This window comes from Bartonella sp. CB10SXKL, from assembly GCF_042195515.1.
Classification (GTDB): domain Bacteria; phylum Pseudomonadota; class Alphaproteobacteria; order Rhizobiales; family Rhizobiaceae; genus Bartonella.
In genome coordinates, this window is the sequence record NZ_JBHION010000002.1 from 57,672 (window position 1) to 115,342 (window position 57,671).

Consider the following 57,671-nt stretch of genomic DNA (forward strand, 5'->3'; position numbering starts at 1 on the left):
TTGCGATAAAGCTGCCGATTACAATAAAGAGAAATAAGGTGACCAAAACAGCAACCACCATATGAAGCGTTGGTGACAAAAGGCGCAAATAGGGAGCTTTATCTGCCATTTTTTGCCTCCAAATCAGTAAAGTTTAAGACGGTTGCATGCTGAGGGAAGAGATCACGTTTGTGGGTAATAACAAGAACAATACGATCTTGTGAAAGTTTATATAAATGCTCAACAATTTGTGCACTGACAGTGTCATCCAATGCGGAAGTAGGTTCATCCAAAATAAGAAGGCTTGGATTTATCAGAAAGAAACAAGCCAAAGCCAAGCGTTGGCGCTGACCACCTGATAAAAAACCACCTTGCTCTCCTACTTGAGTATTGAGTCCTAGAGGCAACTGAGCAATCAAATCATGGCAAGCACTAACATATAGTGCAGAGTCGATTTCATCTTTAGTGGCATCTGGTTTAGCAAGAAGCATATTCTCAAGAATGGTTCCGGAAAAAAGGCAAGGATTTTGGGGAAAATACGCGATTGTTTCACGCACGCTATGGACATCAAAATTCTGTAAAGGTTGTGCGTTAATCAATATCTTCCCGCTTGTTGGGGGGGAGAGTCCACAAAGGAGCTTCGCCAAGGTTGTTTTTCCGCACCCTGAAGGACCAAGTAACATAATTGGTTGCCCAGGTTGTAAACAGACATCAAGATGATTGATAATGGATTTATCTCCATAAGAAAAACAGAGATCGTTGGCCTCAAGATGAGGAGGAGCGCTGAGTTGAAGAGGCGGCTTTTTTTCTTCCCATTCTGAAGGGGAGTTAAGAATATCGCCCAAACGAAGACGAGAGATTTTCAAATGCTGCCATTCTTCCCATAGGGATGCAAGGCTTAAGATAGGACCAGAAACATTTCTAGCGAGGAGATGAAAGGCAATAAGTTGTCCTAGTGTAATCTGGTTTTGAAGAACTGCCTGAGCACCAAAAAAGATAATAAAAATAGTGAAAAGATCACCAAAAATATGACTCATGGCTCCATTGAGAAGATGCAATTTACTAGTTGTAAGGCTTTGATCTAAACTACGGGCTAAAGTCTCTTGCATGCGTATTGTATGAGCAGATTCTTTTACGTGTGCTTTAATGGCTTCAAGATTGGTAAAACTTTCAATAAGGCGCGATTTATGGACAGCTTGCAGAGTGAAAGCACGGCGTAATTGGCGGCGCAAGAAGGGACCGACTAGCGCTAAAGAACCCATTTGTAAAGGTAAAATGATAAGGACAATGAAGGTCAGTTTCGGACTAATGGAAAAGAGTGCAGCAATATAAATAATGGCAAACAGAACATTTAGCACAGTTGTGGCGATGGTTCCTGTTAAAAAACCGCGAATTGTATCAACTTCTCCAATACGTGAAAACAATTCCCCCATTTGCCAAGTGCGTAAAGTGGGCAAGGAGAGACTTAAAAGATGGGTGTAAATGCGCCGTCCAAATTCTAGCGTAAGCCGATTGGCTAAATAAGCACCTAAGTAGCCTGATAGAGTGCTAAGAGCTGTGCTAAACAGCATGATAGCAACCATCAAGACAACGATAGCATAGAGACTTTCAATGCGCTGAAAAGGGAGAATACGGTCGATAATCGCCTGAAAAATAAAAGGATTTACCAAGCCCAGCAAACGCAAAACAACAGCAACGCAACTGAGTTCGATGACATAATAAATATATTTCTTTGTTGTTATTGTAAACCAAGAGAAAAGGATACTAGTTTTTCTTGTGAATGTCTCATTTGAATTTATGATTTTATTTAAGAGAAAGAGCGATTGATGTCGCATATTTAAACAGTATTGTAAATAGTATTATATTAATACAAAATATATATCTTGTATTAATATAATATAAACATAATGTATTTATTATTTATACAGTATTTTTATTGTTATTTATACAAATTATATTTGAAATTTGCTAAAATGAACAATAATCAAATTCCCACTGTATCTTTATGATACAGTTATTTCTAATAATAAAAGAATGATATAAATGGGTAGTTCAAGCTCATCACATGATTCAATTAGTAACTCACATCCAAAAAGTTGGCTTTTTCCAGAAGAAGATGATTGTAGCTCAGGAGCTCATTCTCAAGCAGCAGGTGCAGGTGGCATCATAGGAGAAGTAATAGGAGGTATTGCTGGTGCAGTTGGAGGTCTTTTTTCTGGACCGGGAGGTGCAGGTGCTGGCTTACTCGGTGGAGCAGTAAGCGGCGGAATAGGAGGAGCTGGTGATTCAAGTAGTAACTCACATCCAAAAAGTTGGCTTTTTCCAGAAGAAGATGATTGTAGCCCAGGCGCTCATGCCCAAGCAGCAGGTGCAGGCGGCATCATAGGAGACGTAATAGGAGGTATTGCTGGTGCAGTTGGAGGTCTTTTTTCTGGACCGGGAGGTGTCAGTTCTGGCTTTGTCAATGGAGCAATAGGAGGTGGACTAGCAGGAGCTGGTGACGCTGTGGTAGATAAATACAATGCATGCTATACGGCACCAAGTTGTGAAACAAGCGATTATGTTGAAGCAGCTGCCATACACGGCGGTATAGGAGCAGCATCTGGTGCATTATTTGGTCTGGGAGGAGCAGCAATAGGCGGATTAGAAGGAGCTGCTGACGGTTTGATAGATAAGTACAATAAATGCCATCCGAATCCAAGTTGTGAAGTAAGCGATTATGTTGTATCAACAGCCATAAAGGGAGGCGCAGGAGCATTAATTGGTTTATTAGGTGGTCCGGAAACAGCAGTAGCAGGCGGATTAGGAGGAGCTATTAACGGTTTTAAAGATAAGTACAATCAATGTCATCCGTAAAGTAGAGGGACACTGTTTCTAATTTATTTAGAAAATAGCTAGTAAGATATTTCTGAGATCAGTGATATTGTAAACATACTTTAAAGCTATGGCTAAACTGATTTCAGGGATATTTTTGTGTGTGATAATAGATATTTTATTTTGGATTTTTTTGTTATGAATACTTTTACTCGCTCCTTAGTAACAGCAATTGGATTTGGATTTTGCATGTTTTTTTACAATAGATTTAAAGGTGAGAACTGGAGTATAAAAAGGACAATATTATCAACAATTATGTTTTTTATATTATATTATTCTGGAAATTTATTAGTTAAATATATGGGAATTTTATAAAAATTATTTATATATAAAATTATAATTATTTGAGTTAAGTTTATTATTTGAATTATACTCTATTGCTCTCTCTATTAAATCATTCATAAAGTAGATGAAATTTCAGTCTGGATTTTTTGTTATGCATACTTTTACTGGCTCCTTATTGGCAACGTTTATATATGGATTTTTAATGTTTTTTTACAATAGATTTAAAGGTAAGAACTGGAGTATAAAAATGGAAATATTATCAACAATTAGGTTTTTTATATTATATTATGCTGCAAATTTATTAATTGAATATATGGGAATTTTAAAATAATATAAAATCAAGTTGTTATATTATTTTAAAATATAATTATAAGGTGTTATTTGTAGAGTTATTTATAAAAAATAAGTTATTATTTTTATATAATATTTATCTTTAAAAAAAATGTTTACTGATTACATTGGGATAGATACTTTAAAATCAGTATTATCATAAATAATTCTGTTTTTTACTTCCTATTTTAAATCTTTTTAATTATTTCAAGCATGGGTTATTTTGAGATTATTATCTTTTGTATAAGGATTATCAGTTTATAGTTTTTGAAAAGTGATTGTTTGCTTATGTATCATGATTTATTGAAAAATAAGCAATTTTTATGAAATAAAGTGCTTTATCTCTCTTGATTTTTATCCATCATCTTGAGAAAGAGGGAGAGAAGCGATTTCTGTATCAAGTGCATCCATAAAATTGATAATAAAAGCAGCATTCGTTCCCAAATCTCTTGGTAAATAACGAGAAGCAGAACGCATATTAACAAAAGTAGTATCCCCTTCATCAGTTAAGCGTATCACGATATCCGAAATAAACCCAAGGTAAAAAGTTTTAGCTCTCGTTTCAATATACAGTTCATTCTCTTCACCTTTAAACTTTCTTTGAGCCACAACAGGGCAATCATAGGCTGCTAAAACATTAAGAACAGATTCGCGAATACGATCAGGTGAACCATCATAACGGCGCCCCGACATTTCTGGCCATTGTGACATCTGTAATGTTGCTTGTTCAGTCAAAACACTTTTGAGCGGTAAAGCAATGAACAAGCTTGTAGGCATAATTATGTGTCTACAAACTTGACAGGAAGGTTTAGGTGCATAATTCTACAAAATTATATATTTAATTTGGATTTTTTTTATGAATGAGCTTATTAGTATTATTGTAGAATTATTATTTTCTATAGGTGCTTTAGTTATATTTTTCTATACATTGTTTTCATATTATAAATCTAAAGGTTATAGTAAAAAAGAAATTTGGAAAAAAATTTTGTTAAGAATATTTTTTTTCTTTATATTATTTTCTATAATATTTTTTATTTATATACGTTATTTCTATGAACAATGATTATTCATTATTAATTTATAATTATAGATTAATTTGGAAATTTTATTTGTTATATATATTTTTAATATACTTTATGAATTGTTTTTTGCATTTTTTGTTTAATTATATTTATTTAAATTGTATTATGTATCTAAGGTATGTAATGAAAAAAATATTAAAATTAAATCATTAATTAAGAATAAATTCGTTTTTTATATTATTTTAAATTATTAAGTTTTATATGATATAATATATATTAATGTTTATTGTTTTTATATATTTTTAATTTGGATTTTTTATGAGTGATATTATTCGTATTATTGCAAAATTATTATCTTCTACATGTTTTTTCTTTATATTTTTCTATGCAATGTTTTTACGGTATAAATTTAAAGGTTATAGTAACAAAGAAATTGTGAAAAAAATGTTTTTAAGCACATTTTTGTTCATTATATTTGTTATATTACTTTCTATAACATTTTTTATTTGTATACGTTATTTATATGAAAAATGATTATTTATTATCTTTATATAATAATGTTTTTGATATGAGTTTTATAATAATTTATTTAATATTAAACTTTAAAAAATATTTACTGATTACAGTTAGACAGAGACTTTAATATTATTATCAATATTTCTGTTTTTTATTTCCTATTTTTTTAATCTTTTTCATTATTTCAAGAATGGTTAGGTTTGAGAATATTATCTTTTGTATAAGAATTTTTAGTTTATAGCTTTTGAAAAGTGATTGTTTGCTTATGTATCATGTTTATTGAAAAATAAGCAATTTTTGTGAAATAAAGTGTCTTCTCTCTCGCTCTTGATCGTTATTCATCTTCTTGTGAAAGAGGAAGGGAAGCGATTTCCGTATCAAGGGCATCCATAAAATCGATAATAAAAGCAGCATTTGTCCCCAAATCTCTTGGCAAATAACGAGAAGCAGAACGCATATCAACAAAAGTTGTATCCCCTTCATCAGTTAAGCGTATCACGATATCCGAAATAAACCCAAGGTAAAAAGTTTTAGCTCTCGTTTCAATATAAAGCGCATTTTCTTCACCTTTAAACTCTCGTTGAGCCACAACAGGCCAATCATAGGCTGCTAAAACATTGAGAACAGATTCGCGAATACAGTCAGGTGAACCATCATAACGGCGCCCCGATATTTCTGGCCATTGTGACATCTGTAATGTTGCTTGTTCAGTCAAAACACTTTTGAGCGGTAAAGCATCGCTGGGACGTATTGTGCGAAAAAAAGCCGGCGGGCTTTGTGTATCGGTAGAAATATCGTAAAGAGCCGGTAAGGTAAACCAAAGTCCAAAAAAGAGCATCAGTGGTGTAGCCGTTATTACCGAATAAATGATCCCTTTTAAAGCTTTCATTCCCCCTAGGGCTCCATAGACCCATAAGCTGTAAAGTGCTTTTAAAGCAAGAAAAAGAGAAATAATCACACAGCCAGTAGAGATTCCGATCAAAATTATGAAGTCGGTTACGTTAATGACGGAAAAACGTTGTAAAATGACTGAAAATAATAAAACAAAGAACGACAATCCACCAAATCGAGGGGACCATACTGCTGCTCTTGAAACGAACCGAACATATCTCTTCTTCATGAAGTTTTTTCCCCTCAATTGTAAACTATAAGCCAAGTTTTTCAGAGTGCATATCTTACAAAAAGCTTATGCTCATAAAACAAAAATAAAGCACTTATTTTTGAGGTCAAGGATGCATAATGTCTTATAAGTTTCCAGCGATTATTTTTGCACTTCATTGAAGGTAATCAGTATTTCTTCTATAGTTTATCATGTTGTTGATGCGAACTTTATGGGAATGTTTGTAAATAAAAAGAAGTAAACTCAAATAACAAGTTTTACGGTTGTTAGCAGCATATTTTTCTAGAACTTTACTCTTGATTTTCTCTTCTGATTGCTGGGAGTTTTTTCTGTCAGATAATGCGTAATCAAATAGGATATGATGATGTGCAATAGAGATTTCATTCTATCTCAATAAAAAATTGAGGGATTTATAATCAGATAAATCTGAATTCGAAGATTCAATTAATAGAGAAAAAGATAACCATTTTGATAGGCTTCATGTATTTTGTATAGAAAGTAAGGTGTTGTACAAATGAGAGGTTACTCCGTTTTTATTCATAAAATATGCGGCAGGTCGCAGATGAAAGAAAAGCTTCACTTTCTTTTTTTGCAAGTGAAGAAGGGGCAAAAATACGTAAAATGACAAAACCTTCATTCAAATTTTTAGCAACCAAAACTGAATTGGCATTTTTTTTAGGTTTTGATTTTTTGAGTTCTATGATTTGTATTGGTTTTCCAATGATAAGATCGAGTGTATTATCAGGGGCTGTTCGGTCATTAAGGCTATAGAAAATAATTCCTTTGTGTGTGTAGGCTGCTAGTGACCAAAATTGTCGTGTTTTCAAAGCTTTTAAATGAACAGGTCCATTTTCAAGATTAAATCTGCAGACTTTAAGAAGAAAGAGGGGATCAGCAGATTGTTGAATAGGATTATCGGGAGTAAAAGCAACAAATTGATAAGGGGCCCCAGATTTTTTAAGTGCTGTCCATATATTATTTTGTGTCCAATAGGGGATCAGAAAGAGAACGCAAATATGAACGATAATAGCGCCAATGATTGCAAGAAGTGCGGTATGAATAAATCTAGTCACAATTTATTTGTCCTGATGGAATTTGTTCTATTGATGGCATTGTAAGCTTTTGTAATGCCGTTGCAGAGATGATTGAGGTATCGTATAAGGTAAGAATAAGCCCGAATTCTTTTTGACTAACTATTGCAAGCCAATTGCCAGCTTGTGGTGTAGGTGAAATATTGATGCGCAATGAGCCATCATGCTCATAAGTAATAGCGTTCGTGTGGAGTTCAAAAGGTATTTCTTTGGATGAAGTATAGGGTTTTAGGGATTTGTCAGCTGTATAAAGGGTAAAAAGACGGGTTTCAGGGATGGTGCCTTTGAGTAAATAATGACAGTGGGGGTGGAGTGGACGCCCTTGGTTGTCTTGCCAAATCTGGAATTGAAGACCTTCAGTGCGTCCGAGTGAAACAATGCCTCGTTTGTCCGTGCGGGCGCGGGTATAAGGATCCATATTGGCGGTTCCCATTTTTGGATAAGCACTCCATTCTCCAATTCTAAAGCGTTCAAAATGAGGAAAGGAATTGAGCACATAATCGACACTCAGTTTTCCACATAAAATGGAAAAAGCGAAGATAAAAAAGAAAATGGTGATATTAAAAAACATCAGTGAATATCTTGAATTCAAAATGTTGAATCTCCAGTTGTTTTCACCTTCAAAGAAATTGCAGATGGTTTTTTCAGATCTTTGTTAATCAATCGCACAATATTCAATGTTTCAGGAGAAAGCGTAGAGGGTATTGGGGGAAAAAATTCAGAATCTGCATGGGAGGAAAGTATTGGGGGATGATAAGGAAGAAGAGAATCTTTAACACCATAGAGTTGTTTGAGCATAATATTTTGGTGTGCAGCAAGCATGATGCGTTGCCATATCATGGCAGGGACTCCACCCCCAAAAGCACGATTCATCGGTGAAAAGTTATCATTTCCCATCCATACCGCTCCAGTATAATTGCCAGTAAAGCCAACAAACCAAGCATCACGATAGGATTGTGATGTTCCAGTTTTCCCAGCGACAAGAGTCATGGGCAGAGCAGCACGCTTACCAGACCCTCGTGTTGTGACACCCACCATCATTTGGTTCATATAAGCAGCTGATTGTCTGCTGAGAACTCGGTGTAACTTATTTCCGTTATGTTCGAAATCCCATACCACATGTCCATCGATTGTTCTGATTTGCGTGAACCCATGACGATTACCAGCTATCCCGCCATTCGCAAAGACATTAAAGCCAGTTGCTTGATCCATGGGGGTCATGTTGGAAGTGCCCAGAACCATCGTTTTGTGTGATAAAATATGCGCGTTAATCCCCATATTCTTGATGAGATCTATGATAGGTTGGGTATCGCGGTGAAGATATTGATAGGTGAGATACACAGGGACTGTATTAATAGAAAAAGCTAAAGCTGTTGCTAAATCAATTTTCCCCAAATAACGGCCAGAATTATTTTTTGGTGTCCAACCTCCCCAATTGATCGGAGCATCTAAAACGATTGTCGAGGGAGAAAGTCCGTGTTCCAGTGCGGTTGCGTAAACATAAGGTTTGAATGAAGAACCAGTTTGTCGTCCGCCTTGTGTTGCTCTGTTAAATTGGCTCTTTTTATAATCTTGTCCTCCAACAATTGCGCATACGGCACCGTTATTATCGAGTATAACAGTGGAAGCTTGTGTTACGCGATATTGTTGACCATACTGATGTAAATGATATGCAATTGATTCTTCTGCTGCTTTTTGAATATTTGGATCAAGAGTCGTTTGAATAATTAAACTATGGCTTGGAAGTTGATTGCGCATTTTTTTGACTTCCTCGAATGCCCAATCAAGAAAATAATCAGGCTGATTATTTTCTATTTGGGGAAGTGCCCTAGCAGGGTGGCGATGCGCATTGATAATCTGGCTCTTCGTCATAAAGCCACTATTAACAAGATTAGAAAGGACGATATTGGCACGTGTTTGAGCCGCAAAGAGATGACTATGAGGAGCATATTTTGTTGGAGCTTTAAAGAGTCCTGCTAACATAGCAGATTCACTTAAAGAGACATGACGTATGTTTTTTCCAAAATAAAATTTTGCTGCTGCGGCAATACCAAAATTGTTTCCTCCCATATAGGCCCGGTCAAGGTAAAGTTGTAAAATCTGCTTTTTGCTAAAATTTGCTTCTAGCCAAAGAGCAAGATAAGCTTCTTTGATTTTACGTGTTATGGTTCTTTCGTTTGTTAAAAATAAATTTTTAGCCAATTGTTGTGTGAGAGTTGAACCACCTTGCACCACACCTTTAGCTTGCATATTTTGTGAAATTGCCCGTGTAAGTCCTTGAAAATCAATGCCCCAATGATCAAAAAAACGACGGTCTTCTGTAGCGAGAACCGCTTTAATAACAGTGTCAGGCATTTCTTCAACGGGGACAGAGATCGCCGGCAGTGCACCACGGTGCCCAATGGAATTTCCATAGCGATCTAAAAAAAGAATGGAAAAGTTTTTAGGAGAAGACCAATCTGTTTTGGTCACTTCAAAAACAGAAATGCCCAAAATAGTGAAAAGAGTAAATCCCATCAACCCTAATGTCAGTATTTCATCGAGAACTTCAACGATAAAACGTTTCCATCCTTGAAGATGAAAATTTTGTGAGACGATTTTTGCCTTTTTCCAGAAAAAACTGTTAGCAGAACGAATGTGATAAAGCGCTGTGTCTAATCGTGCGTCTAATTCAATGAGAGCAGGACTGTGAAATGGCTTACGATGTTGCCCTTTCTTTTTTTTAAAAAAATCAAACATTTAAAGAGAGCCTATGGCAAAGAAATACAACCAAACAAATCTACAATAATTATATGGAGTAGAAGTATTTTTTTGCTATAGTGCTAACAGAGAAAGAGTTGATTTTAGAATTATTCATTTTTCGTAAGATAGTGTATTAATATTTTATTATTTTATTGAATAAATTTTATTCTCATTATTAAAAATATTTTTTTGATTTTTTAAAAATTTGGAGTAATGTTAATATGTTCTTCTGTAAGATAGAGGATAAATTATTTCCATTTGTGATTTTTAAATCGACTGAAAAAAACCATTATTTCTTTTATCCTTTATCAAGGAGAAGAGATGGGTTATTGAAATATTTATGATGAAAAAAAAATTCTTGTTCGTAATAATAGCAGCTTTTTTAGGAGCAGATTCTGTTCTAGCTTCTGGGTGTGCTGAAGTAGGTAAGAAGGCTGCCGCGCAAGAGAGCGGGGTTCTCGTCCGTTCAAAACCGGTTGTTCAGGATGGAAAGGACATGTGTGCAATTGTAGTTGTTGTACCAGCCCGTAATGGTGAAAAGTTACGTCGTGTTGAGTTTTTTGTTCCTGCTGATTAGTTTTTGGCAGATGGTGTTGTGATGCGTATCTTAATCGTTGAAGATGATCGGAATCTTCACCATCAATTAGCAGAAGCTGTAAGACGTGCAGGATATGTTTCCGATAGTGCTTTCGATGGTGAAGAAGCTTATTTTTTAGGGAGCACAGAGTCTTACGACGCGGTGATACTTGATATAGGTTTACCGCAGATTGATGGTATTAGTGTTGTTGAAAAGTGGCGTCAAGAAGGGCTCTCCATGCCTGTTTTAATGCTAACGGCGCGAGACCGTTGGTCTGATAAGGTGCACGGTATTGATGCTGGAGCTGACGATTATGTTGTGAAGCCATTTCATTTGGAGGAAGTGATGGCGCGCTTGCGAGCATTAATTCGTCGCACTACGGGACATGCGACAAGTGCATTATGTTGCGGAAATGTTTTGTTGGATACAAAGACGTCTCGTGTTTTTGTAGATGGTCAATTGATTAAACTAACATCTTATGAATTCAGACTGCTTTCGTATCTCATGCATCATTGTGACAGGGTCATTTCAAGAACAGAGCTTACAGAACATCTTTATGATCAGGATTTTGATAAGGACTCGAATACGGTGGAAGTCTTTGTAGGTCGGTTACGGAAAAAGCTTGGAGTGGATTTGATTGAAACTATTCGAGGAATGGGGTATCGCGTGAGAATGCTAGGTGATTAATGAATGTTTTTGAAGAGAATAATTGGTGTAGGAGGTTCTTTTTTGTAATTACTCGATCTCTCAGTTTACGTGTTATGATCTTATCAACATTATGGGTTGTTATTTCTCTTTTATCGATTTCTGCAGTAAGTATTTTATTTTATAAGCGTTCAACTGAACAAAGCCTAGAGCGTATCCTTTCTGCTCAACTCTACAGTCTTATTGCAACAGTGACGGTGTCATCGGAAGGTACTTTGATAGGAGGGGCTGGGATTGATGATATTCGTTATTCTGATCCAACAACAGGATGGTATTGGGAAGTTGTTGCGATATCCCATAATTTAAAAGGAAGATTGACATCCCCATCATTGGGAACAGGCGAGATATTTACACCAAGTGATGTTGATATACCTTTTGACAATAAATTCTTTCGCTCTTATCGGATAACGGGGAACAATGGTCAAAAGTTACAAGTGATTGAGAGTGATGTTGTTCTTGATAATAAAAATCATATTGCACGTTTTCGGCTTGTTGGGAATATCGATGAAGCTCATGCCCAGGTAAAGGAATTTACGCGAACTTTGCAAATTTTTCTTTGGAGTTTCGGTATCGGGAGTGTTCTTATTAATATTGCTATTATTTTCTTTAGTTTTCAACCGTTGAAGCTTATTCGACACGCATTGAATGATATTCGCGAAGGAAGAGTTCATTATGTGAATACGGATTTAGTAAGCGAAGTGATGCCGCTTGTACAAGAGATGAATGCTCTCATTAATAATAATCAGCGTATTATTGAGCGATTTCGCACACAAGTTGGTAATCTCGCGCATTCATTGAAGACGCCTCTATCTGTGATTATGAATGAGACAGATAAGATGCGCGGAGAAAAGGCTTGTTTGTTGAGAGAGCAAACGCAAATAATGCAAGCTCAAATCAATCATTATCTTCAGCGTGCACGGATTGCAGCACAATGCGATAGTATTGTCTATCATACGTCTGTTCGCAGTGTGCTTGAACGTTTGGTGCGGGTTATGAAAAAGCTTAATCCTGAAAAACAAATTCAATTTATTATGGATGTTGATGATATTGTTTTTTCTGGAGAGAAGGAAGATTTAGAAGAAATTGTAGGGAATTTGATTGAAAATGCTACTCAGTGGTCTCGAGCAAAGGTTTTGATCTCTTGTTGTTTAGAAGAAAATGTTGAAGAAAAAGAATATTTTAGTATCTTTGTAGAAGATGATGGTCCTGGTTTAACAGAAGACAAAATTGATGAAGCATTAAAAAGAGGGCGGCGGTTTAATGAAAGTAAACTAGGGGCAGGCTTAGGGTTAGCAATTGTTTCAGATATGGTCAGTGAATATGGTGGCAATCTCTTTTTATCACGTTCTGATTTGGGTGGATTGTATGCAAAAGTTTTGTTACCTAAGATGGGAGAATGACATATTTTCTTCTTAAGCAAGAAATGTCTATAAAGTTTATAAAGCAGTATTTTAGACAATACATAAAGAGTAGGGAAACATTGTTTTTAGTTTCTTTGCTTAATTGATATATATGATAGATATTTTATAATATTCTCCATGAAAAAATGAATTTTTATTAATTCACATTACTTTTCTCATGAAGAGGATAAAATGTAAGCGAGTTATTCTCTGTTCGTATTGGAAAAAAACGATATGCTCTTATTAATTTTTGCAGCATTTTTTCTGACTTTTCTGGCAAGTATTCTTTTTCTTTCACTACGTTTTGACGATGAGATAAAGAAAGAATGGACAGTTGAAACCGTAGATGGTTATAGAAGCCATAAGCGTATGATTGAGTTTAACAAGCTTTATATGAATTATAAAAAAAGAAATATTCTTAAGGCTTTGAGTATTTTGTTTGTTCTTCTGATGACATGGAGTATTTATGGGCTGACAGGCAATCCAGAAGTGAAAAGTTATTTTTTTAGCGAATTAATGGATAAGGATCCTAAAACTCTCAGTAAGCAAGAAAAGCTTATTCGTTTACAAGTGCTTTTTTTCCGTGCACCTCACGATGGCAAGCTAGCAGATGCGTTAGCGGTAGGGTATCTCGAAGAAAGCCTTTTTCAAGAAGCTGTGAATACTTATTTAGATGCACTTCGTTTGAATGGAGAAACAGCTCCAAGGCTTGTCGGATACGGTTTAGCATTGGTTGGTTATGAAGGGGGGGTGATAACGCAAGAAGCGCAAAATGCCTTTCAAAAAGCAGCAGATTTAGCCCCAACAGATTTTTATCCACGTTTGTTGTTGGCCGATGCATTGCATCAAGCAGGAAAAACTGCGCAGGCAGTGCAATTTTTACAAAGCTTTCTTGATACAATGCCTGAAAATTTTTCAGGACAATCACGTGTTAAAAAAATGATGATTCAGTTACGTGATTTATCGAGTGAGCATACAGAGAAAAGAAATCTTGCACCTATGTAGAAGATGTGCAAAGCTCTTAAAAAATAAAATATTGATACTTAATTATAACGTATTTAAACTTTTTTCGCAGAGTGTCTATGAACAGTCAATCTTTAAAGAGTTCTGCCTCATGGAAGGTTATTTTAGAGCAGCGAAAAAAAAGGCGCTTACTGATCATATTATTATGTTGTTTGGTTATGACAATTGCAGCAAGTCTCATAGTGTATGCAATGCGTCATGCGGTCAGTTTTTTTAGAATGCCCTCTGAAATTACAAGAGAAGATATTTTAACGGAGCGCCCTTTGCGTTTGGGTGGCTTTGTTGAAAAGGGAACCGTTCAATATGTTGGAGAGAGAGGCGTTATTTTTTTTGTAACGGATAACAAAAAACATGAAAAAGTGGTTTTCAATGGTGCATTACCGGATCTTTTTCGTGAAGGTCAGGGGGTGATTGTAGAAGGGCATTTCGATAAACAGGGCTTTTTTATAGGGATGCGTATTTTAGCAAAACATGATGAAACTTATATGCCTAAAGAAACAGCTGATCGTTTGAAAAAACATTACATTATGGAGAAATAATTCGATTGTGCTTGTCGAACTGGGTCATATTTTTTTAGCTGCAGCATTTTCAGTAAGCTTATTAGGGGCGTTTTTACCTGCTTTAGGTTTTTGGTGGAGAGAGCGTTTGTTAATGCAAACAGCTGTTCCTCTAACATATATCACTTTTACATTACTACTTTTATCTTTTTTAGTGATAATTTATGCTTATGTCGTATCTGATTTTTCTGTTTTGAACGTTGTTGAGAATTCTCATTCAGAAAAACCGATGCTCTATAAAATTACAGGTGTTTGGGGAAATCACGAAGGCTCTATGTTGTTATGGGTTTTAAGTCTTGCTTTTTTTAGCGCATTGATGGCTTTTTTTAGCCAACATTTGCCAGAAGATTTTAAGACGCTTGTTTTAATTTGCCAAAGTTGGATTACAACTTCTTTTCTTTTATTTATTCTTTTTGTATCCAATCCATTTTTACGCGTGAATCCACCAGCATTGCAGGGAAATGGTCTCAATCCTCTTTTACAAGATATCGCATTAGCAATTCATCCACCGCTACTTTATTTAGGTTATGTTGGTTTTTCACTTTGTTTTTCTTTTGCCGTTGCGGCATTGATTATGGGACATGTTGATAGAATTTGGGCGCGTGGGATTCGTCCGTGGCTTTTACTTTCTTGGTGTTTTTTGACATTGGGTATTATGGTTGGCTCCTATTGGGCTTATTATGAGCTAGGATGGGGCGGCTATTGGTTTTGGGATCCTGTTGAAAATGTTTCGTTTATGCCTTGGCTTTCAGGAACGGCTCTTTTACATTCTGCTCTTGTTCTCGAAAAACGAGAAATATTGAAAAGTTGGACTTTGTTTTTAGCGCTGCTTACTTTTTCCCTTTCTCTGATGGGAACTTTTCTTGTGCGTTCTGGGCTTTTAATTTCTGTTCATAGTTTTGCTGTTGATCCAGCACGGGGGCAGGCAATGCTTGCGCTTTTCTTTTTTTTTACAGGAGCGGCTTTTTTTCTTTTTGCTTTGCGCACCCCTATTTTAAAAACAGAAAGATTTTTTCAACCAATTTCACGTGAAGGGTTTATTGTTTTAAATAATTTGTTATTTACAACAATAACAGCAACAGTATTGATTGGTACGCTTTATCCTTATTTTATTGAGATATTAACTGGGCAAAAAATTTCTGTAGGGTCTGCTTTTTTTAACATTACTTGTGGACCGCTAATGGTTTTGCTGTTGTTGTTTGTTCCGTTTGGGACAATGATGGCATGGAAACGCGGTGATTTTCTTGCAGTTTTTGAACGGTTATGGTTTGTTTTTGTATTCGTTGGTATCGTCTGTTTTATAATATTCTATGCGGCATCTGTGCGTGATATTTTTGCAGTTTTAGGGATTGGGCTTTCAGCGTTTGTTTTTTTAGGCAGTTTAGCGGATCTATGGGGAAAGAGTGGATATGGCAAGAGAGCTTTTTCAGTACGCGTTAAGAGATTTCTTGGATTGCCATGGTCTACTTTTGGTGCAGCAATAGCACATATGGGATTAGGCGTTACACTATTTGGTATTGTTTGTGTGGCAAGTTTTGGGCAAGAACGTATTTTAATCATGAACATAGGGGATAGGGTGACGATAGCGGATAAAACGCTTCATTTTGATGCAGTGTATGATGGTGTTGGTTCGAATTATTCGACAATGGAGTTTTATTTTAAAATATATGAAAATAAAAACATTGTGGGTCATGTAACAGCCTCAAAGCGATTTTACTCAAGTCAAAATACATCAACAACAGAAGTTGGTCTGAAAAATCATGGCTTATCGCAGCTATATATTGTACCGGGACATATCGATAATCGGGGTCTTGTTGTGCACGTATGGTGGAAGCCTTATGTAATATGTATTTGGTTAGGGGCATTCATGATGGCTATGGGGGGATGTCTTTCTCTTCTGGGGTATTGGTTTCGCATTGGCATGTACAATAGGGTAGTGCTTGCTTTAAATTTTTGGAAAAGACATTGAGATGAAAAAAATTCTTTGGATTGTATTTTTTTTAATTGCAACGTTTCCTTTTCAATTAGCAATAGCAGTAGAGCCGGATGAGATTTTAAAGGATAAGATTCTTGAAGCGCGAGCACGCCATATTTCATCGCATTTACGTTGTCCGGTTTGTCAAAATCAATCAATTGATGATTCAGATGCTGCTTTAGCACGTGATTTACGGCTTTTAATTCGGGAAAGGCTAAAAATGGGCTATAGTAATCAGCAAGTCACTGACTTTCTTGTTGAGCGATATGGTGAATTTATTCTCTTGAAGCCACCATTGAATAAAATAACTTGGTTTTTATGGTTCTCGCCTTTGATCATTATTATCATTGGCATAAGTATCATATTTTTCCACTTCAAACGGAATAATCATGCGTTATGTGAATGAAAAAGAACAGTCAAAAATGTCATTGCATTAAAAAAGATGTTACATAAAAGAAATCAGATCATTTGCAATGAGCATACAATCTTATTGTAATTATATTAGGGAATACTGAAACCTTACAAAACTTTAATAATTTAGACAGAAAACGGTAAGGTCTGGTATTTTATAAGTGGTCGGAATTGGAATAAAGGTATGATTGAATAGGAGCATAGAGTAAATGGTTAAAAAGGCTTTCTTTAAAACATTTGTCGCAGTGAGTTTTTCTGCGATATTGGAAAGTGCACTGTTTTTTAGTGGATGTACATCAAGCTTGTGGATGACAAAGGCTCATGCAAGTTCTGTATTTACTTCGTTAATGCAACAACAGGGATTTGCCGATATTGTTGCTCAAGTGAAACCAGCCGTTGTAGCAGTACAAGTAAAGAGCAATAAAAAGAAAGAAGATAGGTTCTTTAGCAACTTTTTTAGTGGTCCAGGACTTGATCAATTACCAGATCAGCATCCTTTAAAAAGATTTTTTAAAGAGTTTTATGATTTTGATAAACCTAAAAATAAATTTCCGCACCAATCGCAGAGACTCCGTCCTGTTGCTTTTGGATCGGGTTTTTTTATTTCATCTGATGGTTACATTGTGACCAATGATCATGTGATTTCTGATGGAACAAGTTATACTGTTGTTCTTGATGATGGTACAGAATTGAATGCAAAGCTCATTGGGAAAGACCCCAAAACCGATCTTGCCGTACTAAAAGTGAATGATAAAAGAAAATTTTCCTATGTTGATTTTGGTGATGATTCAAAGCTTCGTGTTGGGGATTGGGTTGTTGCCATTGGGAATCCATTTGGTCTTGGTGGAACTGTGACAGCAGGTATTGTTTCTGCACGTGGACGTGATATTGGCACTGGTGTGTACGATGATTTTATTCAGATTGATGCTGCTGTTAATAGAGGAAACTCTGGTGGTCCAACGTTTGATCTTAATGGAAAGGTTGTTGGGGTTAATACAGCAATTTTTTCTCCTTCTGGAGGAAATGTTGGGATTGCTTTTGCTATTCCGGCTGCGACTGTAAAACAGGTTGTACAACAACTTATTGAAAAAGGTTCAGTTCAACGTGGTTGGTTAGGTGTTCAGATTCAGCCGGTAACAAAGGAGATTTCCGATTCAATAGGTTTGAAAGAAGCCAAAGGTGCTTTAGTTACTGATCCGTTAAAAGGACCGGCAGAAAAGGCTGGTATTAAAGCGGGTGATGTAATTATTTCAGTGAATAATGAAAAAATTGCTGATGCGCGTGAGCTGGCGAAACGTATTGCAAATATTAAACCAGGAGAAATGGTAACCATAGGGATTTGGAGATCAGGTAAGGAGGAGAGCATCAAGGTTAAACTCGCTTCAATGTCTGAAGATGAAAGTAAGAAAGAGACTTCAAAATATTCAAATGGACAGAGTGATTTAGATGAAACATTGGAAGATTATGGTCTGATTGTTATGCCTTCTGATGATGGTGTAGGGGTTGTCGTAACGGATGTCGATACCGATTCAGATGCTGCAGATAAAGGGATACGCCCTGGTGATGTCATTGTGACAGTAAATAATAAACCGGTTAAACGAGTCTCTGATATTATTAACACAATCAAAAATGCTCAGCAGTTAGGACGAAAGGCTATACTCTTACAAGTGCGGACAAATGATCAAAATCGTTTTGTTGCTCTTCCAATTTTCAAAAAGTAAGGCTTTAGTTTGTAGGACAAATGTTTATTAAATATTTGTCCTACAACATAATAAAATAATGGAGATACGTTTTATGAAGATACTCGTTATTGAAGATGATCATGAGACGGGGCATTATCTCGAAAAAGCTTTTTTGGAAGTAGGGCATTCCGTTGATGTTGCTTATGATGGGGATACGGGATATGCTTTAGCAACCACGGAAAATTATGACGTTATGGTTGTTGACCGAATGCTTTTACATCGTGATGGTCTTTCTATTATTGCTGAATTGCGCGCTAAAGGCAATGAAACACCGGTTCTTATCCTGTCTGCTTTAGGGCAAGTTAATGATCGTGTAACGGGGCTGCGTGCAGGGGGAGATGATTATTTGACAAAGCCTTATGCTTTTTCTGAACTTCTTGCGCGTGTTGAAGTTTTACAACGGCGGAAAAATCCTAAAGAAGCAGAAACTGTTTACTGTGTAGGTAATCTTGAGCTTGATCGGTTAGCACATACGGTAAAACGGGGTGATAGAAACATTCTATTGCAACCACGAGAGTTTCGTTTACTTGAATATTTGATGCGTTATGCGGGGCAGGTTGTTACACGCACTATGCTTTTGGAAAATGTTTGGAATTACCATTTTGATCCACAAACGAATGTCATTGATGTCCATATCTCCCGTTTGAGAGCCAAAATTGAAAAAGATTTTGATGTTCCCCTTCTTCATACAGTGCGTGGAGCTGGATATATGCTGAAAGTACCAGATAACAAAGCATGAATCGTTTGATTAATATAATGCGCACGACAGCGCTAAGGCTTTCAGCACTTTACATTTTATTGTTTGGATTGGTGGCAACAGGACTTTCTATTTATATGACGGCATTTTCTGCTTCATTGTTAACAGAGCAAACTGAACAGGCTTTACATGAAGAATTAAAGTATATTGAAAATGCTTATAATTATGGGGGATTATCCTTATTAATGCGCACTATTGATTATCGTTCAAGACAACCAGGAGCATTTCTTTATCTTGTCACGGATTCTATGGGGCGTATTTTAGCAGGAAATGTAGCACGTATTGAATTAGGTCTTTTGAATCAGAGTGGTTTTATTTCTACCTCTTTTTTATATTCCCGTTTTGGAGAACATGGCAAAACAAGTGAACATCGCGCTTTGGCGGTTATTGTTGATTTACCTAATGCTATGAAGATTCTTATAGGACGTGATTTGGATGAGCCAGAACGTTTTGCTGTTGTTATTCGCAAAGCTGTGATCATTGCACTTGCTGCAATGGTTGGAGGCGCTTTACTCATATGGTTTTTTGTTGGCAGGAGAGCTTTACAAAGGATTGATCATGTAACGGCTGCATCACAGCGCTTGATGGATGGTGACTTCAGTGGGCGTTTACCTGTCTCTGGAGTAGGGGATGAGTTTGATCGATTGTCAACCAATCTTAATGTTATGTTAGACCGCATTGAAGAGTTAAATATTGGTTTACGTCAAGTATCAGATAATATTGCTCATGACCTGAAAACGCCGTTAACGCGTCTTAGAAATCGTGCTGAAGAAGCACTTTCAGGAAATAAGACAAAGCTTGAATATCGTCAGGTCCTTGATAGGGTTATTGCAGAATCAGATCAACTTATTTGTACGTTCAATGCAATTTTAATGATTTCACGTATTGAGGCCAGCAGTGCAATTGAGCATCTTGAAATGATGAATATGAAACTGATCCTTGAGGATGCTGTTGAGATTTACGAACCTTTTGCTGAAGAGTCAGGTGTTTTACTTCGGTTGGGGAATATATTTGATAAAGAGCTTAAGTTGAATCGTGAGCTTGTTGCACAATCAATTTTTAATCTTATAGATAATGCCATTAAATATGCCTCTAAAGGTGAAAGGAAAGCGGAGGTTTGCTTATCAATGGAATATCGTGATGAACATTTATTAGTTGTTGTGAGCGATAATGGACCAGGAATAGCAGAGGATAAACGTGAAAAAGTGACAGAACGATTTGTTCGTCTTGAAGAAAGCCGCACACAACCTGGGTTTGGGATTGGTTTAAGTATAGCAAAAGCAGTTATGAAGCTTCACGGGGGTGAATTGTTACTTGAAAATGCAAATCCAGGGCTTAGGGCTATTTTGTTATTTCCTTAAAGATATTTTTCTTCACTTTTCTCTTTTCATACGTAACAACTATTTTAAAAGTATAAAGCAATAGAAAGGAAAGCAAAATGCTTTTCAAGGGAGCGCAGACGAAACAAGCTTTTTTAAAAACACAGCTTCTCCCTTTATGCCCTCTCGATAAAAGTAGTTCCCAATGGTTAAAAGACATGGAAGAACAAGCAAGGAAAGAAGGTTTAGAATCGCTTATTTCCATCATTTCAGAGAGTGGAACGCAGATTGATTTTATCAGTTCGGTTATGACCTTATCTCCTTTTTTGCGTGAGGTTTTAATTGCCAATCCATCATATCTTAGTGCTTTATTAAATGTTGATATAGAAACAAGGCTGAGCGAAATTATAGATGATATTACGGCTATCGATAAGGATGAAACTATAAATGAAACTTCATTGATGGCTGCTTTAAGGCGCAAAAAACGAGAAGCGCATGTTCTCATTGCTTTAGCTGATTTGGGAGGTGTTTTTACTTACGAAGTTTCATGTGCTTGGTTGACACGTTTGGGCGAAGCAGCATTAAGTGTAGCACTACGTTTTCTATTAAGAGAAGCGCATGATCATGGTAAGATCAATTTATTAAGCCGTGAGAATCCAGAAAAAGACTGTGGTTTAATTATTTTAGGGATGGGAAAGTTAGGAGCAGGGGAACTTAATTATTCTTCTGATATTGATCTTATTGTTTTCATTGATGAAACATCACCTCATATTGGTAATCTTTCTGAAAGTGTTGACGTATTTTCTAAAATGGTACGCCGATTAATCCGTATCATTCAAGAACGCACTGCGGAAGGATATGTTTTTCGTCTTGATTTTCGTCTTCGTCCAGATCCAGGATCAACCCCTTTGGCCTTACCAGTAAGGACTGCATTGCGTTATTACGAAGGGCGTGGGCAAAATTGGGAACGAGCAGCCATGATTAAAGCACGTCCAGTTGCTGGTGATAAGAGGGTAGGTTTTAACTTTCTCAAAGAGCTGTTTCCCTATGTGTGGCGGAAATATTTAGATTACGCTGCTATTGCTGATATTCATTCGATCAAACGTCAAATTCATGCGCATAAAAATTACGGTCAAATTGCAGCTTATGGGCATAATATAAAGTTAGGTCGTGGTGGTATTCGTGAGATTGAGTTTTTTGTTCAGACACAGCAACTCATTGCTGGTGGACGTTTTCCTCAATTACGTGGACGTCAGACAGTTGCAATGTTAGCAGAACTTCACACGCTTGGTTGGATCAGTGAGAAAACGAGAAATAGCCTTATAAAAAGTTATGCTTTTCTTCGAAATGTGGAACATCGTATTCAAATGCTTTTCGATGAACAAACACATCTTCTTCCAAATGATACTGCTCAATTCACAAGTGTTGCCTATTTAATGGGTTATCAAGACAGTAGCAGTTTTATCCGTGATTTATTAAAAACACTTCAGGTTGTTGAAAAACATTATGCAGCACTGTTTGAGAATGAGCAAGAACTTGGTTTAGAAATTGGTAATTTAGTTTTTACCGGTGAAGAAGATGATCCGGAGACATTAATAACGTTAAGCCGTTTAGGCTTCGAAAGAGCAAGTGATATTTGTCGTATTATGCGCACGCTCCATTTTGGTCGTTATAAAGCAACGCAATCAGCCGAAGCACGCGAGAGATTAACGGAATTAACACCAGCTCTTTTGAAAGCTTTTGGTGGGACAAAACGAGCTGATGAGGCGATGTTGCGTTTTGATGGTTTTTTACAGGGCTTACCTTCAGGAATTCAGCTTTTTAGTCTTTTGCAGTCTAATCCCTCTCTTTTGGATATGCTTGTCCTTATTATGGGTGCTGCTCCACGTCTTGCAGAAATTATTACACGCAGATCCCACGTTTTTGATGGAATGTTAGACCCAAATATTCTTTCAGAATTACCAACAAAAACGTATTTAGAAAAACGGCTTGAATATTTTCTTGAAAATGTTCTTTCTTATGAGGAGATTCTTGACCATTTAAGGATTTTTGCAGATGAACAACGTTTTTTGATTGGTATTCGAATTTTGAATGGTGCAATTACAGGAGAAAGAGCGGGTTTTGCTTTTACTGCACTTGCTGATCTTATGATTACAAAAACATTTGCTACCGTTCAAGAGGAATTTTCTCGTCTTCATGGTCGTATTAAAGGGGGGCGTGTTGGCATATTGGGTATGGGGAAACTTGGAAGTCGTGAATTAACAGCAGATTCCGATGTTGACCTCGTTTTGCTTTATGAACATGATGATGATGCAGAAATATCTGATGGAGAAAAGCCTCTTTATATTTCTCAATATTATACGCGTTTAGCACAGCGCCTCGTTTCTGCTTTATCCACTCTTACAAGCCAAGGTGTTCTTTATGTCGTTGATTTAAGGTTACGGCCGTTAGGCAATAAAGGACCTATTGCTGTTTCTTTTCCATTTTTTAAAAAGTATTATCGCCAAGAAGCATGGATATGGGAATATCTTGCTTTAACAAGGGCTCGAGGCATTGCAGGAGATCCTGATTTTTTACAAAAGCTAGAAAATGAAGTGTGTGCAATTATTGCTATTTCTCGTGATAAGAAGGAAGTTGCAAAAGAAGTGTGTGAAATGCGTTCCTTGATTGCAAAAGAAAAGCCGCCAAAAAATCAATGGGATTTAAAAACGATGTCTGGTGGCATTATGGATTTGGAGTTTATTGCTCAATTTTCTCTTATTACGCATGTCATTGAGTTTCAAATTGGAGCGACGACAGCGGATATTTTAGATCACTTACCAAACAGTTTTCTTAATCAGTCATGTATTGCTGATTTACATTATGCCTATCGTCTTTATACAAATTTGAGTCAAATTATACGGCTTTGCTTAAATGATTCTCTTGATCCCAATGACATGCCACCTGGATTAAGTGACCTTTTGTTAAATAGTGTTGGGGAACCTGATTTGCTTCGTGTTGAAAAATTAATTGCAGAAACTGGGCAATTGGTCTGTTCAGTTTTTACAAAAATCATGAAACATTAAAATAATTCTATAAGAATAATAAAAATTATTAATTCCATTTTTATATATTAATTTTTGTCTTTTATTTCATTACACGCTTGAGAGGGTTAGAGTGAAGTTCTCTAGTGGTTTTTCAAGTGTGATGAAAAAATTTCTCTGTTAAATGTGCTATTCTAGGTATTATTCTTTATACAAAAAGCGATGAGTGACTAGTTTAGTGAATGATATGCTTTATGAGCCTTATCTCATTCTTTTCAAAAAATTGATATTATAATTATTTATATAATTCTGGATAATAATGATCAATATGAAGCTATAAAAGCTACTATAGATTAATAGTTTTAGGAAATTATAAATAAGATTTTAATTTTTCAACTGTGTCATTTTTGCTATAGATTTTTTGAAAAAAGTGTGAAACGATTTATTATTATTTATGTATCACATTAGCTTTTAGGGGAGCAATTATGATTACAAAGTATTTAGCCTCAACATCTATATTTTCTTTAATTTCAATTTCTGTAGTACAGGCGTCGGATATCGCTATTCCTGAACAGCCTGTTCCTGTTATTGCAGCGCCTGCTTTTTCTTGGACAGGATTTTATCTTGGAGGACAGATTGGTAACTTTTCAGGTAAAACAACTGCAAGTTATTTAAAAGATGAGACAAGGATATGGAATCCAATTGGAAAGGAGAATTTACCTAAACTTTCTGGTTTTATAGGGGGAGTTTATGCAGGTTCCAATATTGATATCGATAATAGTTTTATTATAGGTATTGATACGGATATTATGTGGTCTGGTAAAAAGGATTCTAAAGATGTCGATCTACCGGAAAAAAGTCCAACTGAAGAAAAACCACAACCTACAGAAGAAAAAAGTCTAACAAGAGATTTGCATGAGAATGATTCAACAAGGCGTATTAAAGCTGTACGTCATACCTTAAAACAAAAATGGGCTGGTGCTACACGGGTGAGAGTTGGTTTTGCGATTGAGCGTATGATGCCTTATATTTCCGGAGGGGTTGCTTATACGCAGCTTCAGAATATTTTTGGGTTAGTTACTGATAGCAAAAATGGAGAAGTTGATTTTTCTGATTGGTTGCATGATGAAAAAAAGACCATGATTGGTTACACCCTTGGAGGTGGTATTGATTTTGCAATGACTGATAATGTTATTGTGCGTGCAGAATATCGTTATTCAGATTTTGGCAAAAAGAAGTTCATACAGGATAAATTTGAAATGGGCTACAAAACAAATGATTTCCGCGTGGGTGTAGCTTATAAATTTTAATTTTTTGCAGAATTAAACAATTCAAAAGTCTCATTTTCGAATGAGGCTTTTATTTTTCAGATATGCGCTGGAAAATATTCTTCACTCAAAAGAGCTACTATTTTATTCGAACAATACGTTGATTTATAAATATAATTTACTTTTTGTCATGTTGAGTGAGAGATCCAAGGATCATAAGATTTTCTCATTTTAAACCTATACCATGTTGACCAATCAAAACCGCGTCTTTTGTACGTCAAAAGGAGGGAGAGCAGTGAGATAAACAACATTAAAGAAAGAATAAAAATGCCTCTTATGAATCATCTTAAGTGCCAAAAGCTGTCGCTACATTGGGGATTGGCAAAGTGTGAGATTTGATACTAGCTTGCTTTTCCATAAACGTAAAGATGGTGATGCTAAATGGACTTATCATTACATCATTCATAGGTGCCGTCGGGAAATGAGTTTGGGTGCTGTAAAAGATGCTTTTTTAAACCAACACATGAATTGGCAACTTAATGGCGTTTTGTTTTATTTGAAAGACCTCTGATACAATCGACTTTTCTGTTTTGCGTTATCGTAAAATATTTTATTTAATAACAAAAAGATCGCAAAAAAATTCTAAAGCACATAAAATTACATCCGCAATATAACTCAATAATAATAAAAATTCATATTATAATTTTTATTATTAGATATTTTATGTGATATTATAAATAATAATTTATAATAATAAAATAATTATAAAGAGTATTATAAATTTATTTATAGGAAAAAATATATAGCAAATTAGGAATTTATCGAGACATAAAAAACATTATTACCTATATCTGTTATCGAAATATAATCTATTATTTTTTATATTTTTTTAAATGTACGATAATAAATATCGAGTGAAATAGTAAGGGATTATTTCAAATCTATTTACGATAAATCAATCAACATTATTTGTTTATAAATCGCAAGTAGGTTGGGTTATTTAAATTATATACTTTAGTTATTATTTGGCTTTTTTAGTCATCTATTTTCAGGTATAGAAGCTGAATGAGCTTCTCTATTATTCTATAAAATATCATCATTGTAATATTATAAGGATTTTACGCATTAGATGCTTTTGGAGGAGTGTATGATGAAATTTAAAGCAGGGTTTATGTGTAGAGCTTTGTGAAGTAAATCACATGCGCAATTAGCAGCTGGAACCCATGCGACAAGAATCCGGATTATTTATAAATCAGATGGGGTAGAATTTTCGTCCTTTAGGGCGGGAAGGAAGAAAACCAATAAGTTTGTAAAAAGCTCGTTACATAAGTGGGGCAGCAGATGGAATTCTCTGAGAAAAATTGATCTATTAACAGAGAAGGTGAAACTTTGTCTTTTAAGGAGAAAAAGGGAAATAAGAATTATGATTTCCAAAGGGATGTGAAATAAAAATATTTTCGTTTTTGGTTGTTTTGGCAACTATGAAGGTGTTTAAAGATTAATTGTTTCAGTACATGCAATCTCGTTTTTGGGGTTGATAATGCTATAACGTTGTAATTGGCAATGCCATTGATTTTGTAAGCGTTCAATGGAAAATAAATTAAAGCCTGCGGGTGGTTTTTTATCACCAAAAGCTTGTGATGCGGAAGGAACACCAACAATAGGAATTTTTTTAATTGGTCCTTCAATGTAATTCAATGTGGGTAAATGAGTATGTCCGTGAAGAATAAGTTCACAACCGTGATATTTGATAACGTTTAGAAAACGTTTTATATCCCGTAGTTTTTTATGCCAAGATGTTGCATTGGGAAAGGGGGGATGGTGAATCATGACGACACGAAAAAGGTTGCGCTGTGCTGCTTCTTTTAAAAAGAGCGGTAAAGTTTGCGCTTGCATTTTACCAAAATAACCAGAAGCTTGAAAAGGCAGTGTCGCAATGGCTGAAGAAGCTGCTATGATGGCAACATCTTTGCGAATGCGCATATAAGGAAAGGCATTTTTTTGAGGGATGTCACCTGTGATCCAAGGTTTAAAGAGAGTGCATGCTTTTTGGAAAGCGCCGCGGACATAGGCATCGTGATTTCCAAATGTCAAAGAAATATCTTGAGGTTGTCCTAAGTTAAGTAGCCAACGATGCGCTTGTTCAAATTCCTTATCGAGAGCAAGATTGACAAGATCACCAGAGATCACAAGGTGATCAGGTTTTGTTTTGTTCAAGGCATCTATTAAAGTTTCTAGGACATCTGTTGCCATCTGACTCTTACGTTTTTTTTGCCAATTCAGATAACCGGTAAGACGTTTCCCAGAAAGTTCGAAGAGGGAAGGTTGCGGGAGAGGTGAAAGATGTACATCCGATATATGGGCAAGATAAAACATAAAAGCTCGTAAAGTATTAAAAACGATTTAAAGAATAAACATAAGATAAGTTAGTGCTTAAAGGCAAGAAAGATTGTAAAATAAAAATTAGCTTGCAAAAAAGAACGCCTCAAGCGGAATGTTCCAAATAGAATATCCCCAATAGAATATCCCCAATAGAATATCATTGTGTTGTACATTCACATATTTGTAAAAAAAACATTTCTCAATGCGTTTGAGCTAATTTCAAGACCGGTATTCGATGCTATAATAGAAAGCTTCTGTGAAGTATATAGGGCTTACTGTACACTACCATCTCTACGCTTATACAAGGTGCAAATAAAAAACATCATACTATTTTCCTCCAATTTTATGAAAATCCTTGCTTTAAGAGGATTCATAAGAGGTATTTCATTCTTTTCTTCGATGGTTTCTATCCATACTGCATCTCTTCTAATAATACGCAAGAGAATGTTTTTTATTTTTTTAATATGAGGATATTTGAAATAAGGAGAATTATACTGTATTTTTAGTTATAAATCAATACGTTATCTAATTATAAAAGACAAGTAAATACGTAAAAAGATAAGCTGAATTTTAAAACTATTATACGAAATCTCAAACCTTTTAACGTCCTTCATAATACCACATGCTGCTCAACAGTAAAAGGCAAGCAAGCAATGCAAAAAAACCAGAAAATATCGAAAAATAAAAGGTATTGATTAAACGGGTTTCTGTTGCTTCTTTCAGAACAATTGAATGTGCTGGGGAAGAGGACGGACTTGTTTTTGATTGAATCAGTTTGAATGGAGGAAGATGAATGTTTTCTTTTCCCTCAGGGTGTAAACGTCCGATGTAGCCGCCTGTGTGCTTAATAATGGGGGCTAGTTTTTCTTGTGTTGAAGTCAAGTCAAACAACTCAAGATTATCGAGCATCCCTACAGAAGAAAGTATTGTTAAATCGCCATTTTTAATGGTAAAAATTCCTGTCTCATCAGTGGTCACAGTTGCAGTAAAAAGGCCTTCTTGCTCTTTGGTCAGAGTAATATTTTCTTTTTTTCCAGAGGGAAAGATTATTTCAGCGGGTTCTGGATGGTCTTTTAGAGTTTGGCGGCGAATTGTTAAATGATGATGGCTGCTGGTCGCACTTAATTTTTCTTCTTCAAGTTCTGGTTCTTTCATGAGCCAATGAGCAATTCGTCGATAAAGAGCAGCATAAGGACCGCCGCCTTCGAAACCTCGAGCCCAAAGCCAACTTTCATCAGAAAGCAACATGCCTACACGTCCTTTATCAACATGAGAGAGAAGTAAAAGTGGTTGCTCATCGGCTCCTTTCATGAGGGCGATTCCGTTATTTATGTTTTGAATAGCAATTTGTCTCAACCATTGCCCCCATTGGGAAGCTGGAAGGTTAAGTGTTGCAAGACCTCTTGTGACAGGATGGCGCTCACCTTCTTTGGTTAATGTGGGGCGAAAAGGTTTTTCAATAATAGTTCCATTAGGTAATGCCGGTAAAATGCTTATTAAAGGTGTTTTCGCAAGTGAGTTTTTTTGGGCAAATTCAGGTCCTGTTACCATCAACAATGCCCCCCCCTTTTGTACATATTGGGCGATATAATCATAATAGATTAAGGGGAGAACAGTAGAGTGCTGGTAGCCATCAAGGATGATGAGATCAAAGTTATTAATTTCTTCAACAAAGAGTTTTCTTGTGGGAAAGACCACTAAGGATAATTGGCTTGAGGGCGTATTATCTGCTTTGGTGGGAGGACGCAAAATAGTAAAGTGAACAAGATCAATATTGGAGTCACCTTTCAAAAGGTCTCGCCATGTCCGTTCTCCATTATAAGGAGCACCTGAAATAAGAAGAACGCGTAAATTTTCTCTGATTCCTTCAATAATTGTTATGGCGCGGTTGTTTTCAAAGCTTAGTTCACCTTTGTGTGGATCGGTTATAACTTGGATAATATTTTTTTCAGCATGAGGAAGGGTAATTTCAGTTTGAAAAATCACGCCAGGAGTCACAGAATAATGGCCAATGTCTTGTCCATTGACGCTTAATGTAATATTTGCTTTCTGTGGTATTGTTTTTTTGGTGGGGCCTTTATCTTCTACCAAAATGGAGAGCGTTTGTGGTTTGTTGACAAGGGCAAATCGTGGAGGAGAGATAAACTTAATTTGGCGATCAAATTCATCTGAGTGCCCTGTAATCAGGGCATTGAGAGGGGCTTCATGATGAAGGTCTGATAGGTCAGGAATGTCATGCACTTGTCCATCGGTGATAAAAATGGTTCCTGCATAACGAGAGAGCGGTACATCAGATACTGCTTGTGTTAAAGCCTCAAACAAATTCGTTGAGGGCGCATACTGATTATCAGCAAGTTTTCCAGCTTCAATAAAGCGTGGTTCAAATTGTGGATAATGCGCCAATGCTTGAGTTAATTGCGCGCGCGCTTCATCACTGTCGTTTGTACGTGTTCCAAATGTTTGGCTTTTGCTGCGGTCAATAACAATTCCCACTGTGCTTTTCAGTGGTTCGCGCTGTTCTTTTATGATCATTGGATTGAGCAAAGCAAGGATGAGGGCGCTTAATGCCATCAGACGAAATAAAGAACCTTGCCGTTGCGTAACAAGACCAACAACGACAAAAAGAATCGATATTCCACTTAAGAACAGAATCCAAATGAGTGGTAAAAAAGGCTGAAAAGTGAAAAATGATATCATTGCCTTCTTTCTCTTTTAAAGCGTTCCAAGAGTGCTGGAACATGAACTTGATCCGCTTTATAGTTTCCTGTAAGAACATAAAGGACAATATTTAAACCTGCACGAAATGCCCATAGACGTTGCATGGGATCATTGGGAACAAGGGGATATTTCCATGTCCCTTTTTCATCGAGTGCCCAAGCACCGGCAAAGTTATTGGCAGTAATGAGAAGAGAACTTACATTATCGCCGCTGGCAAGAGAATTTTTATTTTTTTTGTTTGTTGAGGAGGATTCAATCCATAAAGGTGAACCACGGTAGAGACCAGGAAAATCTGGCATAATATAAAAAGAACGTGCAACAACATGATCTGTTGATGCTGGCTCAATGGATGGAATATTTAACTCTTTTAAGATATCTCGTAATCTTTGCGTTTCTGGAGTGGCATCTCCTTCAAGATTAAGATTGCTCTTTATCTGATCGCGCGTGTCAAATAAAATTGTTCCCCCATGTTTCATAAAGTTATTTATTTTTTCAAGGCTTTTGGGGGTTGGTATAGGACTTTTAACATCAATTGGCCAGTAAATAAGAGGATAAAAAGAGAGTTCATCTTTATCGAGATCAAGTGCTGTAACAGAGCCGAGGGTAAGCATTGTGCGCTCTGCGATAAATTGACTTAACGCTTCTAGACCACTTTTACTCGTTGTATCAATTTCATGATTATTGGTTATAACATAGGCAAGATGTGTTGCGCCGGCAGCTTGTACACTATCATGATGGTTTTCTTTCGTTTGTGCATGAAGAGTTGGATCATATGAAAACAAGGCAATAAGACTTATAAAGGGGAGGAGAAACATATTACGCCGTTTTATGAAAGAAAAAATATCTCCCATCCATAAAATGAGAAAATTGTCAAAGGCGAATAATAAGATGGCTAATCCTAAAAGTGGACCAATAAGATTTTTTTCTTTTGTATCGTAAGATAAAGGGCTTTTATTAAGAGAAGTTGGCAATGATGATTGTTTCATCAAGTGCGACGAATGAGTTAAGAGATTGAGTGCATAAAAATTGTTTTTGACACCATAAAGTCCTGGGGGAGTATGGTAGGAAGGATGGGGTGGATTTTGAGAGTCAAAGATCAAAGGAACAACATCAGAGGGTGGTACTTGTAATTGTCCGTCAACGGCTATAGTTCGCCAAGGGCTTTGTACCACGGTTCTTTTTTCTCTGTGTGTTAGGTTTGTGTTTTCGTTAGAACCTAATGTGATTAATTTTTGCAGCATTTGTGCAAAAAAGCCAGAAAGAGGAAGATTAGACCATGTTGGGTCAGGAGCAACATGAATGAGAATGAGGGTTCCTTTACCACGTTTTGTTGCGGTAATAAGAGGAGTTCCGTCCGAAAGGCTAAGCCACGTTTTTTCAAAAAGATCTGGGGTTGGTTCTGCGAGGATTTGGCGCGAGACAGTAACATCTTTTGGAAAAGGAAGATCAAAGAAAAAGCTATTTTTTGCAAAAGGGGCAAGCTTTTGTGGTTTTGTCCAAGACATAATACTTCCAAGGGAACGTTGACCTGGGCGTAGTGGTATCGGAAGAAGGTTATCGTAATGTTCTGCGCCACTGAGTTTTTCTCCTGCAAAGCGGATGAGTGTTCCCCCTTTATTCACAAAATAAGAAAGTTTTTTTTCTGCTTTTGGGGGTATGTTAACAATGTCACCCATAATCAAAACAGATGGATTTTGTTTAAGCAAATGATCAATATCCGTTGAAAGTTCTCTTCCACCGGCTGTTATAAGCTGTGTATGACCTTGTAAGGCTTTGATAATGTAATAAAATGGAGCAAGTAAAGGCTGTGCCATTTCATTGGTATCTGGTGAGAGAAGAGCAACACGGCTTATCCTGTTATGGCTGTCTACCAAGAAGGTTGCAGCAGCATGGTTTTGATTGTTTATTTTTATCCAAGCGATATCATTGCGTAGTTCAAGTGGTACATTAAAAGGAACAAGTGCTGTTGTTTCTCCTTCAGAGAAATTGTTCGTAAATTGACCGAGAAGTTGATTATTTGAATCGTAGAGGCTGAGTATAGCGGGAGTGTTGCTGTGTGTTGTTGAGCGGATAATACGCGCGCCCATGTTTCCATTGTTATTTTCTATGGATGTTATGCCGGTTAAATCGGAAATATCAGTCAAATACCACAAGAAGTTTCTAGGTTTTAATTCTTCAAGATGAGCAAAAGCTTGCTCATCTTCATTTGTTCGTAATCCATCACTCAAATAAGCAATATCAAGAGGTTTTCCTTTGGTTATTTCGCTGAGTTTTTTGAAGGCATGCACACGGTTGACAGGCCAAGGACGCGGTTGCAAATGCATTAAATGCTGTTTTATAATCTTGGCTGGTTGGGGCTCTATATTGGAGATATCATTTTCAGCCGTTGCAACAAGATAAATATTTTTTTGCTGTTTTTCTGCCTGTGCAAGAAGCATTTCAGTGATAGAGATGCGCTTTTTCCATTCTTTTACAGAAGCCCAACCATTATCAATAATGAGTGCAAGGGGTTGAGATCCAGAAAAGCTGATTGGTTTTTGATTCCAAGTGGGGCGTGCTAGAGCTATGATAACAAGTGCCGCTATGGTTAAACGCAACAAGAGCAACCACCAAGGTGTATGTTTTGCTGTTTCTTGTTGATGAGTTGGTTTGGGTAAGAAGCGAAAAGGGGGAAAAAGCTCTTTGCGCGGAGATGGAGGAGTTATCCGTAACAGCCACCAAATGACCGGTAGGAACAAAAGCCCTAGTAACAGAAAGGGAGCAGCAAAACTCAAAGTGCCCTCCTTTTTTGCAATGGAGAGTCGCTCATTGTATTTGCAAGATGAAAAATGGTCTCTGTTAAAGGTTGATCCGTTGTACTAACGTGATAAGACCATCCTTGGCGTGCGCAAAAATTTACCAATTCTTGTCGCCTTGCGTGATATAGTTTACAATAGCTCTTACGAAGATCTTCTGCTTTAGTGGAAACATGTTTCTCTTTCGTTTCAGGATCCAAAAATTCTGTGTGACCTGTGTAGGGAAAGCTTTCTTCTGCGGGATCAGAAATTTCAATTAAATGAGCTGTCACCTGTTTTGTAGTTAAAACGGTTAAATGTTGGATGATTTTTTCAGGATAGTCGAGAAAATCACTCATTATAACGACATGTGAAAAGCGTGTAATCGTTGAAAAATCCGGAAATGAATTTTCATCGGAATGATTTTCTAAAGCAAAGGCTATTCGTTCTACGACATTGGATGTCATTGTGGGGGACATTAAGTTGGGAATAGCAATATGTTCGCCACTGCGTGCAAGAAGTGATGCCAAGGTAAGGGTAAGAATAATGGCATGATTACCTTTAGAGATTTTAGAAAAGCGCGAACAGTAATGCATTGATGCGCTTTGATCAGGACAAAGCCAAACGGTTTGTGTCATTTGCCATTCGTTTTCGCGCAGATACGTATTTTCATCACGCGCTGAGCGACGCCAATCAATGCGGGTAATGGATTCTCCTTCCATATAGGGACGAAATTGCCAAAAGTTTTCCCCATTACCGCTTTTACGTTGTCTGTGCCATCCGGTTATCAGTGTATTAGCGATATGACGCGCTTGCAAAAGGAAATATGGCATTTTGCCAGTATCCTTATGCAGTTCATTTGCCAGCGACAATGGAGGCTTTTGTAAAACTTTTTTGCCAAGTGCCATTCAAAGAGCATCTTTCACAAGGTTATTGATAATATCTTTTACGGTTATATCTTCAGCACGGGCAGAAAAATTAAGAGCCATGCGGTGTTGTAATACAGGATAGGCTAATGCTTCAACATCATCAAGTGAAGGGGCTAAGCGTCCATAATAAAGAGCACGGGCGCGAACACAAAGTGAAAGGGCTTGTGATGCCCGTGGACCAGGTCCCCAAGAAACATAAGTATTAGCAAGGCTATTGTCTTTATGAGGGCGAGATGAGCGGACAATTTTTAAAATAGCTTCAATCACATTTTCTGAAAGAGGCATTTTGCGAACGATATTTTGAATTTTTTGCAATTTTTTGCCGGATAAAATTGGTTTTGCATTTGTTTTTTTTTCTTTTGTTGTTTCTAAAATAATCCGTCGCTCTGTTGTGAGGTCAGGATAGTCAATATCGATTTGCATCAAAAAGCGATCCAGTTGTGCTTCAGGAAGTGGATATGTCCCTTCTTGTTCGAGAGGATTTTGCGTTGCAAGAACATGAAAAGGTTGTGGCAAATCATAACGGGTACCTGCAACAGTAACATGATATTCTTGCATAGCTTGTAAAAGGGCTGACTGTGTCCGTGGGGAAGCACGATTGATTTCATCGGCCATGAGAAGTTGCGTAAAAATAGGACCTTGAATGTATCGAAAAGAACGTTTACCGTCTTTATCGGAATCCATAATTTCAGAACCAATAATATCCGATGGCATTAAGTCAGGAGTGAATTGGATGCGTTTTTCATCAAGCCCTAAGACTGTTCCCAATGTTTCAACAAGACGTGTTTTTGCAAGTCCTGGAGCACCGACAAGAAGGGCGTGACCACCAGCAAAAATAGCGATTAAAGCATATTCGATTACCTGATTTTGCCCAAAAATAACTTTGTCAATTTCTTGTTGTAAAATATCCAATTCTTTGTGTGTCGTATCAATATCATCAATAATGACTTGAGCCTCATGATTGATATTGACCTTTTTTATAGAATTGGATGATGGATCATGTTGACTCATATTTCTTCCTTAAGGCGTTTGTCGCAAAAATGGTAATTTTCTCTGCATGATAATGGATATCTTATTGTTTGTAACAGAAAATGAGAAGAAATGAAGTATCATATGCCGTTTTTTTTCATATTCGTATAGAAGAGAAAAGTTTCTTTGGAAGAATAGACGTGCTTTATAAGGGATGTCTTAAAAATTTTGTTTTATGAAGAGAGTTCTTTAAAGCAGTGAAGACAACTTTTTTGAAAGGTTAAAGGGTGAATATAAGACAGAACTTCAAACAGGTTGCGTGGTTACAACAAAGTGATATTCAAACACTTCTTCGTGTTTTGTCTGAGGAGGGGGAAGAGGCGCGTATTGTAGGGGGAGCAGTGCGCAATCAACTGCTAGGGCAGCCTATTAGTGATATTGATATTGCAACAACCTGTTTGCCGCAACAGGTTATTGCACGTGTAGAAGAAGCAGGATTTAAAGCTATTCCTACAGGGATTGCTTTTGGTACAATAACAGTAATTGCTCATTCATGTTCTTATGAGGTTACAACGCTTCGCTGCGATATTGAAACAGATGGTCGTCATGCAAAAGTGGCATTTGGTCGTGATTGGAAAAAAGATGCTGAACGGCGGGATTTTACGATAAATGCACTTTATTGTGATGCTGCTGGAAACCTTTATGATGATGTGGGAGGTTTGAGTGATATTGCTAGCCGAACAGTTCGTTTTATTGGGGTTGCAGAAGATCGTATTTGCGAAGATTATTTGCGTATTTTACGGTTTTTTCGCTTTTTTGCGTGGTATGGAGCAGGGCGACCTGATGTGCAAGGATTGAAGGCATGTGTTCGTTTAAAACACGGTTTAAAAAAACTTTCTTCTGAACGTATTTGGGCAGAAATGAAAAAGCTTCTTGCGGCGTTTGATCCAACGCGTGCTCTTTTATGGATGCGACAAAGCAGAGTTTTGGCACTCATTTTTCCTGAAACAGAACGATGGGGCATTGATGCAATTCACGCATTGGTGAAGACAGAACAGACTCTTGGTTGGAAAGTTGATCCATTATTACGGCTAGAAAGCCTTCTTCCTCCTGACCCCATACGTCTTCATGAAATGGCACAGCGCTTGCATTTTTCCCATAAAGAAAGAACGCGATTAAAAGAATGGGCAGAGTTAGAAATAATAAACCAAAACTGTTCTGATCATTTTGTGCAAAAACTGATTTATTTTCATGGACGACAGCCAGTTTTAGATCAATTATCGTTGTCTGTCGCTGCATCACATCTTGATCATCTGGAAAAAAGTGATGCTTTGCAAAAAGCAGAGGGTTATGTCAAGCTTCATCAACTTGCCAAAAAATGGCAGATTCCAACTTTTCCTATTAATGGTAACGATTTAATAAAGAAAGGTTTTACTAAAGGTGTGCTTTTAGGAAAAAAGCTTAAAGAGCTAGAAATGATATGGGTTGAAAGCGGATTTTTAATGGATCGTCATGCACTATTAGAAAAAATTGATTTATAATATATCTGTTTACAAACCCACTGTTGTTTATATTTTTTAAGTCAACATATTAATTTATAATAGTAATTTTTCATGTGAAACAAGAGCTCCAAATATTGTAAGGTTATTTCAAACCTGTTCATATTACATCAATCAAAATTATTGCCTTAGATGTCACAAGTGAGGAAAAATGATTACAGAGAGGAAAAATGTCTCTTATGAACCATCTCAAAGATAAGGATTCTCGAAAATGAGAACGAATAAAGAGAATAGTGATAGCGGTTTGCACTTTGTATGAGCATGAAGAGGGGGATGTCTAATGGATTTTTACTAGGAGGAGTATTTAATCATTTATAGGTGGTGATATGAAATGGATATGATGGGCACTAAGAAATGTTTATTTTATCAGCACTTAATTGTTGGAAAATGATAGGCATTATACGCTCTAACTGTTTTTTATATATTGTATATTGTTTTTCGTAATAATTTATGTTTTTTTACAGGAATTCTGTAAGTTATTCCAAAAGTATTATTGAAACGTATGCGCTTTTAATTACTTATTATACGCTATAAAAAATATTTTTTAATTATTTAAAACCATATTTTATGTATTTTTATCGTTCTATTAAAAATTTTAGTGGAATTGCTGTGTTTTATAGATTACAGGTTCTTTCATGATAACCAATTTGGCGTAATGCTTCTCCTGTTGTTATGGCTACGCTCATGGCGAGATTTAGAGAGCGTGCCTGTGGTTGCATGGGAATTTTCAATGTGTAATCGGCCGCTTCATGAACATAATCGGGAACGCCAGCTGTTTCACGACCAAAAAGTAAAACATCATTTCTTTGATAGCATATCTGCGTATAGCATGTTTTTGCTTTTGTACTTAAAAGCAACAGGCGGCGGTTTAAGTGTTTCATGGAGCTTATAAAATGTTGCCAATCAATGTGTCGTTCTAAGGAAGCATATTCGAGATAATCCAATCCTGCGCGTTTGAGATTACGATCCGACAGATTAAAGCCTGCAGGTTCAATAATGTGCACATGTAAACCAAAGCAAGCGCTAAGACGTAAAATCGTTCCAGTATTACCAGCAATATCAGGTTGGAAAAGAGCTATATGAAGTGTCATGTTCTCTGTAATATGATTTTTCTTTCGACTTTGTAAAGAAGCACCACAATTTATTCGAAAAATATGCTTTGAGAAATACATGTTTTTACGGTTAATTTTTATTCCCTTTAAATTTCAGGGAAAACGTTATGTATACAGGTCTGTTTGGGATAAGAGAGAAGCTCCCTATTAGAGACTTCCTTTTATTGAGCGATCCATGAAATGGATTGGCTCATTATGTTGAAAAGTGGGGTATTTAATGAGGTTAGATCATCCATTTTAATTAAAATCAACAAAATATGCTTTTTATGCAAAAACAGAAGCAAAAAAAATACTCATGCAACCAGTTGGAATTGAGGAAGGGAGAGATGCTGTAAATGTGTTAAAGAAATAACCGATAAGCTCAACTTATTTACTGAGATATGGTCATAACAAGACAATGTTTCTTTCTTTAGAAGTGTTTATTTACATGCTATCTCTGATTTTCACGGGTGGGGGAGTAATTTTGATTGATTAATATGAATAGGTTTGAAATGAAAGAAACTTACGGTGTTTCAGGATTTCATTCACTCTGTAAAACGATGAATTATCATTATAAAACAGTTTTTGTATAAACCATACAAATGGCAGGAGTTTTTTACGGGGATGTTTTCATGGTTGAGGTAACTGAATGATCAAGCATTGTACAATGGGAGAGGGTATGGTAAAAGAATGTTTTAGCAAAGTGTCTCTTTAAGTTAAGTCCATGGGTGAGCAAACGAGGCGGGATTTTCTGTTTTTGGTAACAGCTGTTGCAGGAGCAGTTGGAATGGGAGCGGTTGCGTGGCCTTTTATCCGTCAGTTGCGTCCAGATGAAGCTGTTTTGGCATCTTCCTCTGTTGAGGTTGATCTTTCTGGTATTGAAGAGGGGATGTCGGTAACGGTAAAGTGGCGAGGACAGCCTGTTGTTATTCGAAATCGTACGGCAAAAGAAATTGCTGATGCGCGCGCTACTGAATTGAGACTTCTAAAAGATCGTCAAGCGCGCAATCCTAATCTTGAAGGTGAAAAAGAAGCAACAGATTTTGCGCGTTCAGCAGGTAAAGGACGTGAAAATTGGCTGATTGTTATTAATCTTTGTACGCATCTAGGCTGTGTAACACTTGGGCAATCGGGTAAATTTGGAGGATGGTTGTGTCCCTGTCATGGGTCTGTTTATGATACCGCTGGAAGAGTGCGGTCAGGCCCAGCTAACTATAATTTGACTATTCCACCTTACCAATTTCTTTCTGATACTTTGCTCAAAATAGGATAAAGTCATGATAAGGTTTCCTCCTTATTGTCCTAAAAATGCTCTTGCCCGTTGGTTTGATAAGCGTTTTCCTCTTCCTCGTTTTTTTTATAATGCATTTGTGATTTTTCCTGTTCCGCGTAATCTTAATTACTTTTACACATTTGGCGGTATTTTAACCATTATGCTTTTATCACAGCTCTTGACTGGTATTGTCTTGGCTATGCATTATGTTCCGGATATTCATTTGGCTTTTGAAACCAGTGAACGATTTCGGCGTGAAGGGCAGTTTGGTTGGCTTTTTCGTCCATGGCATTGTGTAGGCTCTTCGTTTTTTTTTATTGCTGTTTATATCCATTTGGCACGTGGACTTTATTATGGTTCTTATAAAAACATGCGAGAAATGGTATGGGTTACAGGTATTTTTATTTATATCATCATGATGGCAATAGCATTTTTTGGTTATGTGCTTGTTTGGGGGATGATGTCTATTTCAGCGGCTTCAGTGATTGCAGGGCTTTTTAAAACGATACCTTTGGTGGGGACATGGTTGCATGAGACACTTCTGGGTGGTTATGTCGTAGGACAACCAACGTTGAATCGTTTTTATGTTTTCCATTATGTTTTATCATTTATTTTGCTTCTTTTTGTGGGGCTGCATATTTGGGCAATCCATTGTGTTGGGCAAGGTAATCCAACGGGTCTTGCTATACAATCAGATAAGGAAACAGTTCCATTTTCGCCTTATGCGCTTATCAAAGATATTTTTGCTATTACTGTTTTTCTGATCTTCTTTGCCTGGTTTTTGTTTTATATGCCCGATTATATGGGGCAGGCTGAAAATTATAGTGTGGCAGATCCTTTAAAGGTACCTCTTCGTGTGGTTCCAGAATGGTATTTTTTGCCTTTTTATGCGATGCTTCGTGCTATAACTTTTGATATTGGTATTTTCTCTTCAAACTTTGTTGGTTTTGTTTTATTCGTCAGTTCGATTTGCATTTTAATTTTTGTGCCATGGTTAGACCGTTCTAAAATATGTTCAGCAAGATATCGACCTGTTTATAAAATTTTCTTTTGGGCGTTGGTTATTGATGTCGTTTTTCTTGGTTGGTTGGGGTCAAGAGAAATAAGTGATAAAATTCTTTTATGGACACAATTGGCTACTGTTTATTATTTTATATTTTTTTTGGTTATTTTGCCGATTTTGCCAGCGTTTGAAAAAAATTGTTCTCTTCCTTCTTCAATTATGCAAGATTTAAAACAGAAAAAGAGACTATGGTAAATGTTTTTGTCGGACTGATTTTTATTGTTGCTATGAGCTTTTCTGCTCAGAGTTTAGCGAGTGATGACTCTGATCAGGAAGAGGGATTTATTTCTTTTCCTTTACAAGTTCCTAAAAAACAAGAATGGAGTTTTTCAGGTCCATTTGGGCTTTATGATAAGGCGCAATTGAGGCGCGGATTAAAGGTTTATAAACAAGTTTGTTCCAGCTGCCATGGGCTAAAATATGTGGCTTTTCGCAATTTAAAAGCTCTAGGGTATGATCAAGAACAGATTAAAGCTTTGGCGGGGCAATATGAAGTGCGCGATGGCCCGAATCGAGAAGGAAAATTTTTTAAACGTGCTGGGGTTGCAACGGATTATTTTCCTTCTCCCTTTTCACATGAAGAAGAAGAAAGATTTATTTTGAATAGTGCTTATCCTCCAGATTTGTCATTGATGGCACGTGCACGTGGGGTATCTTTGCCGTTTCCTGCTTTAATTACTGATGTATTAACTCATTATGATACAGCTGGTCCAGATTATATTACAGCTCTTTTAACAGGATATCAGAAGGCACCGAAGGAGATAAAAATTGCGAATGGTTATTGGTATAATCCTTATTTTATTGCCGGTAATTCTTTAACGATGGCTCCTCCTTTGAGTGATGGTATGGTTGCTTATGAAGATGGAACTCCAGAAATCATTGAACATTATGCGCGCGATGTTTCTGCTTTTTTGATGTGGGCTGCTGATCCTCATATGGAAATTCGTAAAAAAACCGGTTTTCGTGTTATTTTATTTTTAATCATTTTTGCAGGGCTTGTTTATATTTTAAAAAATCGTATTTGGTGTGGTTTAGAAAAAGAGTTAGAGAAAGAAACAAAAGACGAAATAAAGAGAAAAGGGTAAAGCGACAAGGCTCGAAAGAGTATAGAGTATAAAGAGCATAAGGAACAAATCTTTTTATGATGCATTGAGGTTTTATAAAGTAAAAGCAAAGTAAAAATGGAGATGTTAAAATGAAAAAAATTGCATGTACTACTCTTATGTCAATTTTGATGGTTTCTAGTACTTATGCTCAGTCTTTTGAAGTGCCTTCAAAACCTGAAATGATCTCTTCGACGGGTATTGTACAGGTGGGGATAGATAAGTCTGTGCGTTATGTGACACCTTTAGCAACGGATTTTGTAGCTTCCAGTCTTATAGGCGCCAATGTATATAATATAGAAGATGAAAATATTGGTGAAGTAAAAGATATTATTTTACGTGAAAATAATATTGCAGGATTTGTTATTGCTGTTGGTGGTTTTCTTGGCATAGGCGAGAGTTATGTGGTCGTTTCTCCAGAAACAATCCAGATGACAAATGATTATGGTAAATGGAAACTCATTACAAATGCGACAAAAGATTCTTTAAAGGACGCTCCAACATTTAAATATGAAGGGCGTTGGACACGCTAATTTTATATTTTCATTCTTTAATGGATAAAACTGTTGCTATCATAATCATATGCTAGCAACAGTCTTTTTGTTCTAAAAACACTTGAGAGCTTTTGCGACAAGATTCCAGGGAGCTATTACCAAAGTTTTCAAGATAAACTATTAAGACAGAGTGAAGATTTAAGTATTATGTTTAAATAACATGATATCGCCATCTTGCACAATGTATTCTTTTCCTTCATCGCGGGCTTTTCCTGCTTCTTTTGCACCGCTTTCTCCACCCAGAGCAATATAGTCATTGTAGCTGATGGTTTGGGCACGAATGAAACCGCGCTCAAAATCTGAGTGAATAACGCCAGCTGCTTGGGGAGCTTTTGTACCACGCGTAATTGTCCATGCTCGTGTTTCCTTAGGCCCACAGGTGAAGTAAGTAATGAGATCAAGTAAATGGTAACCAGCGCGAATGAGGCGATTGAGACTCGGTTCAAAGAGTCCTAAAGCATTGAGATATTCTGATGCTTCAGCATCACTCAGTTGTGTGATTTCCGCTTCGATAGAAGCAGAAATGATAATGCTTTGTGCATTTTGCTCTGTTGCCATTTTTTCAACTGTTTGGGTAAAGCTATTTCCATGAGCGGCGTCATTTTCGCTTACATTACAAACATAAAGTACAGGCTTGGAGGTTAAAAGATTCAAGCTTTTAAGAATGTGGTGTTCATCGGAAGAGATATCTTTGAGCAATAACCGGACAGGGTTTCCCTGTTGCAGTATGTTTAATGCTTTTTCCATAATAGGCAAAATTGTGAGAGCCTCTTTGTCTTTTCCGGTTGCTCGTTTACGAATTTGTATGATTCGTCTCTCAAGACTTTCTAGGTCCGCAAGCATGAGTTCGGTTTCAACCGTTGTTGCATCACTAACAGGATCAATACGTCCCTCTACATGGGTAATATCTTCATTTTGAAAACAGCGTAAAACGTGGACAATGGCATCGACTTCGCGAATATTGGCTAAAAATTTGTTTCCTAAACCTTCGCCTTTTGAAGCTCCTCGCACAAGCCCCGCAATATCGACGAAGTTAATGCGTGTAGGAATCATTTCTTTTGAACCAGCGATTGATGCAATTTTTTCCATTCGTAAATCTGGAACAGCAACTTCACCGGTATTGGGTTCAATGGTACAGAAAGGATAATTGGCAGCCTGTGCAGTGGCTGTTTTTGTTAATGCATTAAAAAGAGTTGATTTCCCAACATTAGGTAATCCGACAATACCGCATTTAAAGCCCATGAGAGTCTTTCTTTTCGTTTGATTTTATAGTCAAGATAAAGCTTCTTTTTTATAGCATATTTTCAGAAGAGTTATAGTCCTTGCCTTGCGATAAGTGAGAAAAAAGTATAAAGTAGCAGGTATCTGCTTTTTTTACCTTAGTTCTTCTTATCTTAATTCTCTCCTTAGTTTCAAGGATAAGAAAACTTCGAATTAATGTTAATATTGTGCTAAGTTTTTCATGGTATGCAAATCTGCATAAATAATTAATCGGAGAAAATAGAAGAGTGTTATCTCGTTGTGCCTTTTTAATTGCAGCACTTTTGGCTTTGGCTGGATGTGCTACACATCAGTCAGATATGTCATCGGTTTCTTTTCAACAAGTTCGATACATTCCACCAGAAATACAGGCTTTGTATGGTCCTGTAACGAATGAGACTTATTCGTTACCTGCTGTTGATCTTGCGACAATTGATCCAAAATATTGGCGACAAGAAGTGATTTATTATACATCTTATCCAGCTGGAACATTGGTTGTAGATACGCAAGAGTGTTTTCTTTACCTTATTGGTGAAAATGGAAAAGCTTTGCGTTATGGGATTGGGGTCGGTAAGGAAGGTTTAGCATTTGAAGGTGAGGGGGTTATACAGCGCAAGCGTCGGTGGCCAAATTGGGCTCCTACTGCAGCTATGATGGCTCGAGAACCAGAACGTTATGGACATCTTGGGAAAGGAATGCCACCAGGACCCGATAATCCATTAGGTGCGCGGGCACTTTATTTGTTCAAAAATGGGAAAGATACACTTTTCCGTATTCATGGTTCACACGAATCGTGGTCAATTGGGCGTGCTATTTCAAGTGGGTGCATTCGTTTGCTTAATCAAGATATTATCGATCTTTATGATCGTGTTCCCGTTGGTTCGCGTGTTGTGGTATTGCAAAACAATAGGAGTATTCCTACAGTTTATAGTCAACAATCAAATGGCTATGATCCGCTACAGTCGACCATTCAGCCAAATGAATTTTTTTAATTTTGGGGAGAAGATTGGAGAGAGCTGTTTAAGTGTTTTGGTTTTCTGTTCAATCTTCTCTTTTTCTTAAAAGAGAAAATAAGCCTTTCTTTTTCAAAAGTGCATACAAGCTTGTATTCTGATTCTATTTTTTAGCTTCTCACGTTGCCAACAGATTTTTCCTTTGAGAAAGTTTATAAGAGGATTTTTTTTAAGAGTTCTTATCCATATTCTTCACGCGACTGGGACACTCAAGCCAATGGTTTTGATTGTTTTTTATCGTTTGTGAAACTTCATTCATAAAGAGGGATTTCTCATCTTTTATAAGGAGAGCAATATTTTTTGCAATTGCCTCTAAGAGAGGGGATAACCATTCTTGATCAGATTTGGTGAAATTTCCCAGAACATGCTGATGAACAAGTTCTTTGCTTCCAGGATGACCAATTCCTATGCGTATACGACAATAGTCAGTACCACAATGGGCATCAATAGACTTAATGCCATTATGCCCATTATTTCCTCCACCAATTTTTATACGAACTTTTCCCGGTGACAGGTCTAACTCATCATAAATGATGATCAAATTCTTCAAATCTAATTTATAAAATCGCAAAGCTTCGCCAATAGCTTGACCAGAAAGATTCATGAAAGTTTGTGGTTTTATAAGAAAAATTTTCTCATTACTTATTAAACCATTGGAGATTTTTGCTTGAAACTTCTTTGACCATGGAGAAAAAGAGAAGGACTGAAAAATGGCATCAACAGCCATAAAACCGATATTATGGCGGTTATTTTGATATTGTAAACCAGGATTGCCAAGACCAGCAATAAGCCACATGTGTATCTTCAGTCAAAGTATGAGTAAGGGTAATGTCTCATAAATTAAGGCGGAAAAAATTCCCGCCTTTTGAGTTTTATGAAGTTTCCGTGTTTTCTTCATCATTTTCTTGCTCAGAAGTTTCATCGCTGACATCCATGCCAGCAGGAGCTGCAATAGTTGCAATGGTAAAGTCTCGATCTTGGATGATGGGAGTCACATCTTTTGGCAGTTGCACTGCTGAAATGTGAATAGAATCACCAATAGAGTAGCTGGAGAGATCAATTTCAATAGCTTCAGGAATAGCACTTGCTGGAGCTGTACATTCAATTTCGTGCCGAACAATATTGAGGACACCACCCTTTTTAAGTCCAGGTGCCGTATCTTCATTGAGGAAGTGGACAGGAATATTCACTTCTACAACGGATTTTGCTGAAACGCGTAAAAAGTCTACATGGAGGGGAAAGTCACGCACGGGATCTAATTGATAATCTTTTGGCAAAACCATAATTTTTTGCTTGTCAAGAATAATCGTTGCAATGGTGGTACGAAAGCCACCGGCATGAATTTTGTAGAAAATTTCTTTATAGGGAACTGTTATTGCCAAGGGTGGTTGTTTTTCACCATAAATGACAGCAGGAATAAGACCGTTGCGGCGAAGTTCACGGGAGGACCCCTTACCAACCCGCTCGCGTTTTTCGGCCTTAAGAGTGTAGCTTTTACTCATAATTTAAGTCCTTTTTACATGATTGGAGATCCTTCAAAAACAGTAATAGTTTTTGCATGGATATGAAGATATGCGCTAACCAACAGCGATCACTCCATTCTACGTTGCCTCCAAGGGTGTCTACGCAGAAGTTTGTTCTATAGTTCAAACTATTCATAGATGCAAGAGTTGTGGGAAAAATCGATGATTTCTACCGTTAAAAAGAAGGAAATGTTACAAATTGCGGTGTGGATGGAGAATCAACCAATATGTGCTGGCACTGATATGTTCAAAATCAAACACTGGAGATGTTATGAAGGTTGAGATTGCCTTGGGTGAGATGTCAGAGAATCGTGCTTTGCATAAATCGATGCCAGCACTTCTTGACTTAGAAGAATTATTGGCGACACGTCTTCTTGTACAAGGTAATTCCGGTTCAGGGAAATCACATCTTTTACGCCGTCTTTTGGAGCAAAGTGCTAAGTGGGTGCAGCATTGTGTAATTGATCCAGAAGGCGATTTTGTAACTTTGGCAGATAAATTTGGTCATGTTATTGTAGAGGCTCAACGTAGTGAATTAGAGTTGACTCGTATTGCCCATCGCATTCGACAACATCGAGTTTCAGTGGTATTTAATCTTGAAGGCTTGGATACTGAACAACAGATGCGTGCTGTAGGGGCTTTCCTTGGGGCACTTTTTGATGTGGAACGTGATTATTGGTATCCTATGCTTGTCGTTGTCGATGAAGCGCAATTGTTTGCTCCAACTGCAGCAGGAGAAGTTTCTGATGAAGCGCGTAAAATTTCTTTGAGCGCTATGACCAATCTTATGTGTCGAGGACGTAAACGTGGTCTTGCTGGTGTTATTGCGACACAACGTTTGGCTAAGCTTGCCAAAAATGTTGCTGCTGAAGCTTCAAACTTTTTAATAGGGCGGACTTTTTTAGATATTGATATGGTGCGCGCTGCTGATCTTTTGGGAATGGAGCGTCGCCAAGCGGAAATGTTTAGAGATCTTGAACGGGGAAATTTTATAGCTTTAGGCCCTGCTTTATCACGACGTCCCTTACCAATCATTATCGGTTCTGTTGAAACTTTGGCACGCTCTTCTAGTCCTAAATTAATGCCACTTCCAACAGAGCGGGATGATGTGCAAGAGCTCGTTTTTACTGCTTCACCAGAGGAAATTTTAACGCCATTTAAACAAACACGAGAGCCGATGAGGGAAAAATCAATGCACGAGATGTTAGAGGAGGTAGTGCATAAAAAACAAGAGCTGTTGGAAGAAAACCTGAGTTTATTTCCTGAACTTTCTGATGTTGAGCGTGACGGCCAAGCAGAACATATTATTCGGGAAATTCTTGAGGATTCTGAGGCTTTTTATCGTTCAACAGCGGTGCTTTATCAAGATTTTTCAGTTCGTTGCCGTATCCATGGTATGTCAAAGGTTCCTTTTAATCTTTCACAATTTCGGCGTAAATTGGCTATTGCTCAGGCTTTTGTTGATGAACAAACGGCTGTCAGTGAACATTGGAAACATATTTTGCAGATATCAGAAAGTTTGGAAGAAGATGTTCAAGGAGTCTTCTTGAATGTGGCACAGGCCGCATTAGGGGGAAAGCCATGTCCATCTGATGCATTTTTAGCACGTCTTTATGGAACTCATTCTTTAAGCCGTGCACGCCGACTTTTAACCTACTTTGAAGAGCGTGGACTTATTGTTATTCACACGCATTTTAGTGGTCAACGTATTGTTGCATTTCCTGATCTTGGTGTTGAAACAGCACCGGGAGACCCCAAGGAACCACTTTAACCAAATAAGCTGGAAACCGATTGTTCTGCTGCTGTCCTTGCAATTGCTTCTCCAATAAGGTCGGCAATGGGCAAAACACGAATATTATGGGTTTTCTCAATAGCTTGTGTTGGCATAATTGAATCTGTAATAACCAATTCTTTCATCTCTGAATTGGCAATTCGTTCGATTGCATTACCAGAAAGAACACCGTGCGTGATATAAGCCGTGACACTATTGGCACCATGTTTAAGCAGAGCACTTGCTGCATTGCATAAAGTTCCACCTGAATCAACAATATCATCAAGCAGAAGGCAATCTTTTCCCGATACATCTCCAATGATATTCATAACTTCTGATTCACCGGGGCTTTCGCGACGTTTATCCACAATAGCGAGCAAACTGTTCAAGCGCTTGGCGAGCGCGCGCGCGCGAACCACACCACCCACATCAGGTGAAACAACGATAACATTTTCAAGAGAATAATGCACTTTGACATCGCGAGAAATGACAGGAACAGCATAGAGATTATCTGTAGGGATATCAAAAAAACCTTGAATTTGTCCTGCATGAAGGTCCAATGTTAAAACACGATGGGCCCCTGCTTCCGTAATTAGGTTGGCAACAAGTTTTGCAGAAATAGGAGTCCGTGGTCCTGGTTTTCTATCTTGGCGGGCATAGCCAAAATAGGGGATAACAGCTGTAATACGACGTGCAGAAGAACGACGAAGGGCATCAATCATGATGAGCAATTCCATCAAATGATCATTTGCGGGATAGGATGTAGATTGCAAAACAAAAACATCTTGGCCACGTACATTTTCATGCAGTTCTACGAAAATTTCTTGATCAGCAAAGCGCTTTACAGTTGCTTTGCCTAAGGGGATGTTCAAATAATTTGCAACATCTTCAGCTAGGCGTGGATTAGAATTTCCGCAGAAAAGTTTCATAGTAGAACCTCTGAATTATCATGGTGGAATGCGACACGGTTTTTAATTTCTTTTTATTAAATTGCAAGAGAACAATTACAAAAGCCTTACAATTTTATCGATTATTATTAAAGAGCTATGCAGTATGTTTTCTCTTTTTCCAAAAGTTTGTTACTTTTAGAGCAAAGTTTTTTCTCCATGCGGCAAAGAAATACATATTGATTAATCTTTTTGGTTATTACTTTATAAAAATGCTTTCAATATGGGGAATGTTTCATATTTAAGATGAATGAAGGGGAGTAATAAAAAGAAGTATCATCTTGCCTTCAATTATTATAACCAAACATTGAAAATGATCACAGCGAAGGCTATCATATTTTATGTGCTGGTAGATAATTTTGTGAAAAAAGCAAAGTCCAATGGGATTTATTTTTACATTTGGGTAAAAAGTTTAGTTTTGCAGTTTTGGTATTGTTCTCAAGCATAAAAGGGGCTCATCTTTTGTTTTTCAGCATAATAGCAGAAATTTGCCGTCCGTAATCGGGTTCGTTGCGGTGTATTGCACGGCGATAGGAGAAAAAACGCTGTTCATCTTGATAGGTACAAAGCTCTACACAAGAAGCATTAACGCCTGCTTCTTTGAGTTGGTTTATAATAAATGCCCATAGATTAAAATAAAAGCGATTTATTTTGTCTGTTTTTAAAAAATATTTTTGGTATTTGCTGTGGTAATCAATAAATTGGTCGTAAAATTCATTTGTTACTTCGTAGTGATAAGGGCCAATACAAGGTCCAAGGACTGCTGTTATTGATTGTCTTTTGGCTCCTTGTTTTTCCATAACAGCAATTGTTTTCTCGATAATTCCATTTAAGCTTCCACGCCAGCCAGCATGAGTTGCAGCGATGACTCCAGCTTGTGGATCAGCAAACAGAATGGGTCCGCAATCTGCTGTAAGAACCCCAATAACGAGTTCTGGGGTGGTCGTAACCAGAGCATCAGCTTGAGGAGGTGCACCGATAGTTGCTTGATGAGCTACGACAACGTTACAGGAGTGTATTTGATTGACTGTGACTAAATTTTGCGCCTCAATAGAAAAATAATTGGCGATCAAAAGACGATTCTGTACAATATATTCAAGCTGATCATTTGAACCTTTCCCAACATTAAGACTATGATAAAGATTTTTTGAAACACCACCTTGACGTGTAAAAAATCCATGTTTTATCCCATGGGTGTGTAAAGTAGAAAGATTTTTTGCAAGAATGGGATGAGGGATAGATTTCATAAAAGTTCCTTATGGAGATTATTTGAAATGAGGATGGAGATGTTCATATTTGTCAATGAATATTTCAGATACTGATGTGCTTATTGACAAAAGCGCCGATCATCAAAATTGAGGAGGTATGGAGATGTTTTTATCACTGAAATGTAAAACTTTAAATAATTTTCCCATCTGATCTGGACCAGCGAGCCGTTCGATGTCTTGGCGGATTTTGTCTTGCAAAGGAGCACTTTTGCCAACTCCAAGCTGGTTTGCGCGCTCCAGTAGCCCCATTTTAAAAAGAAATTCTCCTTGCTCTAAGATTTCAGCAAAACAGCCCTGTTCAAGAGCTATGTTTTTTAAAAAAGAAAAATCAACATGGGATGTTAAATCATGTTCACCAGGGGCATCAAAAACATCACGAAATTTATGTTTTGAGAGTGCTTGCAAGGTATCGCCAAAGGCAAGCTCACAAGCACCATAGTCGATAAGTAAAGCAGAACCTGTCACTTGCACTAAATGGTGGCTGATTTGTTGCATGAATTGATGCCGTAAAGGGGCATGTTCAAAAATTGTTCCGTCAGGCACTTTAGAACAATAGGTTTGTAGACAAGAAGAGGGAAGTTTATGCGGGGCAGCAATAAAGATGAAATCTCCATTTTGATTGACTGTAATGCAGCGCTCTTTCCATTCTCCATTGACTTTAATATATTGGTTGATAGGGAGTGTATCGAGAAATTCATTAGCAATGAGGAAGAGAGGTTTTGAAGGAATTTGATTAAAATTTTCAATGCTATGGATTTGTTTTTGATAAGAGCAAAGGCGCTTTTTTTGTTCTTTTGCAAGTTTTTTGCTTATTTCGATCAGAAAAATTTCAGCAGCATTAAATGCTCTTGTAGAAAGCTTTTGGATGGTTCGCAAAATGTCATCCATCAAAATTCCACGTCCTGGACCTATCTCAGCGAGGATAAAAGGATGAGGACAACCTTGAGCTTTCCAGCTCGCAAGAGTCCAAATGCCAATCATCTCTCCAAATAATTGGCTTATTTCAGGTGCTGTAATGAAATCACCATCACGTCCAAAAGGTGTTTGTGTTTGATAATAACCAAACTGAGGATCTGTAAGTGCCAACGTCATATATTGGCTAACAGTGATTGGTCCATTAAGGACAATAATTTCTTTAATTTTTTCTTTTAGATTGGCCATTTTCTGTCGATTTATATTTAAAGGCGTGGAGAAGAAGATACCCCCCTAAAAGAAGCATGGGAAGAGATAAAGCCATGCCATAGGTAAAACCAGTAGAATGGAAAAGTGTCGAAAACCATTCTGGATCTTCTTGAGGCGCACGGTAAACTTCAGAAATGCTGCGTGCTACTGCGTAGCCTATAATAAATGTTCCTGATACAGCACCGGGACGCTTTAATGCTTTGAACCCAAAAATAAGAAGACACAAGATGATGAAGAGAAGAAATCCTTCCATAAATGCTTCGTAAAGCTGGCTTGGATGGCGCGGTAAATAGTAAGGATCGAGAGGAAAACAAACAGCCCAAGGATGTGTAGTGATATTGCCCCATAACTCTTGGTTGATGAAGTTGCAGATTCGTACAATGCCGATACCAATAGGAGCACCTGCAGCAATGATATCAAACATGGCTCGTATGTTAATATAATTTTTACGGGCAAACCAGATCATAGCAATGATAATACCAATAAGTCCGCCATGAAAGGACATTCCCCCATCCCATACGGCAATGATAGCACTTGGATGGTTAAAATAGTAAATGGGATCCCATACAAGAACTTGTCCTAAACGCCCTCCGATAACAACACTTATGGCAGACCAGACAACAAAATCTCCGATCTTTTCTTTATCCATAGGAGGGTGGTCTCTATACCATAGAGATGTTTTTTTTAATAATTTTTGCGCATACCACCAAGCAAAAAGAATACCCAGTACGTAACCAAGTCCATACCAATGAAGTGCTATGGGACCTAGCTGGATAATGACAGGATCAAGGAAAGACGGAAAAGCAATGGCTGGACAAGACAGATTGTTCATGAGTTAAGCATTTTACATTATACGAGATGAATATGAAGTGACTCTGATGGTCAGAAATGACAGATGAATGCACAATGGTCAAGTCAGTAGGGAGGCTAGTCAGAAAGGGAGATAGATTTCCACTGATTTATCGCGGTAAAAAATATGGTGATAAAGGAATATTAAAAAATCTTAAACAAAATCGTTATGAAAAGTCTACATAGTATGTAAAATATAGAGTAAAAGGAACAAATTACAGTATCTAAATGTTATGAGAATACGCTATAATGCGTGCGTCAATAATTAAAATTTAAGGAAAAATGTTATGCGTAATGGATCAAATCGTATTCTTGATGAACTAGCAAAATTAGCAACGGATGCTGCTGACGTTGCGCAAGGCATACGACGTGAAGCTGGAACAGCTTTTCGTGTGCAGGCTGAAAAGATAGCAAACAAACTTGATCTTGTTTCTCGCGAAGAGTTTGAGACTTTTAAGGAGATGGTGCTGAAAATCCATGCTGATAATGCTGATTTGAAAAGGCGCCTTGATGATTTAAAGAAAGATGATTAAAAAAACGCAGACACAAAAAAGTAAAATAGTTTCTTAAAAAAAGAATCTTCAAAAAATATCCCCAATTTTTCAATGTGATGCGTGAAACTAAAAAATGCTTAATCTTGAGTCTGTTAGAGCGGAGCATTTGTTTATTTTTGATTTTTTTTGGGGTAAAATACATTTTTTTGAATCAGGGGGGCTGGCGCTATGAAATTGTATCAATACACTGAAAAGACTTGATGATTCGTTTTATGACTATCAGGTTGCCCTAAACAGCGCGATTGTGTTCTGGGTGTTTGTGTACTGTCGATGTTTTTATGTGTATTTGTTTGGTGTAAAGGTTCTGATTGTAGCAAAATATTGTTACAGTTTAGACGGTTTATATTCTGTTGACAATGTTTTAAGATGATTGAGGATTGTGATGAGGCTTGCATTTTGCGCCACAGAAAGAAAAGAGCACCCTGTTGACTTTATCGAACAGATTGCCTGTGAATATGATTGGTCGTTTGAGCGGGATGCACAAGATGAAATTAGCGTTTGTGTGGAAGGAAAACGCGCAAACTATCGTCTTGCTTTTTCATGGATGGAAGAGCATGAAGCACTTCATTTAGCTTGTTCGTTTGATCTCTCTACTAAAAATGCTCGAACAGCTGAAATACAGCGCTTATTGCTAGCAATTAATGAAAAGTTGTTGTTGGGACATTTTGATTACTGGCAAAGGAATAATTCAGTTATTTATCGACAAGGTCTTCTTTTGGCTGGTGGGATGCATCCATCTCATATACAGGTTGAAACATTGTTGATACATGCACTTAAAGCCTGTGAAAGCCATTATGTTGCATTTCAGATGGTTGCTTTGTCGGGAGAAAGTGCTTACAAGGCACTACAGTACACTTTGTTTGAAACTGTAGGGAATGCCTAAAATATACAGTCTGTTATTTTTACAGACGGTTTGCGGAAATATTGCTCATAGGGGGACATCAAGAATAGCGCGCACTCCCCCGAGTGGGCTCTCATCTAATTGTATATTGCCACCATGGCTGCGTGCTATGTCTTGAGCAATAGAAAGACCAAGTCCTGTTCCACTTGCATCTTGATTTCGCGCTTTATCAAGTCGAAAGAATGGCTTAAAAACTTCTGTGCGCATATCTTCATGAATTCCAGGTCCATTATCATCGATTATCAATATAAAAGATTCTTGTTGAGAGTTAGCGGTTAGTTTAACAGTCGTGCCGTAACAAAATGCATTTGTTACAAGATTGCTGACTAAGCGTGTGAAAGCACGGGGACGTACTTGTATTTCTGTAGGACCTTCAATGGTGTAAGAAAATTGACGTTTGTGAAGACGAGCATCGGTGGAGAATTTTTGCATAAGAGCATTTAAATCAAAAGTCTTGACACTTTCACTTCCTTCACCACGAGCAAAAGCAAGATAATCTTCTAACATATTTTGCATGTCACTTACATCTTGCTCAAGCGGTTTAATATCAAAGTCAGTATTTACTAATGCCAGCTGAAGTTTAAAGCGTGTAAGAATGGTTCTTAAATCATGACTTACTCCTGAGAGCATCATGGTACGTTGTTCAATTTGGCGTTCAATACGTTCACGCATGCGTAAAAAAGCGATGCCTGCACGACGGACTTCATCAGCTCCTTGTGGTTGAAAACCTTTTGGTAAAGGACGACCGCGTCCAAAGCTTTCTGCTGCTTCAGCCAATTGTTGAATCGGTTTGATTTGATTGCGCAAGAAGTAAATTGCTATCAGCAATAAAACAAGAGCTGTTCCTACCATCCAGCTTAAAAAAATAGCAGTATTGGAAGCATAGGCTTGGCTGCGTGGAGCAAAGACGCGTAAGATGTTGTGACCAAGGTGGATACGGATTTCAACAAGATCAGAATCTCCTACGGTATCGATCCAGAAGGGACGGTTAATTTGGCGGGTGATTTCTTCACTTAAAAAATAGTCAAGAATTGCAAAAAATGGCTTAGGTCCTGGAGGGGGTAAGGAGGTAGGAGATAGAATAGAAATATTTAATCCCATACGTTGTTGTGCAATACGCTTGATATCTTCATAGTTATCTTGTTGGGGATATGTTTCAAGAATATCAATAATGGCTGAAATATCATGCACGACAGCTGTTGAAAGACGCTCGGTTACCATTTGCCAATGGCGTTCCATAAAGACATAAGCAATGACCGTTTGCAGAAGCACCATGGGAGCGATAATAATGATTAAAGAGCGAGCATAAAGCCGTTTAGGCATTTTTTTCGTTAACCATCGAAGAAAAAATCTTAAAGGTTTGATCATTCTTGTGCCTATTCAATAGAGAGTTTATACCCTATTCCTCGCACGGTTTGGAGCCATATAGGCAGTGCTGGGTTTTTTTCGATCTTACGACGAAGGCGGTTGATCTGCACATCAATGGCACGTTCACTTATATTGCTGTCATCTGTCGCGAATTTATGGCGCGGAATTGTATCGCCTGCATTTTCGGCAAACATGACCATCATTTCTTGTTCTTTATCTGTTAATTTAATAATTTCTCCTCCTTTTTTGAGTTCGCGTCGTGAAATTGAAAATATATAAGGACCAAAAACGATTTGCTCAATTTTAGGTTGGCTAAGGGGAAAACCACGTCGTAAAATGGCGTTGATGCGAAGGAGAAGTTCACGAGGGTCAAACGGCTTAGCCAGATAATCATCGGCCCCTGCTTCTAATCCACGGATACGATTGTCTATTTCTGATAAAGCTGTTAGCATCAAGATAGGAACATCTTTTGTTTGGCGGAGTGAATGAGTAAGATCAATACCGTTTTCACCAGGCATCATGACATCAACAATAAGAAGATCAAAATCTAAACTTGCCAACAGTCGTCTTGCTTCATTCGCATTGGCTGAAACTGAAACACGAAATCCATTTTTAATGAGAAATTGAAATAAAAGATTGCGAATACGAGTATCGTCATCAATCACAAGAAGGTGAGGGGCATCGTCACACAAAACTTGAACGTGATTGGTCATTCTTAAAAAAACCTTGATAAAAATTTAGTTTACACAAAATACAAGTTTACATAAGTTGTATAAAGCTGTCGAGCAGCACCTTTACCTTAAAGGAGAGAAAGTTTTATTTATAAATTTAAAAAAGTTACTTTTGAAAAGGATATTATGGGTAGTCTTAATATACATATTATTCCCGTTACGACATTCCAACAAAATTGCACTTTGCTTTTTGATAGTGAATGTAAAACGGGGGTTCTCGTTGATCCTGGTGGTGATTGGCCGCGGATTCAAGACGTAATCGAAAAGAATGGTGTTATTGTTGAGGCTATTTGGGTAACACATGGTCATTTTGATCATGTGGGAGCAGCAATGCAAGCGAAAGAAGCGCTTAATGTAAAAATTATCGGTTCACATCGCGATGATAAGCCTGTGATGGATGCTGTGAGCGAAAGCGCAAAAAATTATGGCATCACTGATGCTTGCATCTGTATTCCTGACAAATGGTTAGAAGATGGTGAGTGTGTTCATTTTGCTGGACATGTGTTTAAGGTTTTTCACACCCCAGGACATTCCCCTGGTCATGTTATTTATTTCAATGAAAAAGAGCGCTTAGCTCTCTTGGGTGATGTGCTCTTTCGTGGTTCTATTGGACGTACGGACTTCCCCTTCTGTTCCTATGAAAAATTGATGCAATCTCTTCGAGAAAAAGTTTTACCCTTAGGCGATGATGTTTGTTTTATCTGTGGGCATGGTCCTAAAAGTAGCATAGGCTATGAGCGCCAAAATAATCCTTTTCTTCAAGATTTTAATATATGAGCAAACAAAAAAACGCTTTGAAGCGTTTTTTTGTGCCATTTAAGGCTTTTTAGTAGGGCGGAACAGAAGTTAATTTATTGGGGCATAACAAACGTGTTCCAAACCATTACGGTCTCGGAAAGTTCCTGTTTTAGGGTTGAAAGAACGGTATTTTTTCTTGCAATAGTTAAGCCAATCAGATTCCCATGATTGTTGTACTGGCTCATATTTCACCGTTTGCGGAGCTTCATAAATTATCTGTTCTTGTGGAACCTGTTGATATACAATTTGATGCTGTGGTGCGGTTTGATAAACAACTTGTGGCTGTTCTGGTTTTTTTAAAATTTTGCCGAGAAGTGCACCTGCTGCAAGAGCAAGAATGCCTATTGCTAAAGCTTCTCCTGAGTTATTTATATTAATACTACTGTGTTTTGTCTTTTTGCGCTCGACATAATGATATGTCTTGTGTTCAACATGATGGTGTTGTTGTGCTCCCCATTTATGGCTAACATAATGACGCTTGTGGGGATTATCAAAAGAGCGATGTTCACTATGAGAAAAATGGGAGCTAAAATTGTGAGCTGGTAAACCAGCCTCCCTCCTCATATCATAGCTATGATACCATGCCATATCTGCAAGCGTTGGATTTAATGGCATCAAAACGGTTGCAGTAGACATTGCTGATAATACCGCTAATCTGAAGAGTTTTTTCATAATGATGATCCTTGTGTAAATTCGTATTTTTCACATCCTACACGTTTCAAACTGAATAGAGCCTGAACAATTTTGGACTTTATTGTGACAAAAAAATAAAAATTCATTTAGTTAAAACATTGCCGGTACAGTAAAATAAAATCATGACAAAATTTTGATTTCAATTAATGTAATATTCTTAAGGTTAATTAAGCAGCTTGTATTGAGAGCAGCAGATTTTTTACTATTGGTTATAAATTCTTTATTGATGAGTACTTTTTTATTAATTGATACAATATGAATTAAACAATAGGTGTATGAATAAAAGTTATCGTTTTTTATTATAGGCTTATGGTGCTAAGATAAAATCTTATTTGTGTGATAGAATACAGTCCTGTTTGACTACTCTCTTGTGAGGTTAAATATTGAGTTCGATATCAGATTATAACTGTATAAGATAATATATTGCGGGAACTTTTTTTGATATATGGGAAACATTCTCTTTAATTTTTTTGTGCTCATTTAGGTTTTAGAAGTGTTTTTGGCATGTTTTGATAGTTTTAGGGATTTTTTTATAACGTGGTTTAACAAGAAAAATTGCTAAAGGGGGACATCAATAATAGCGCGTAAGCCCCCTAGAGGGCTATCATCCAATTGAATATTGCCTCCATGGCTACGTGCTATATCTTGAGCAATAGAAAGGCCGAGTCCTGCTCTACTCGCATCTTGATTTTGTGTTTTATCAAGTTTAAAGAATGGCTTAAAGACTTCTGTGCGCATATTTTTATGAATCCCAGGTCCATCATCATCAATAGTTATGATGAAAGATTCTTGTTGGGATATGGCTGTTAGTTTGACAGTATTAGCATGACAAAATGCTTTTGATACAAGATTGCTGATGAGACGCGTGAAGGCATGGGGGCGTACTTGTATTTGTGTAGGGCTTTCAATGGTGTAGGAAAATTGACGTTTGTGAAGATGCGCATCGGTAGAGAATTTTTGCATAAGAGCATTTAAATCAAAAGTTTTAATACACTCACTTCCTTCACTACGGGCAAAAGCAAGGTAATTTTCTAACATATTTTGCATGTCGCTCACATCTTGCTCAAGCGGCTTAATATCAAAGTCAGTATTTGCTAACACTGGTTGAAGTTTAAAACGGGTGAGAATGGTTCTTAAATCATGGCTTACACCCGAAAGCATCATGGTGCGTTGTTCGATATAGTTAGAAGATGGTGAGTGTGTGTATTTTGCTAGACATGAGTTTAGGGTTTTGCATACACTATGGCATTCCCTTGGTCATGTTATTTATTTCAATGAAGAAGAGCGCTTAGCCCTCTTGGGTGATGTTCTTTTTCGTGGTTCTATTGGACGTACGGACTTCCCCTTCTGTTCCTATGAAAAATTGATACAATCTCTTCGAGAAAAAGTTTTACCCTTAGGCGATGATGTTTATTTTATTTGTGGGTATGGCCCTAAAAGTAGCATAGGCTATGGGCGCCAAAATAATCCTTTTCTTCAAGATTTTAATATATGAGCAAACAAAAAAACGCTTTGAAGCGTTTTTTTGTGCCATTTAAGGCTTTTTAGTAGGGCGGAACAGAAGTTAATTTATTGGGGCATAACAAACGTGTTCCAAACCATTACGGTCTCGGAAAGTTCCTGTTTTAGGGTTGAAAGAACGGTATTTTTTCTTACAATAGTTAAGCCAATCAGATTCCCAT

The 57,671-nt window shown here is 37.2% G+C and carries 46 protein-coding genes and 3 pseudogenes (2 of these 49 cut by a window edge); 24 read left to right on the plus strand and 25 right to left on the minus strand.

Annotation, left to right across the window (positions count from 1 at the left end; genetic code table 11):
* Both ACFIK3_RS01490 and ACFIK3_RS01495 read right to left on the minus strand, forming a co-directional pair.
* A protein-coding gene (locus ACFIK3_RS01490) for an HlyD family type I secretion periplasmic adaptor subunit (RefSeq protein ID WP_375676157.1) crosses the window boundary here: on the minus strand, positions 1–109 show its start. 1,217 nt of this gene lie to the left of the window's left edge; only the first 109 of its 1,326 coding nucleotides appear in the window; its start codon is at positions 107–109; its stop codon lies beyond the left edge, outside the window.
* Positions 99–1,814 carry a peptidase domain-containing ABC transporter gene (locus ACFIK3_RS01495; protein WP_375676158.1) on the minus strand — a complete coding sequence of 572 codons (1,716 nt, stop codon included), beginning with the start codon at positions 1,812–1,814 and terminating at the stop codon, positions 99–101. Before ACFIK3_RS01495 ends, ACFIK3_RS01490 begins: the two co-directional genes overlap by 11 nt.
* Before the next feature lie 208 nt (positions 1,815–2,022).
* Between ACFIK3_RS01495 and ACFIK3_RS01500 the strand changes: the two genes are divergently transcribed.
* Positions 2,023–2,835 (plus strand): hypothetical protein, encoded by an 813-nt coding sequence (locus tag ACFIK3_RS01500; RefSeq protein WP_375676159.1) that lies wholly within the window; start codon positions 2,023–2,025, stop codon positions 2,833–2,835.
* Positions 2,836–3,822: 987 nt separating this feature from the next.
* On the opposite strand, the pseudogene ACFIK3_RS01505 reads toward ACFIK3_RS01500, so the two are convergent.
* From ACFIK3_RS01505 to ACFIK3_RS01525, 5 genes and pseudogenes are all read right to left on the minus strand, one after another.
* Positions 3,823–4,224, minus strand: a pseudogene (locus tag ACFIK3_RS01505) (DUF1499 domain-containing protein); the annotation flags it as partial.
* A 1,116-nt stretch (positions 4,225–5,340) separates the two neighbouring features.
* Positions 5,341–6,126, minus strand: a complete 786-nt coding sequence (locus ACFIK3_RS01510) for a DUF1499 domain-containing protein (RefSeq protein WP_375676160.1) — start codon at positions 6,124–6,126, stop codon at positions 5,341–5,343.
* 533 nt (positions 6,127–6,659) lie between these two features.
* A complete protein-coding gene (locus ACFIK3_RS01515) occupies positions 6,660–7,199 on the minus strand; it encodes a hypothetical protein (protein WP_375622282.1) in 540 nt (179 codons plus the stop codon).
* The gene (locus ACFIK3_RS01520; protein WP_375676161.1) at positions 7,192–7,788 is read right to left on the minus strand and encodes a DUF1214 domain-containing protein; all 597 of its coding nucleotides are present in this window, start codon (positions 7,786–7,788) and stop codon (positions 7,192–7,194) included. Before ACFIK3_RS01520 ends, ACFIK3_RS01515 begins: the two co-directional genes overlap by 8 nt.
* Before the next feature lie 17 nt (positions 7,789–7,805).
* On the minus strand, positions 7,806–9,956 hold the full coding sequence (locus tag ACFIK3_RS01525; RefSeq protein WP_375676162.1) for a transglycosylase domain-containing protein: 2,151 nt from the start codon (positions 9,954–9,956) through the stop codon (positions 7,806–7,808).
* Between the two features lie 343 nt (positions 9,957–10,299).
* Here ACFIK3_RS01525 and ACFIK3_RS01530 point away from each other — a divergent pair, with 343 nt between their 5' ends.
* The 12 genes from ACFIK3_RS01530 (at position 10,300) to ACFIK3_RS01585 (ending at position 24,758) form a co-directional block, all read left to right on the plus strand.
* Positions 10,300–10,536: a hypothetical protein gene (locus tag ACFIK3_RS01530; protein WP_273723886.1), complete on the plus strand. Its 237-nt coding sequence runs from the start codon at positions 10,300–10,302 to the stop codon at positions 10,534–10,536.
* Positions 10,537–10,557: 21 nt separating this feature from the next.
* Positions 10,558–11,223 carry a response regulator transcription factor gene (locus tag ACFIK3_RS01535; protein WP_375630861.1) on the plus strand — a complete coding sequence of 222 codons (666 nt, stop codon included), beginning with the start codon at positions 10,558–10,560 and terminating at the stop codon, positions 11,221–11,223.
* A complete protein-coding gene (locus ACFIK3_RS01540) occupies positions 11,223–12,641 on the plus strand; it encodes an ATP-binding protein (protein ID WP_273791546.1) in 1,419 nt (472 codons plus the stop codon). The genes ACFIK3_RS01535 and ACFIK3_RS01540 overlap by 1 nt, the downstream gene beginning before the upstream one ends.
* 234 nt (positions 12,642–12,875) lie before the next feature.
* A complete protein-coding gene (locus ACFIK3_RS01545; protein ID WP_273791547.1) occupies positions 12,876–13,646 on the plus strand; it encodes a tetratricopeptide repeat protein in 771 nt (256 codons plus the stop codon).
* 77 nt (positions 13,647–13,723) lie between these two features.
* Positions 13,724–14,203 carry a cytochrome c maturation protein CcmE gene (gene ccmE, locus ACFIK3_RS01550; protein ID WP_273791548.1) on the plus strand — a complete coding sequence of 160 codons (480 nt, stop codon included), beginning with the start codon at positions 13,724–13,726 and terminating at the stop codon, positions 14,201–14,203.
* 7 nt (positions 14,204–14,210) lie between these two features.
* Entirely contained in the window at positions 14,211–16,190 is a 1,980-nt protein-coding gene (locus ACFIK3_RS01555; protein ID WP_375643133.1) for a heme lyase CcmF/NrfE family subunit, read from the plus strand.
* A 1-nt stretch (position 16,191) separates the two neighbouring features.
* Positions 16,192–16,602, plus strand: a complete 411-nt coding sequence (locus ACFIK3_RS01560; RefSeq protein ID WP_375654403.1) for a cytochrome c-type biogenesis protein CcmH — start codon at positions 16,192–16,194, stop codon at positions 16,600–16,602.
* A 214-nt stretch (positions 16,603–16,816) separates the two neighbouring features.
* On the plus strand, positions 16,817–18,328 hold the full coding sequence (locus ACFIK3_RS01565) for a Do family serine endopeptidase (protein WP_273791551.1): 1,512 nt from the start codon (positions 16,817–16,819) through the stop codon (positions 18,326–18,328).
* A gap of 73 nt (positions 18,329–18,401) precedes the next feature.
* Positions 18,402–19,088, plus strand: coding sequence for a response regulator transcription factor (locus tag ACFIK3_RS01570; protein ID WP_273791552.1), 687 nt, complete (start codon positions 18,402–18,404; stop codon positions 19,086–19,088).
* Positions 19,085–20,467, plus strand: a complete 1,383-nt coding sequence (locus tag ACFIK3_RS01575; RefSeq protein ID WP_375637409.1) for an ATP-binding protein — start codon at positions 19,085–19,087, stop codon at positions 20,465–20,467. Before ACFIK3_RS01570 ends, ACFIK3_RS01575 begins: the two co-directional genes overlap by 4 nt.
* Before the next feature lie 77 nt (positions 20,468–20,544).
* On the plus strand, positions 20,545–23,490 hold the full coding sequence (locus tag ACFIK3_RS01580) for a bifunctional [glutamine synthetase] adenylyltransferase/[glutamine synthetase]-adenylyl-L-tyrosine phosphorylase (RefSeq protein ID WP_375676163.1): 2,946 nt from the start codon (positions 20,545–20,547) through the stop codon (positions 23,488–23,490).
* 443 nt (positions 23,491–23,933) lie between these two features.
* On the plus strand, positions 23,934–24,758 hold the full coding sequence (locus tag ACFIK3_RS01585; protein WP_273791555.1) for an outer membrane protein: 825 nt from the start codon (positions 23,934–23,936) through the stop codon (positions 24,756–24,758).
* A 1,449-nt stretch (positions 24,759–26,207) separates the two neighbouring features.
* On the opposite strand, the gene ACFIK3_RS01590 is transcribed toward ACFIK3_RS01585, so the two are convergent.
* The 5 genes from ACFIK3_RS01590 to ACFIK3_RS01610 all read right to left on the minus strand — a co-directional run bounded on the left by ACFIK3_RS01590 (position 26,208) and on the right by ACFIK3_RS01610 (position 34,530).
* Positions 26,208–27,092: a metallophosphoesterase gene (locus tag ACFIK3_RS01590; protein WP_273791248.1), complete on the minus strand. Its 885-nt coding sequence runs from the start codon at positions 27,090–27,092 to the stop codon at positions 26,208–26,210.
* Positions 27,093–27,698: 606 nt separating this feature from the next.
* The gene (locus tag ACFIK3_RS01595; protein WP_375676164.1) at positions 27,699–29,795 is read right to left on the minus strand and encodes a glutamine amidotransferase; all 2,097 of its coding nucleotides are present in this window, start codon (positions 29,793–29,795) and stop codon (positions 27,699–27,701) included.
* Positions 29,792–32,590: a DUF4159 domain-containing protein gene (locus tag ACFIK3_RS01600; protein WP_375676165.1), complete on the minus strand. Its 2,799-nt coding sequence runs from the start codon at positions 32,588–32,590 to the stop codon at positions 29,792–29,794. The genes ACFIK3_RS01595 and ACFIK3_RS01600 overlap by 4 nt, the downstream gene beginning before the upstream one ends.
* Entirely contained in the window at positions 32,587–33,498 is a 912-nt protein-coding gene (locus ACFIK3_RS01605; protein WP_273791245.1) for a DUF58 domain-containing protein, read from the minus strand. Before ACFIK3_RS01605 ends, ACFIK3_RS01600 begins: the two co-directional genes overlap by 4 nt.
* Positions 33,499–34,530 (minus strand): MoxR family ATPase, encoded by a 1,032-nt coding sequence (locus ACFIK3_RS01610; protein ID WP_273791244.1) that lies wholly within the window; start codon positions 34,528–34,530, stop codon positions 33,499–33,501.
* A 245-nt stretch (positions 34,531–34,775) separates the two neighbouring features.
* Between ACFIK3_RS01610 and ACFIK3_RS01615 the strand changes: the two genes are divergently transcribed.
* Entirely contained in the window at positions 34,776–36,029 is a 1,254-nt protein-coding gene (locus ACFIK3_RS01615; protein ID WP_375663383.1) for a CCA tRNA nucleotidyltransferase, read from the plus strand.
* A gap of 632 nt (positions 36,030–36,661) precedes the next feature.
* Here the strand turns inward: ACFIK3_RS01615 and ACFIK3_RS01620 are convergent.
* Positions 36,662–37,138: a tRNA (cytidine(34)-2'-O)-methyltransferase gene (locus ACFIK3_RS01620; protein ID WP_273791242.1), complete on the minus strand. Its 477-nt coding sequence runs from the start codon at positions 37,136–37,138 to the stop codon at positions 36,662–36,664.
* Between the two features lie 724 nt (positions 37,139–37,862).
* Between ACFIK3_RS01620 and petA the strand changes: the two genes are divergently transcribed.
* The 4 genes from petA (at position 37,863) to ACFIK3_RS01640 (ending at position 41,110) form a co-directional block, all read left to right on the plus strand.
* Positions 37,863–38,411 carry a ubiquinol-cytochrome c reductase iron-sulfur subunit gene (petA, locus tag ACFIK3_RS01625; RefSeq protein ID WP_375622263.1) on the plus strand — a complete coding sequence of 183 codons (549 nt, stop codon included), beginning with the start codon at positions 37,863–37,865 and terminating at the stop codon, positions 38,409–38,411.
* Positions 38,412–38,415: 4 nt separating this feature from the next.
* Positions 38,416–39,669: a cytochrome bc complex cytochrome b subunit gene (locus ACFIK3_RS01630; RefSeq protein WP_375643123.1), complete on the plus strand. Its 1,254-nt coding sequence runs from the start codon at positions 38,416–38,418 to the stop codon at positions 39,667–39,669.
* Entirely contained in the window at positions 39,663–40,559 is an 897-nt protein-coding gene (locus ACFIK3_RS01635) for a cytochrome c1 (RefSeq protein ID WP_375630841.1), read from the plus strand. The genes ACFIK3_RS01630 and ACFIK3_RS01635 overlap by 7 nt, the downstream gene beginning before the upstream one ends.
* Positions 40,560–40,669: 110 nt before the next feature.
* Positions 40,670–41,110, plus strand: coding sequence for a PRC-barrel domain-containing protein (locus ACFIK3_RS01640; RefSeq protein WP_273791238.1), 441 nt, complete (start codon positions 40,670–40,672; stop codon positions 41,108–41,110).
* A 159-nt stretch (positions 41,111–41,269) separates the two neighbouring features.
* Here ACFIK3_RS01640 and ychF read toward each other — a convergent pair whose 3' ends face one another.
* Positions 41,270–42,373, minus strand: coding sequence for a redox-regulated ATPase YchF (ychF, locus tag ACFIK3_RS01645; RefSeq protein ID WP_375630839.1), 1,104 nt, complete (start codon positions 42,371–42,373; stop codon positions 41,270–41,272).
* Positions 42,374–42,639: 266 nt separating this feature from the next.
* Here ychF and ACFIK3_RS01650 point away from each other — a divergent pair, with 266 nt between their 5' ends.
* A complete protein-coding gene (locus ACFIK3_RS01650; RefSeq protein ID WP_273791236.1) occupies positions 42,640–43,383 on the plus strand; it encodes a L,D-transpeptidase in 744 nt (247 codons plus the stop codon).
* Between the two features lie 190 nt (positions 43,384–43,573).
* Here the strand turns inward: ACFIK3_RS01650 and pth are convergent, their stop codons facing one another.
* Positions 43,574–44,200 (minus strand): aminoacyl-tRNA hydrolase, encoded by a 627-nt coding sequence (gene pth, locus ACFIK3_RS01655; protein ID WP_375676166.1) that lies wholly within the window; start codon positions 44,198–44,200, stop codon positions 43,574–43,576.
* Between the two features lie 76 nt (positions 44,201–44,276).
* The gene (locus ACFIK3_RS01660; protein WP_375676167.1) at positions 44,277–44,906 is read right to left on the minus strand and encodes a 50S ribosomal protein L25/general stress protein Ctc; all 630 of its coding nucleotides are present in this window, start codon (positions 44,904–44,906) and stop codon (positions 44,277–44,279) included.
* 292 nt (positions 44,907–45,198) lie between these two features.
* On the opposite strand from ACFIK3_RS01660, the gene ACFIK3_RS01665 reads away from it, so the two are divergent.
* Complete coding sequence (locus tag ACFIK3_RS01665; RefSeq protein ID WP_273791233.1) at positions 45,199–46,698, plus strand: ATP-binding protein; 1,500 nt, start codon at positions 45,199–45,201, stop codon at positions 46,696–46,698.
* Here the strand turns inward: ACFIK3_RS01665 and ACFIK3_RS01670 are convergent.
* The 4 genes from ACFIK3_RS01670 to lgt form a co-directional block, all read right to left on the minus strand.
* Positions 46,695–47,627 carry a ribose-phosphate pyrophosphokinase gene (locus ACFIK3_RS01670; RefSeq protein ID WP_273791232.1) on the minus strand — a complete coding sequence of 311 codons (933 nt, stop codon included), beginning with the start codon at positions 47,625–47,627 and terminating at the stop codon, positions 46,695–46,697. The two genes, ACFIK3_RS01665 and ACFIK3_RS01670, sit on opposite strands and share 4 nt — an antisense overlap.
* 473 nt (positions 47,628–48,100) lie before the next feature.
* On the minus strand, positions 48,101–48,892 hold the full coding sequence (gene pgeF, locus ACFIK3_RS01675; protein WP_375676168.1) for a peptidoglycan editing factor PgeF: 792 nt from the start codon (positions 48,890–48,892) through the stop codon (positions 48,101–48,103).
* 102 nt (positions 48,893–48,994) lie between these two features.
* Positions 48,995–50,074, minus strand: coding sequence for a class I SAM-dependent methyltransferase (locus tag ACFIK3_RS01680; RefSeq protein WP_375643121.1), 1,080 nt, complete (start codon positions 50,072–50,074; stop codon positions 48,995–48,997).
* Positions 50,049–50,927: a prolipoprotein diacylglyceryl transferase gene (lgt, locus tag ACFIK3_RS01685; protein WP_273791229.1), complete on the minus strand. Its 879-nt coding sequence runs from the start codon at positions 50,925–50,927 to the stop codon at positions 50,049–50,051. The genes ACFIK3_RS01680 and lgt overlap by 26 nt, the downstream gene beginning before the upstream one ends.
* Positions 50,928–51,231: 304 nt before the next feature.
* Here lgt and ACFIK3_RS01690 point away from each other — a divergent pair, with 304 nt between their 5' ends.
* Both ACFIK3_RS01690 and ACFIK3_RS01695 read left to right on the plus strand, forming a co-directional pair.
* Positions 51,232–51,477 carry an accessory factor UbiK family protein gene (locus ACFIK3_RS01690; RefSeq protein WP_273791228.1) on the plus strand — a complete coding sequence of 82 codons (246 nt, stop codon included), beginning with the start codon at positions 51,232–51,234 and terminating at the stop codon, positions 51,475–51,477.
* Positions 51,478–51,880: 403 nt separating this feature from the next.
* Positions 51,881–52,381, plus strand: coding sequence for a YbjN domain-containing protein (locus tag ACFIK3_RS01695; RefSeq protein ID WP_375629408.1), 501 nt, complete (start codon positions 51,881–51,883; stop codon positions 52,379–52,381).
* A 45-nt stretch (positions 52,382–52,426) separates the two neighbouring features.
* Here the strand turns inward: ACFIK3_RS01695 and ACFIK3_RS01700 are convergent, their stop codons facing one another.
* Entirely contained in the window at positions 52,427–53,767 is a 1,341-nt protein-coding gene (locus ACFIK3_RS01700; protein ID WP_273791227.1) for an ATP-binding protein, read from the minus strand.
* Between the two features lie 8 nt (positions 53,768–53,775).
* Positions 53,776–54,480: a response regulator gene (locus tag ACFIK3_RS01705; protein WP_375676169.1), complete on the minus strand. Its 705-nt coding sequence runs from the start codon at positions 54,478–54,480 to the stop codon at positions 53,776–53,778.
* A 144-nt stretch (positions 54,481–54,624) separates the two neighbouring features.
* Between ACFIK3_RS01705 and ACFIK3_RS01710 the strand changes: the two genes are divergently transcribed.
* Positions 54,625–55,275, plus strand: coding sequence for an MBL fold metallo-hydrolase (locus tag ACFIK3_RS01710; protein ID WP_273791225.1), 651 nt, complete (start codon positions 54,625–54,627; stop codon positions 55,273–55,275).
* A 69-nt stretch (positions 55,276–55,344) separates the two neighbouring features.
* Here ACFIK3_RS01710 and ACFIK3_RS01715 read toward each other — a convergent pair whose 3' ends face one another.
* Positions 55,345–55,968, minus strand: coding sequence for a BA14K family protein (locus ACFIK3_RS01715; RefSeq protein ID WP_375676170.1), 624 nt, complete (start codon positions 55,966–55,968; stop codon positions 55,345–55,347).
* Between the two features lie 579 nt (positions 55,969–56,547).
* Positions 56,548–57,168 (minus strand): annotated as a pseudogene (locus tag ACFIK3_RS01720) (sensor histidine kinase); the annotation flags it as partial.
* Positions 57,169–57,172: 4 nt separating this feature from the next.
* Here ACFIK3_RS01720 and ACFIK3_RS01725 point away from each other — a divergent pair.
* A pseudogene (locus ACFIK3_RS01725) lies at positions 57,173–57,484 on the plus strand (MBL fold metallo-hydrolase); the annotation flags it as partial.
* A 69-nt stretch (positions 57,485–57,553) separates the two neighbouring features.
* Here the strand turns inward: ACFIK3_RS01725 and ACFIK3_RS01730 are convergent.
* On the minus strand, positions 57,554–57,671 hold the end of the coding sequence (locus ACFIK3_RS01730) for a BA14K family protein (protein WP_375676171.1). The gene runs 665 nt beyond the window's last position; 118 of the gene's 783 nt are visible here — the last part of the coding sequence; the start codon falls outside the window, past its right edge — the gene reads right to left on this strand; its stop codon occupies positions 57,554–57,556.

Coding starts and splice junctions, on each gene's coding strand:
- ACFIK3_RS01495 (WP_375676158.1), bottom strand. CDS start 1,814: ATGCGACATCAATCGCTCTTTCTCTTAAATAAAATCATAAATTCAAAT.
- ACFIK3_RS01500 (WP_375676159.1), top strand. CDS start 2,023: ATGGGTAGTTCAAGCTCATCACATGATTCAATTAGTAACTCACATCCA.
- ACFIK3_RS01510 (WP_375676160.1), bottom strand. CDS start 6,126: ATGAAGAAGAGATATGTTCGGTTCGTTTCAAGAGCAGCAGTATGGTCC.
- ACFIK3_RS01520 (WP_375676161.1), bottom strand. CDS start 7,788: ATGTTTTTTAATATCACCATTTTCTTTTTTATCTTCGCTTTTTCCATT.
- ACFIK3_RS01525 (WP_375676162.1), bottom strand. CDS start 9,956: ATGTTTGATTTTTTTAAAAAAAAGAAAGGGCAACATCGTAAGCCATTT.
- ACFIK3_RS01530 (WP_273723886.1), top strand. CDS start 10,300: ATGATGAAAAAAAAATTCTTGTTCGTAATAATAGCAGCTTTTTTAGGA.
- ACFIK3_RS01535 (WP_375630861.1), top strand. CDS start 10,558: ATGCGTATCTTAATCGTTGAAGATGATCGGAATCTTCACCATCAATTA.
- ACFIK3_RS01540 (WP_273791546.1), top strand. CDS start 11,223: ATGAATGTTTTTGAAGAGAATAATTGGTGTAGGAGGTTCTTTTTTGTA.
- ACFIK3_RS01545 (WP_273791547.1), top strand. CDS start 12,876: ATGCTCTTATTAATTTTTGCAGCATTTTTTCTGACTTTTCTGGCAAGT.
- ccmE (WP_273791548.1), top strand. CDS start 13,724: ATGAACAGTCAATCTTTAAAGAGTTCTGCCTCATGGAAGGTTATTTTA.
- ACFIK3_RS01560 (WP_375654403.1), top strand. CDS start 16,192: ATGAAAAAAATTCTTTGGATTGTATTTTTTTTAATTGCAACGTTTCCT.
- ACFIK3_RS01565 (WP_273791551.1), top strand. CDS start 16,817: ATGGTTAAAAAGGCTTTCTTTAAAACATTTGTCGCAGTGAGTTTTTCT.
- ACFIK3_RS01570 (WP_273791552.1), top strand. CDS start 18,402: ATGAAGATACTCGTTATTGAAGATGATCATGAGACGGGGCATTATCTC.
- ACFIK3_RS01575 (WP_375637409.1), top strand. CDS start 19,085: ATGAATCGTTTGATTAATATAATGCGCACGACAGCGCTAAGGCTTTCA.
- ACFIK3_RS01580 (WP_375676163.1), top strand. CDS start 20,545: ATGCTTTTCAAGGGAGCGCAGACGAAACAAGCTTTTTTAAAAACACAG.
- ACFIK3_RS01585 (WP_273791555.1), top strand. CDS start 23,934: ATGATTACAAAGTATTTAGCCTCAACATCTATATTTTCTTTAATTTCA.
- ACFIK3_RS01590 (WP_273791248.1), bottom strand. CDS start 27,092: ATGTTTTATCTTGCCCATATATCGGATGTACATCTTTCACCTCTCCCG.
- ACFIK3_RS01595 (WP_375676164.1), bottom strand. CDS start 29,795: ATGATATCATTTTTCACTTTTCAGCCTTTTTTACCACTCATTTGGATT.
- ACFIK3_RS01605 (WP_273791245.1), bottom strand. CDS start 33,498: ATGGCACTTGGCAAAAAAGTTTTACAAAAGCCTCCATTGTCGCTGGCA.
- ACFIK3_RS01610 (WP_273791244.1), bottom strand. CDS start 34,530: ATGAGTCAACATGATCCATCATCCAATTCTATAAAAAAGGTCAATATC.
- ACFIK3_RS01620 (WP_273791242.1), bottom strand. CDS start 37,138: ATGACACTTCATATAGCTCTTTTCCAACCTGATATTGCTGGTAATACT.
- petA (WP_375622263.1), top strand. CDS start 37,863: ATGGGTGAGCAAACGAGGCGGGATTTTCTGTTTTTGGTAACAGCTGTT.
- ACFIK3_RS01630 (WP_375643123.1), top strand. CDS start 38,416: ATGATAAGGTTTCCTCCTTATTGTCCTAAAAATGCTCTTGCCCGTTGG.
- ACFIK3_RS01635 (WP_375630841.1), top strand. CDS start 39,663: ATGGTAAATGTTTTTGTCGGACTGATTTTTATTGTTGCTATGAGCTTT.
- ACFIK3_RS01640 (WP_273791238.1), top strand. CDS start 40,670: ATGAAAAAAATTGCATGTACTACTCTTATGTCAATTTTGATGGTTTCT.
- ychF (WP_375630839.1), bottom strand. CDS start 42,373: ATGGGCTTTAAATGCGGTATTGTCGGATTACCTAATGTTGGGAAATCA.
- pth (WP_375676166.1), bottom strand. CDS start 44,200: ATGTGGCTTATTGCTGGTCTTGGCAATCCTGGTTTACAATATCAAAAT.
- ACFIK3_RS01660 (WP_375676167.1), bottom strand. CDS start 44,906: ATGAGTAAAAGCTACACTCTTAAGGCCGAAAAACGCGAGCGGGTTGGT.
- ACFIK3_RS01665 (WP_273791233.1), top strand. CDS start 45,199: ATGAAGGTTGAGATTGCCTTGGGTGAGATGTCAGAGAATCGTGCTTTG.
- ACFIK3_RS01670 (WP_273791232.1), bottom strand. CDS start 47,627: ATGAAACTTTTCTGCGGAAATTCTAATCCACGCCTAGCTGAAGATGTT.
- pgeF (WP_375676168.1), bottom strand. CDS start 48,892: ATGAAATCTATCCCTCATCCCATTCTTGCAAAAAATCTTTCTACTTTA.
- ACFIK3_RS01680 (WP_375643121.1), bottom strand. CDS start 50,074: ATGGCCAATCTAAAAGAAAAAATTAAAGAAATTATTGTCCTTAATGGA.
- lgt (WP_273791229.1), bottom strand. CDS start 50,927: ATGAACAATCTGTCTTGTCCAGCCATTGCTTTTCCGTCTTTCCTTGAT.
- ACFIK3_RS01690 (WP_273791228.1), top strand. CDS start 51,232: ATGCGTAATGGATCAAATCGTATTCTTGATGAACTAGCAAAATTAGCA.
- ACFIK3_RS01695 (WP_375629408.1), top strand. CDS start 51,881: ATGAGGCTTGCATTTTGCGCCACAGAAAGAAAAGAGCACCCTGTTGAC.
- ACFIK3_RS01700 (WP_273791227.1), bottom strand. CDS start 53,767: ATGATCAAACCTTTAAGATTTTTTCTTCGATGGTTAACGAAAAAAATG.
- ACFIK3_RS01705 (WP_375676169.1), bottom strand. CDS start 54,480: ATGACCAATCACGTTCAAGTTTTGTGTGACGATGCCCCTCACCTTCTT.
- ACFIK3_RS01710 (WP_273791225.1), top strand. CDS start 54,625: ATGGGTAGTCTTAATATACATATTATTCCCGTTACGACATTCCAACAA.
- ACFIK3_RS01715 (WP_375676170.1), bottom strand. CDS start 55,968: ATGAAAAAACTCTTCAGATTAGCGGTATTATCAGCAATGTCTACTGCA.